Here is a 57,671-nt window from a genome sequence, read left to right on the forward strand (position 1 = left end):
TGGACGAATACATCGTCGCGGACGCTGTCGAGGGCCTGGTGTCGGTGGAGCATGGGCTTGCCGTCGCCGCGCCGCTGCCGCAAGGGCGTGAGACTCTGCAGTGGCGATACGACATCGGGCCGCAACTACTCGGTCTACCGGTACAGTTTGCTTGCGAAAGGATTCGCGGTGCGGTGCGGGAGAACGCCGCGAAGGCGCGCGCACTCGACGCGGCCGCGCAGAACCATGTGCCCTCGGCGAGCGGTGCCAGCGGCGCGACCGGGATCGGCAAGCCGGGCCCGTGATGCGAGGCCGGCTGGCATCATGGCCGGCGGGTTCGAGCGCGCTCTCGGCCGATTACAATGAGGATGGCCACCTGCTGGGCCTTGCCGTCGGTGGCACGACCGCCTACGAATACGCCTATGCCTTCGACGGTGGACGCGGCTGGAAGAAAGACATTTCGGCTGCCGTCTGGAAAGGTTGAGGGCCCAAGTGCGACATCGATTACCAGAAGGCGATGCGCGAGTGCATGCAGTCGATGAGTGACTGCATGAAATGGTCGTTTTGGATACCGACGATGTGCACCGTGAAGTTGGAGCTGCCTGACGCAAGCGCCCACGCAAGGCAGGTTCGTTGTACCATGGACTCCTTGATCGCCTGGTATTCGGCAAACCACGGAGCCACGACATGACGCGGATTACCACCCTCCTGGCGCGGACCGTACGGCGCAGCTGGCTGATCTGGTGGGTACTCGCTTGCGTCGGTTGGTACCTCGGTGCGGCCCGAGCAGTGAGCCAATATCGCCATGTCGCTCCGGTGCTGTCCGGATCGCCGCGACTCGACGCTATCTCGCGGATACCGGCCAGCAACGGTGGTTTATTCGCGCGAGTTTCGTCGTCCGGCCCGGGCGCGTGGCAGTACGACATCACCGCTTCACGGCGGGCAAATTACGTTGTCGTCAGCGCCGCAAATGGCCCCCGAAGGTACAAGATTACTGCGTCAGATGGAAGGTTTTTGGTGCGAACCGTTACCACATCGCCGGCGTACGAACGATTTGGGGGTATCGCTTCGCGCGGGATGGGCGCTGTGGCCACGGCCGCTGTCCGCCTATTGGCACGCAGCCGCGATGGCCGGTCCCCGCACCTTCTTGCCGGCTGCCTCCTGCTCGGCATGCCCCCGAGCGACGTGCTTGAACCAGGCACGCTCCATTCGTCGATCGGTCACAGGAAAGGCGTGGCCTTTATACGCCTTTCCGGGTTGGCGACGCGCCGCGGCGCCGCTATGTTTCTTCGCGGCCGGGGTCGCCCACCAGTTGCTATCGCTCTCCATCTCAACCCCAAAACCGGCCGCTTGCTGGGGCTTGTCGCCACGTGGCCGGCGCGCGGCGCCCGGCCTGCGGGCCGCGTCACGGAAGATGTGACTGCGGTGAACCTGCTCCCAAATGGACCGGCCCAGTCCGCGCTCCAATGGCGACCGCCAACGTCGGCGACGCGCGTCGCTGAATTCCACAGTTTGCCATAGCATGCTGCGGAACAGCTGGCGCAAACACCGATGGCTCGGCCAAACTAGCGTGCAACAAACTCTTCGACGCGTTCGGCGTATTGGTGGTCACGAGCGCGGCCGCCGCGCATGCGTTCGTGCGCGGCTCACGCGGCGTGGCCGCGCTCATGGTCAGCCCAGACGGTCTCATGGACTGCCGATGTGGCGAGGATCTACGGTGCGGCTCCGACTGATGTACTCGGTAGTGTCACAATGCTAGCGGCGAGGAGAACCACCAAGAATCGGCGAGACACAGCATTCGTTTTGGCCGGGGTTGCGGTTGGGGCGCTCGGCTCGCTCGCGTGGTCGATGCGGCCGGCGTTGCAGCTGGGTCCGCCGCCTGCACATGAGTTGATGCACTCAAACGGCGGCGCTGTGTTCGACATCAGGACGAACCGCCTCCTCTCCGTCCACGGCGCCGCAACCGGGATGTACCTGACGATACAGCGGCCGACGAATGCCGCCGCAACGCAGATTCTGGCGAGCGAACACCGGCCGCACTCTCCCGGCCAATCGCTGGAGGGCCCGGTGAAGATCGGGCTGATGCCGGAGAACGCTCCTGCATCCTCGGCTTCGGCCGCGTGGTCGATCAGCCTGCCGGCCGGCCTACGCGTGCGCGAGAGCGCACTGGGCTCCCGCACTACCCTGGGCTTCAGGATGCCACCCACGGTAATGGTCGTGGTCTCGGCAGACAAGCCTGCAGGCGCTCAGCCCAAGGGAACCGCCGGCGCGCAATCGGCGAACCACGGCGGTTAGCGTGTGGAGGTAGGCCACAACCTGCCTGCAAAGTATCGGAGGCTGCTCGCCACGCCGCGACCGAATGCTGGACCAGACACATTACGGGTATTGCGGTGGCGAACGGGGCATTATCGTGGCCGGCCGGCATGCCTGTGTTTATCGCTGGATGTATCGTGTTTCCTCGGTCTTCGCTGGAGCGGTGGGCATTTTTTTTGCGCCTCCACGATGGTTCCTTCCGACGAACGTCCTGATGGTGGGTTTGGCGGCATTCGCCTGCGCGTGGATTGCGGCGCCCTTGTCTACGATGTCGCGTGCCTCGCGCGCGGCAACGCTGTTGACGGCGGCGACTGGAATGTGCTACACTTCTAGCTACAATTGAATAGCGCGGCTCACTTATCGAGAGTGGTCGAGGGATCCGGCCCGATGACACCACAACAACCACCCGCATGTGGCGGGCAGGTGCTAAATCCGGGCAGTGCTCGCAACTGCGAACTGCAAGATAAGGGCGTGGATTGCGAATTGCAGCGCCTCCGGCTCCGTCCGGGCGTGCTTCGCCTTCTTCCGAACGACCTCTTCTGCAGTGCAGGAGAGGTTTTTTTGCACCTGGTTTCGGGTGCGCGCCCCGATAGCGGGGGAAGACCTCTACCCGCATCCCAACAGGCATTGGCTGCCGGCGGCCCGGCTCTACACGCCGGGAAACGCCCCGAACCAGAAAGGAATGCAAAGTGTGATGACCGATTACAAGCTGTTCACCTCTGAGAGCGTCACGGAGGGCCACCCCGACAAGCTGGCCGACCAGATCAGCGACGCCGTGCTGGACGAACTTCTGAAGCAGGACCAAACAACGCATGCAGCCCTCGAGACGCTGCTGACGCGCGGGCTGTGCGTGGTCGCCGGCGAGCTGACGACCAACGCCTACGTGGAGATGGCCGATGTGGTGCGCTCCACGCTGATTGACGTGGGCTACTCGAACACCAACTACGGGTTCGACGGTCATACCTGCGGTGTCATGCTGGCTATTCAAAAGCAGAGCAGCGATATCGCCCGTGGCGTCGACCGTTCGGACGCGGCCGAGCAGGGCGCCGGCGACCAGGGCCTGATGTTCGGATTCGCGACCGACGAAACCGAGAGCTACATGCCGCTCGCGCTCTCGATCGCTCACGACCTGGCTCGCAGGCTCACATCGGTACGCAAAAAGAATGCGGGCCTCGGTCTTCGGCCCGACGGCAAGTCTCAGGTAACCATCGCGTACGACGCCGACGATCGTGCCCATCACATCGATACGGTTGTGATCTCGACCCAGCACGACGACGACCTGGATCTCCACCAGGTGGAGAGCATCGTCAAGGAGCAGGTTATATCTCCGGTCCTGAAATCGTACGATCGTTATCTGCACACCGACGTCACGATGCATATTAACCCCACCGGCCGGTTTGTCATCGGTGGTCCTCAGGGCGATACCGGAGTCACCGGGCGCAAGATCATCGTGGATACGTACGGTGGCGCTGCGCGGCACGGCGGCGGCGCCTTCTCCGGCAAGGATCCATCCAAGGTAGACCGCTCCGCAGCCTACACGGCGCGCTACCTCGCCAAGAACATTGTCGCGGCGGGTCTTGCCTCCAGGGCGGAGATCCAGCTGGCCTACGCCATCGGTGTGGCGGAGCCGATCAGTGTGCGTGTGGATACGTTTGGCACGGGCAAGGCCTCTGAGGCGGATATCGTGACCCGTATCACGGAAGCGGTGGACCTGCGTCCGCGGGCGATGATCGAGCGGCTTTGCCTGCTAAATCCGGAGCGCGTCAAGTATCTCAACACGGCACGCAACGGCCATTTCGGCAACCCCGCGTTCCCGTGGGAGGAGCTCGATCTGGTCGACCAACTGGCCTGACCGCCGCGCGCGGAGCAATACGGACGGCGCAAAACGGAGAGGCCCGGCGTATCGCCGGGCCTCTCCGTTTGCATGGACGTCATCAGCCCCGGACTGCCGGCCCGGTCACGATGAGATTCCGTTCACTTTATGTGAGACAGATGTATCCTACTATTGCAACGCGGTCACGAAGCTGCGCACTGCGCTTCCTCAGGCTGATCGGTCACGGCAGGTCGAAATCGATGGTCGGCGGTGGCTGCTCGTTCGGCGTGGGTTCTTCGGCCGCCGGTTCAGGGGCACGACTGCGGTGCGGTGTGTTATGTCGCCGGCCGGAGCGCCTGGCATCCAGCGACCGGCCGCTGCTGTGCGGCTGGCGTTTCGTGCGTGACGGCGCCGTTCGGTGCGCCTCCTGGTCGGCATCGTCGCCGCCATGTTCCACCGGCGTCGCTTCGGGATAATCGTCGAAGTCCGCACTCAGCACAGCGCGCAACGTCTCCAGATGCTCCTGCATCTCCGGGTCGGTGCTCCACAACGGCTCACCACCACTTACCGGCGCGGTATCCTGCGATTCGGCCGGAGGAGGAGGCGTTGGCGCAGGTTCCGAGACGGTCACGATGGCCGATCGCGTATCGCCAGGCGGTATGTAGCCGGGCAGTCCGCGCTTGGCCAGGACCTCGGCCGATCCAACGCAGAAGATTCGTGTCTCACCCGCTTGCATCTCAATCTGCCAACTTCGCGTCTCGTCGGCTATGAGACGGCCTTCGGTGAGATCGTACAGGCCGGTCGCGGTCGGCAGCTCGATCTGCTTCATGCCGCCCACCGCTGCATGTACCGAGAGCCACCCGTTGCCGGCGCATATCTGGTCGCGGCTGCCGGGCATCCAGAGATGGACGCCAGCATACCGGCAGATGCCGGCCCAAAGCTCTGCCGGCAGTACGGGTTCGCCGATGAATATCGAATTCCAATCGGCATGCTGCTTCACGGCTATCGACGTGAGACCGGTGGCGGAGTACTCGGCAAGAGCAACCGCGTCAGGGTCACTCACAAACCACGAGGGATTGAGACGCTCTCTCGAGCCGATCTCGACTTCGCCCATACTGCTTGTGATGAGATGCCCGGAGTTGACGACGCGTGAGCCGGTCTCACTACCCCACTCCTGCTGTCGAAGTGACATGCCTACCACGCCGGCGGCTGCCTCCTCTGTTGCGATGCCTGACGCGGGGCGCTCTTCGCAACTGCCCGGCGCGTAGAGCCACACGATGGTGTGGCCCCGCCGCTGAAGCTTTTCGCGCACGGCAGCCCGGATCTTCTCCGGCAGGCGAAACGGAGTCATGAACAGGATGAGCCTGGCGTCTGGGAAGCGGGGGTGGAGGATATCGCTCTGCAAATAGAGGCCCATCGAGATGCCGGAAGTTTGCAGTACCTGCCGCAAACCGCTTGTGAACTGCCGGTAGAACTCCTCGCCGCGCTGCAGGTGAAGGAGGCTGCGCTCATCAATTACGGCCGCAACCTGCGGCACGCGCGTGCGCTCGCGATTGCCGAGGAATGTGCTGTACAGCCGCGCGAAGTCGCCGCCACGGTCCCAGATCCCCGCGCTATCCAGCCAGCCCTTGCCCCACAGGTCCATCCAGCCCACGGCTGTACCGGTCGCCAGCGCCCGACCTTCGCTCCGCGCACGAACGCGAATGGTGGTCGTCTCATCCGGAAGCCGTTCGTTATACTCGTCGTCCGGCTCGCCGGGCGTGGCAAGCCAGGTTTTGGTGTCGTCTTCCGTGAGCCACAACTTGCCGTGCAGGCCGATCGAGTCGATCGGCGCCGGCAGCGATGCGGCGCCTCCCGGTGCGCGATCGCGGAACGATGGCGGTCCGCACACGAGGTCGATATCTTCACACTCCAGCAATTTGCCAAGAGCCAGGTGCCCGCTGCCGGCGTGGGAGAACTCCAGTGTATAGCCGTAACATACCGAGACGAGTGCGCGCCATGCGCACGCCTCCTTGGCTGCGCCGGCCAGATCGCACAGTCGCGACGCAGTGCACTCTGAGACAAACTCGCAATAGTCGATGATCGATCGCTGCCGGCGCCCGTCGAGAAATGCGGCGTGCGGCGCAGGTTCTGGAGTCGGTTTTGGCACGTCCACGGAGTCAAAAGTCACCGAGCCGCTGTACCAGGCGGCTCGCAGCGAGACCAGATTGCCCTTGTACCGGTGAATCAGCCAGTTGCGAAAGGCGTTTCGCGCGGCCGGTGATGTATCGAATCCGGCGTCGGCCGGCTGGAACCACTCGGCATGTTCGAGGTGGTAGCCGGCAACGCGGTCGCCAATGGGGCACGCCACGAGGTGGTGTACCAGCGCCTTGAGGCCCTCAGCCGCCAGTTCCCAGAAGGCATCGCTTCCAATCGAGGGTTCGCTCGAGAGCCCCTCAGCCGTCCAGGCCATTTCGTTCCGATTGTTTTTGCGCCAGTCTTCTGCCGCCGAAAACACGATGCGTGGAATCACGTACGCCTGTGGGTCGGCCTCCAGCAGGGTTCGCACGCGCTGTTCCGCTACGGCCAGCGTGCCGGCCTCTTGGCTCACCGGACAAGGCAGGTCGATCAGACAGGAGTGGAGATGTATTCCGGCTGCTGCCGCCTTTTCAACTTCGCGATGTACTGCTTCGCCAGGCGCATCGCCAGGGGAGCCGCCGAAGAAGAGGAGCGGCGGTATCGGTGAGCCGTTGATGTGGATCACCGGTATACCGAAGCTTGACACCAGGTGCACACCAACGGCCTTATCGATCTGTGGCCGAATACGCCTGGGCTTTGCGGGCGGCAGAACAACCACGGGCTGGGCGGCAGGCGTCGGTGTCGGACGGGTGCCCTTGGTTCCCTTTGGCTGTCGTGACGGCTGTCTTACGGCGCTCGGCGCCGAGTCGACCTGTTCCGCCGGTTTATCTACTTTTGCCCGGCTTCGCCTTGCGGGCGGTTTGGCTTGTGTGGGCGCAGCGACATCCTGGGTCGATTCCGGCTCCGGCGCTGCCTTAACCGCCGCGCGCCGCCTTCGTGGCGCGGGCGCGACCTCTGCATCTGCAGAGGCTGCTTCAACTTCGGTATCCGGCGCCTTGGCCGTGGTACGGCGGCGCCTCGGAGCGCGAGCCGGCGCGTTCGCAGAGGCCTGGTCGTCCGTCGGTTCTGCTGGTGCGGTAGTCTCGGTCTGGCTCGGCGCGGTGGTTGACCGCCTTGCCGGCCGTCTGCGCTGGCCTTTCGGCGCGTCGTTCGGTGTGCTGGCGCCGTCATCCTCGGCAGGACGCGGACTCGCCGAGCCCGACGGAATCTCGTCGTGGCTCATAACGTTTCTCCTAATTCCGTAATCCCTGCGGCGACGGATGCCGCCGCTGCGCCCCCGGTTTGGCAACATTGCGCTTAACGCAGCGCATTTGGGCCGGCAGGGTGCTTAGTGTTGTGTGTGCCGAGCGGCTGCTGTTCGGGTGCAAGCGCTCAGCGGTAGCGTTTCAGAATGATCGATGCGTTGTGGCCGCCGAAACCAAACGAGTTCGACATCACCACGTCCAGGTCGGCTGTTCGCGGCTCGTTGGGAACGTAGTCCAGGTCGCACTCCGGATCCGGTGTCCGGTAGTTCCATGTGGGCGGTATCACGCCATGCCGGATGGCCATCAGCCCTAGAATGGCTTCGCACGATCCCGCGGCGCCGATCAGGTGGCCGGTTATCGATTTGGTGGAACTGACCGGTATTCTCCGTGCCGCGTCGCCAAATACCGACTTTATGGCCGCCGTTTCGTTCTTGTCGTTCAGCCCTGTGGACGTACCGTGCGCGTTGATATAGTCGACACTGGCGGGAGAAATGCCGGCCGAATTCAGGGCCGCCCTCATGGCGCGCGCAGCACCGCGTCCTTCCGGCGCCGGCGCGGTGACGTGGTAGGCATCTCCCGACATGCCATACCCCACAATCTCGCCGTGGATGGTGGCGCCGCGAGCCAGTGCGCCTTGCAGTGTCTCCAGGACCAGCACGCCGCTGCCCTCAGCCATCACGAATCCATCGCGTTCCGCATCAAACGGCCGACAGGCTGTTTGTGGCGAATCGTTGCGCGTGGAGAGTGTGCGCGCCGTACAAAAGCCCGCCATACCGAGTGGTGTGATGCAGGCCTCCGCTCCTCCTGCGATCATTACGTCTGCATCTCCGCGGCGTATGATCTCCCATGCGTCGCCAAGGCTGTTGGTTCCCGTGGCGCATGCCGTTGTAACGCAGGAGTTGGGCCCTTGTGCACCCAGTTGTATCGAGACGAGGCCCGCTCCCATATCGCAGATGATGCCCGGGATAAGGAACGGGCTGACGCGACCAGGGCCCCGCTCCAGCAGAATCCGGTGTTGATCTTCGATCGTCTGCAGTCCGCCGATGCCGGAGCCGATGAAGACACCCACGCGCTCTCGATTTGCGTCGTCGATAACCAGGCCGGAGTGCTTTACGGCCTCCAGGGCGGCTGCCACGGCGAACTGGATGAACCGATCCACGCGTCGCGCAGACTTCACGTCGAGCCACGGCGTGGCGTCCCAGCCCTTGATCTCGCCTGCGAAGTGGGTTGGGTACTGCGAGACGTCAAACAGCGTGATGTCGGATATGGCCGACCTGCCTTGCAGGCAGGCATCCCACAGCGTTTCAGGCGACATTCCGGCAGCGGTAACCACGCCCATGCCGGTTACAACTACTCTAGGCGTGCCGTCGGGGTGATCCGTGAGTTGGCTCATGCTGAATGTGACGTGCTCCGAGGGCAGTTACTGGGCCGCTTTCTTATCGATATAATCCACGATCTGGCCGACGGTTTTGATCGATTCCGCGTCTTCGGCCGGGATTTCGACATCAAACTCCGTCTCCAGCGCCATCACAACTTCGACCACCTCCAGCGAGTCGGCGCCGAGGTCGTTTTCTATGCTGGCTTCGCGCGTGATTTTACTCTCGGGTTGATCGAGGTTGTCCATCAAAACTCGCTTTACGCGGTCAAACGTGTCCATAGTGCGTGGGTCTCCAGAGTCCAGGATTATTGTGCGGCCGTAGCCGCTCAGGTTGAAAGCATTCCACCGTCCACGGTAATCACAGAGCCGTGAACATATGAGGCGGCGTCGCTGCAGAGGAACGCCACCACTCCGGCAACCTCTTCCGGGCTGCCGAAACGTCGCAGAGGTATCTGTCCGAGTATGGCCTCACGCCGGGCGTCCGGCAACTCCGCCGTCATCTCCGTCTCGATGAATCCGGGCGCAACTGCGTTGACGCGAATGTTACGAGCGCCTAACTCCCGCGCCAGCGAATGCGTCAGCCCAAGCAGACCGGCTTTGGAGGCCGCGTAGTTTGCCTGACCGGCGCTACCGGCGATACCAACGACCGAGCTGACATTGATGATGACCCCTCTGCGCTGCTTCATGAGAAGCGGCGCTACGGCGCGGCAGCAGTGGAACGCTCCTTTCAGATTTGCCTCCATCACTGCATCCCAGTCTGCATCGCTCATCCGCATCATCAGTCCGTCGCGCGTAATTCCCGCATTGTTGACCAGTATATCCAGTCCGCCGAATGCCGACGTCGTCTCTTCCAGCAGGCGCTTTACATCATCGGCGCTGGCGACGTCTGCCTGAACAGCGATGGCGCGCCCTCCGGCATTTCGGATATGGCCCACGGTAGCTTCCGCCGCCGCGGCATTGTGCGCGTAATTCACCGTTACAGCAGCGCCGGCGCCGGCCAACGCGATCGCCGTGCATCGGCCAATGCCGCGCGACGCTCCGGTTACGACCGCCGTGCGATTCGTCAGGCTCATGCTGCCTGTTCCTGCAGCGCCTGAACCGCGGCTTGCAGCGTCGCGGCGCTGTTCACCGCAATGGCTTGAACGCCGGGCACCGTACGCTTTGCCAGGTTTGTAAGCACTTCGCCAGAGCCGAATTCTATGGTGATGTTCACCTCGCGGTCAACCAGCCACTGCATGGTCTCTTCCCACCGTACCGTGCCGCTTACCTGCTGGGTGAGGCCGCCTATGATATCGGCCGGCGTCTCTACCGGCTGTGCGGTGACATTGCTTAAAACGGCGCACGCTGGTTTGCGGAAACCGGTAACGGCTAAGGTGGCGTACAGTTGGTCACCTGCACGAACCATCAGCGGCGAGTGAAAGGCGCCGCTTACCGCCAGCGGAAGTATCTTCCTTGCGCCCTGCAGCTTCGCGCGCTCCGATGCGTTGGCCACGGCCTCGGCGGATCCCGAAATGACCACTTGACCGGCGCCATTGAGATTGGCCGGCACAACCACGCCACCGCCTGCCGCGCGTACCTCACTGCATATCCCGGTCACTACCTCGGCAGTCAGGCCCAGAACAGCCGCCATGCTGCCCGGATTCGCCGCCGCGGCCTCAGCCATCAGTTCGCCGCGGCGCATTACCAGGCGAACACCATCTTCAAATTCCAGCGCTCCAGCGGCCGTGAGAGCCGCATACTCGCCCACGCTGTGTCCTGCTGCCGCGAACGGCTGCACTTGCCAGTGTTCCTGCAGGCAGCGTACGGCGGCCACGCTGCACACATACAGAGCAAGCTGCGCGTTCTGCGTGCTTCTAAGCCGGTCATCGGGACCCTCGAAGCAGAGCTCTGCGACGTCGAAGCCGGCCACGTGCGATGCCAATTCGATCGCGTGCTGAGCTGCCGAACAGGCCTCCGCCAGCGAGCGGCCCATGCCAACCTTTTGCGACCCCTGGCCGGGAAATAGATAGGCGACACGCGTCATCGGCAGTTTGGCCGAGCAAGTGCGAAGGGCACATTCTGGCTAGTATACCAGTCCCCTCCAGGGTTGGGAGCGAGTGACCCGTTGACCACGCTTCGGCCCACTATACGCCGCCTCCCCAGCGTATAACGTTGGCGCCCCACGAAAGCCCGGAACCGAATCCCACGGTTACCACGATGGATCCGCGTGGCAGCATGCCATCGCGCGCCGCCTCGTTCAGCGCAATAGGAATTGAGGCTGCTGAGGTGTTGCCATACCGCTGCAAGTTGGTGTATACGCGCTCACGCCGGATGCCAAGCCGATCGGCCGCGGCATGCATAATCCGGATGTTGGCCTGGTGCAGCACCAGGAGGTCCACATCCTCCAGTGTGAGATTGGCGCGCTCGAGCGCCTGCTGCGTAACTCGCGGAACCACCTCCACGGCAAAGCGGTAGACATCCGCGCCACGCATGTGGATGCGGTTACGTCCGGCAACGAGACCCTCGGGCGTTATCGGCTCGCGCGTGCCGCCGGCCGGTATCCAGACCTGTTCGACGCCGGCGCCATCGCTGCCCAGCACCGATGCCAGCACACCCTCGTCGGGACTGCACGCCGTCATCACCGCGGCGCCGGCGCCGTCGCCAAACAGAACGCAGGTAGCCCGATCACGCCAATTGAGCTGTTTGGTCAGCGTATCGGCGCCAACCACCAGCACGGTGTCGGCATCGTTACTGCGGATCCAGGCTGCGGCCGTGGCGACGGCGCAGCAAAAGCCCGAGCATGCCGCCGCCACATCGAAAGCGGCGGCGCGGCGCGCCCCGATGCGATGCTGTACCAGACTTGCGGTTGCCGGCCAGAGGTAATCACCCGAAGTGGTTGCGCACAGGACCAGGTCGATCTGTTCGGCAGTAAAAGGTGATCGGCGAAGCGCATCCAGCGATGCGGCGACCGCCAGGTCCGACGTGAACTCGTCCGGACCGGCAACATGGCGCTGCTCGATACCCGTCCGCGAGCGTATCCACTCGTCGCTGGTCTCCACCATCTCCGCCAATTCGGCGTTCGTCAGTATCCGCTTGGGCACGGCTGCGCCGAGTGATGCAAAGCCCGCTCCAATGCGGGGAGAGGATATCGCCTCCTGCGCCAGATCGAGGCTTGAGGCGGGTAGGGCGTCTGCCGTCGTCATGGCGCCGCGCCGGTTTCGATAGAGGGTGAGTTGCGGCTCAAGCCATCTCCATCGAGCAGAGTTGATCACGAAGGGCGCCAAGCATGTCATGCTCAACCGCACGATCTACCGCGTGGCAGGCATTTGCAACGGCTATGGCGTTAGAACGGCCGTGACCGATGAAGACGAGGCCATTCACGCCGAGAAGCGGAGCTCCGCCATAGGCGCTGTACTCCAGCCGGCCCTTCAGCCTTCGCATTGCCGGAAGCAGCGGTACCAGCATCGGCTTCATCCACCGATGCCGCTCCAACTCCTGCTTCACCAGGCGCATCACCATCTCTGCCACGCCCTCGCCGGTCTTCAGCACGACATTGCCAACGAAGCCGTCGCAAACCACAACGTCCCAATCACCGCTGAAGATGGAACGACCCTCCACATTGCCTATAAAGTTCAGTTCAGTTCGCCGTTTGGCTGCGTCTCGAAGCAGTTCGTTCGCGCCTTTAACCAGGTAGTTACCCTTCGCGTCTTCCTCTCCATTCGAGAGCAAACCGATTCGTGGCTTCGTGATGCCCAGCACTTCGCGCGCGAAGATCGTTCCCATTACGGCAAATTGAAGCAGGTTCTTGGGTTCGCAATCGACTGTAGCGCCGGCATCCAGCATGACCATCGGATTGCGCATGGAGGGTAACAACGTCGCGATGGCGGGCCGATCGATTCCCTTGAGACGTCCGAACGTCAACAGGGAAACCGCCATCGCCGCGCCGGTGTTTCCGATGCTGAGCAGTGCATCCGCGTTGCCGAGCTTGACCTCGCGCGCAGCTACCACCAGGCTGGCATCGGGTTTGCTGCGCATCGCCTGGGCCGGCGGTTCATCCATCTGGATGACTTGCGCAGCATTAAGCAAGCGCACATTGCTCAGCGCCGGTTTGTGCCGGGCCAGTTCGGCCCGGAGCGCAGCTTCCGCGCCAACCAGCACAAACTCACTGGATGATTTGGCGGCGGCCTGTAATACGCCTCGGCAGACCTCTGCAGGCCCGAGGTCGCCGCCCATAGCGTCAACAGCTATACACTTGCGGCCGCCTTTACCGGGGCGGGCGGGCACGCTCAGGCCCCGTCCGCGGGATTCTCGTCGGCAACATCAAACACCTGACGACCGCGATAGCGACCCGTACCCAGATCTACGTGGTGCAAAAGCGCGAAGCCGGTGCGGGCTTCCATGCTTGGGATTATCGCCGGATGATGGCTCAGCTTGTAATGGGTACGTCGCTTACGGGTCCGCTGGTTGGAATGGCGGCGTTTTGGTAGTGGCATATGCTCGGGTCCTTTTTAGTTTAGCCGCTGTCGGAGTGAGCAGCTGACGGCTCATCCTCTATCCTGCAGCGCAGGGCTTCAAGTGCGGCAAATGGGCTTGCAGGGTTGGCGCGCGCCCGCGCCAACCGACCATCTAGTATCTCGGCATCCAGTTTGCCGCACCCGCCGCACCGGTCGACCGTTATGCGCGCTGGTTCCGGTCTGGATGGCGTTTCAAGGATAATGTACTGGCGCAGGGCCTCCACAAGATCGAAGTTGTGTCCGCTAAAGAGTTTACCCGCAATCTCAGCGCCATCCTCCAGTAGGTTCACCTCGGGACGACGCCCGCGCTTCCCGGCAGGCACGCGTTCGATCTCGATCTCCTCTTCCAGATTCACAGCGATCGGAAACTGAAACCAATGGCAACAGCGCGCGCACGGCACTTCGATGGCGGTTGTGGCGGCTCCGCGAAGAATGAGCGTGTCACCGGCGTTGGTAAAGGTTACTTCGCCTTCCACATTCGTGACGCAGGTCACATCAGCATCCACAATCGGCGGCAGTGAGAATCTGAACGATGCTACGGCACCGATGTTGAGCAGAACTTCAGAGACATCGATGAGCACGTCACTCGGTCGGCGCAGCCGCCTCCGGTTCCAGCGCCTGGCGCGCGCGCTGCACCCGTTCGAGGGCGTGCGCCACGCCGGCCTCAACTTCCATCAGCAAGCGCATCGAGTAATCGTCGGCGCCCTGGCGCATCGCATCCGATTCGGCGCGGGCATTGGCAATCATCCGGTTCGCCTCGTCTACCGCCTCGGCCATGACCTCGCTTTCCGATACCAAAAACTCGGCGCGTTCGCGCGCCGCGCTCAGGATTGCCGTCGATTCGGCGTGCGCGTCGGTGCGAAGCTTTTCCGCGTCGCGTTCGGCATCCAGGCGAACCGTGGCAGCGTACTCGTCGGCATCCACGCGCAGCGTCTTTGCTTCGTGCTGTGCGTGCTCCATGGCTTCGCGGGCGACCGTACCGGCACGATCGCGAATCTTGTCGGCCTCTTCAATCGCGCGATTCCGCGTAAGCTCCGACTCCTGCAGTATGGCTGAGCCGCGTTTTACCGATTCGGGCAGGTTCGCCCGAATCTTCATAATCAACAGCGCCACGCGTTCCTCATCCAGGCCGACTAGAATGCGGCCAGGCATGTGGCGCACGTGGGTAAAAAGCTCCTCAAGCTCGCTGAGCAGCTTCAGGATGTCGACGCCCTGCACGGGCGTGCTCAGTTTTGGTGGGGCTGCGGCGGTCGCCGGTGGATTCTGAGCGGTCGATTCAGCCGCCCTCGTTTTGTCGTTGGTTTCGGAGCCGTCGTTCGACACTTTCTGGCACCAGACCTTTCAGTGCGCCGCCCATGCGGGCGATCTCCTTCACGATGCTGGAGCTCAGGTAGGAGTACTCGGCTCCGGTCATCAAAAAGATCGTCTCCACCTGCGGGCACAGCCGGCGGTTCATCATCGCCATCTGGAGTTCGTATTCGAAGTCCGATACGGCACGGAGGCCGCGCACAATGGCGGTCACACCATGGCGGGTTGCATAGTTTACCAGCAGGCCCTCGAAAGTGTCCACAGAAACGGTTGACAGGTGTGCGCACACCTCGCGCGCCATGTCCAACCGCTCATGCTGCGAAAACATGGGTGACTTACCGCTGTTGGCTGCAACGGCCACGGTAACACGGTCAAACAGTGTTACGGCCCGTTCAATGATATCGAGGTGGCCGGCTGTGAGAGGATCGAAGCTGCCGGGCACTACCGCGTGGGTTTCGCGGTCACGCATCGTGGCGCCGCATCACCAGTACCGGGCAGGGTGCATATCGCGCAACGCGATCGCTGACGGAGCCCATAATGGCGCGGCGAAACCCGCCAAAACCGCGGCTGCCCACCACAACAAGATCGGCTGGATGTTCGGATAGGTCGTGTAGGATCACGGTAGAGGCGTCTCCCGTGGCACGGTGGAAATCCAGCGCGACACCACTGGCGCCGGCAGCCGCCTGCGCCTGCTGCTCTGCAGCGGCCGCCTCACGGTCATGGCTCTCCGGTTGAGCGTAGATCGCGCGCAGTCGCGCACCGAACAGGTGGGCCATTTCGGCGGCTGTCGCTACCGCTTGAGCAGATCCCGGCGAGCCGTCTACCGCGGCGGTGATTGCCGCAATCGACGCGCCGGCGCCGGCTCGGTCGTGCACAATCAGCACGGGGCAATGCGAGGCGTGCAGCACGCCGGCTGAGACACTGCCGAGAAGCAGCATGCTTACATTGGAGAGTCCTCGGCTGCCGATCACAATGAGATCGGCATGTCGTTCTTTGGCCTCATCCACGATTGCCAGCGCAGGGTTTCCCCACAATTGCGCGATTTCCGGGGTTTGCGAAAGCCCGGCCAGCGCGGGCATCGCAGCCTGTTTCACAGCGTCCAGTTGTTCGCGAGCCAGGGCATCTGCATCCAATGCTGCCCAGGCGGCAGATGCCTCGCCGGTAACGGTGGTAACAAAGATGCGATCGTCGAACACGTTCAACGGAATCAGCGCCGCGTGCATCCGGCTGGCGAGAAGCACGGCAAAAGAGATCGCATGTGCGGATAGCTCGGATCCGTCGGCGGCTGCGAGAATGGTCTTGAACATCGTTGGCGTTTCCTTGGTCACGGCCGCAGCCTGGCGGCCACTTGTGAAAGTTTACCCCGGCAGAGGTCGGCTGGGCGTACGGTGAGCTTCGCGAAAGCTTACGGTTCGTCGGCTCGTCCGTCGCTGCCATGTGGCGCTTCGCTACTGCCCAAGGCGGCACGCGTGGAAGCCGGATTGCGCGCCAGGGCCAATACTGCAGCGAAGTCGAATCCGGCCGGGTCGGTCTTGCGGCCCGGTGGAAGGGCGATGGCAGCGTGGGATACGATGCGACTATCGGGAATGGTGTACCGCGAGCGCAGAAGGCGAATGATGCCGGCCACCGCGGCAACCTGCGCCGGTGGATATGGATCCTTGCCGTCATTGCGGTTTACCATCTCAATGCCCACGCTGTAGTCATTGACGCGTGGTACGCCGTCGAGCACCGACACGCCGGCATGCCACGCCCTACGCTCTACCGGCACCATCTGCACCACCGTGCCGTCTTTGTCTACAACGAAGTGCGCCGATACCTTGCGGTCCGGGTCTTCAAATGCCGCCACCGTTTCGTTAAGCGATGTGAGCACGGTGGCGTGAAGCACCACACAGTTGATGACCGTGTTTGCGGGACGGTTATCGTAATTGGGAGATGGTATGTAGATATATGGCAGGGCGATCGGCGCTTTAGACATGAGATTACGGTGCCTGTGGCCTTTGAACATCAGGAGGACGATGGCGGCGACAATAAGCCCCAGGATTCCGATGCGGATCGGCGCCTGGGGCCGTTTTCGAATTCTAGCGGCCAGGAAGCGGAGCGTGCCGGCACGGCGGCGGCTCGGCGGGCTCACTTCCTGCGCCGTCGGCGCGCGTGGTGGCGGCTGCCGGCAGGCGGAGGCGGTACTACGGGCAGCGCCGGACCGGTGCGCACCAGTACCGATTTGCTGGCGATGACATGCCAGGCCGAGTTGAACACGCGGAGGGTGATGCGGTGCAATCCGGGCTTGACCGAACCGGAATCCCACGTAAAGTCCCAGTCATTCGGCAGCGCCGCGGCGTAAATCCCACGGCCATCCACGAAGTAACGCACCACGACCCGGTCGCTCCGGCCGCGTGCCCAGCAGGTGAGGTGGACGAGGCCGGAGAGGCGCGTACCGGCGAGCAGAGGCATGGGCTCGGCGGCAGGTGGATCGTCGGCGGGCTCCTCGGCGCCTAAAAACCAGGGCGACGAAATCGCCTCGCGATATGCGGCGGTTATTGTGGGGTCATCGGTGATGCTGTAGTCATTGTACGGGTGGCCGGGCACAAAATGGATCGCGTCACCATCAAAGTAGTTAATGCACTTCACGCGTGGATAGATCCGCGGAAGCGAAGCGTATAGCGTCAGGATAGCGCGTATAGCGAAGGATGCGCGTGTGCGATCTTCCGCCGCGGCATCGTGGGTGGCGCCATATTCACAGATCATGATCGGTTTCCGGGCCGCATAGTGATCATATACGTACCGGAGCAGGTCGCACGGATGCTCCTCTGCGCCGGGTTCGGTCCAAAGGTTGTTGTGCAGCGTGACGCTGTACATGTTCACGCCTACCCAGTCCACGGCATCGTCTCCGGGATAGTAGGCGTCCATGCCCTTGGTGGGGATCATGTAGGGGCACCAGACCATCGCGACGTTTGGCGCCAGGCGCGCCATGACATCATGAACGAGGCGAAACTTTTCGCGAAACAGCGCCGGGTCGGGGTGGTAGGCGGTCCACGAACCGTTCATCTCCGCGCCGAATCGGAGGAAGATATGAGCGCCTGAGGCCTTCATCTGCTGCGCCAGCTGTGTCAGATAGGCGCCGTCACGAACGCTCTCCATTCCATCATTGGGCTCGAGCGCAACCTGCACCATTTTGCCTTCGGCCGCCAGATGCTTGACCCATGCAAGTGGTAGTGGCTTTCCATAACCGAGATAGAAGAAGTAGGTGGCGTGCGTCCGGCCGGTGATCGCCTCAAACTCCTTCGGATCACGATGGACAATATGGTTTGCGTCGGTTACCGTTTGCCGGAGGTCTCCGTCGAAGTCGATAAACGCTCCCAGGTAGCAGCCTAACTTCGGCTCGTATTTGGCGCCGGTGTACCACCGTGTCAGGTCGGGCCCAACCGGCTGCTGGTACATATAGAGTTCCGCGGCAGGCTCGCCGCGCACTACCTGACTGTGCGCCGGGCGCAGCCTACGAGCCCCGGGCGGCGGTGGCGCCGCTATAGAAGCGATGACGAGCAACGCACAGAGAACAAGGTTACGATGATACATGCGAATCTATAAGTTCGGCGAAAGCAACGTGCGCCGAGTGCGATACGAAGCGGCTCCATTGTAGACCATAGGCAACGGAGTTGGCAGACGCAAACCAACCGCGCCGAGGCACTTTGCCGGCGGCGCGGTTGGTTGATCCGACTCGATTCGCGAACCCTCTTATGGCGGTCCGGGTACGGTGTGTGGGCGCGACGTGGTGAGTGCCGGAGGAGGCGCCGGCGCCTTGAGCCCTTTTCCCCCACCGGGCCTGGGAACGCCGGGAGGCGCGCCGGATGCTGCCGGTGCGCCCTTCGCCGCCGGTGAACTGTTGTCGAAACCAGAGTTTGGCGGCGGCGTCGCGGGTCCGTTATCCCCGCTCGAGCTGCAGGCCAGGGGGACAGCGCAGAGCGCCGCCAGCAGCACAGCCGCCAGATACTTCTTCATGGGTGCGAGTTCCTCTTCAAGATGCTCACGGTGCATGCGTGCGAAAGGAGGAGCTTCCGCTGCCGGCGCTCCTCCTTCCGGACGCCTTTATAGGCTGTTTGGTCCGGCAGATGCGCCGGACGGGAGCGGACCTAGTAGCGCGGATCCCAGTACGGGTAGGTCCAAACAGCGCCGGTGGTGCTGTAAGCGCACTGTTCCAGCGAGTTAAACCGCATCGCCTTGGCGTGGCCATCGCAGAATGCGATATTGGCGAAGCCACTGTTGATGCCGAGATCGAACTCCGTGTTGGCCGGGTTGTTGAACAGACCCACTCGCTGCGTGGCCTTGTGGACGTAGTACGTCCAGCCCGGATAGTAGTTGATGGGGTAGCCGCCCCAGTTGGTGCAGTTGGCCGAGTTGTTGTCATAAGCGGGCCACACGGCCATGTTGCCAACGCCCAGCTCTGGCGACGGATCGCCGTTCACGCCCTCGCCCCAGGTGCTGTCCGCGGTGAGCAGGATCAGCTCGGCCGGGCGCGCCCATGAGGATTGAGCGGCATCATTGGACTTGAAACCGGTACCGTTGCCGCAACCACTCCAGTCGCCGCCGGGTCCGAATTCGGTGAGCAGCATGTTCACGGCCATCTGTGAGAAGCAGCCCTGGTAGATGCCGCGCTGATCCAGCTGTGGTACGTACGGGAAGCTGGTGATGTACGGGTTACCGATAGCCGATGGCCAGTTTGTTTTGCCGATTTCGGGGCAGTATTGGATGTCGTGATTCTTCACATACGGGAAGATGACGCCTGTGAACATGGCGTCGGGCTCGTTGGGATCGGTGCCCGGCGTGCCCCAGTCAGGATAGCAAGTCGTACCGCCGCCGGCGCAGCATCCATATAGCGACGAGCCATTGTTATCCGTCAGTGGGATCTGCTCGTCGTAGTCCTCGGAGTACATGAGGGTGCCGAGCGCATACTGTTTGACGTTGCTGAGGCATGAGGTCTGCCTTGCGGAAGCCCGTGCCTGAGCGAAGACGGGGAAGAGGATCGCCGCCAATATCGCAATGATAGCGATAACTACGAGCAACTCGATGAGCGTAAACGCCCGTCTGGTGTTGCGTGCCATATACATAGCCTCCAGTCCTGCTCGATGTAAGTCTGCGGGCGGTTTGCCCGCCGGATGTGTGCTATGGCTGCTTACTGCTTTGCAGCTCGTAGGCTCCGGTCGCACGTGGTGACGAGAGCGCATCAGCGCGAAGAAGATATCACGCTGACAGTGGATTATTACACAGCGGTCGCGCGATTCCTTCCGACTCACCAGTTTTTTGGAAGAATCTTTTGCTGCGCCCGGATCATGGCCGTAGACCACGGCTTTGCGCCTGTGTGTCACCGGTGGCGGAGTTGGAAAGGCAAAAAAGAAAGCGCCGATGGCGGCAGCCAACGGCGCTTCGACTCTCTGCGCGGAGCAGACTGCAGTTCGCGTTAAACGGCTACAGCTTCGGCCCGTCTTTCGGAGCGCTTGCGCATATTGGAGTCGAGTATGCGTTTGCGCATGCGGATGTTGGAGGGCGTGACCTCTACCAATTCGTCCGGACCGATGTACTCAATGGCACGGTCCAGTGACATGATTGTTGCCGGCGTGAGTCGCACTGCAATCTCGCTGTTCGAGGCCCGCATATTGGTGAGGTGCTTGGTTTTGCAAACGTTCACCTCAAGATCGGTATCCCGCGAGTTGCGTCCAACAATCATGCCCGCATAGACTTCGGTGCCGGCCGGTATGAAGAGGATGCCGCGTTCCTCGGCGTTTGCCAGGCCAAACGCGGTCGCGAGGCCATCATCCGTCGCGAGGAGGGATCCGTTCCGGACGCGTGAGATCTCACCGGCAAATGGCCGGTAGGCATCAAACACCGAATGTACGATGCCGGTGCCCCGCGTGGCCGTCAGCAGGTCGTTCCTGAACCCCAGCAAGCCGCGCGTTGGCGCCAAAAAGCTGAGGAAGGCGCTGCCACCATCGAGCCGCATCTGCTGCATCTCGCCCCGGCGCCGGCCCATCTCTTCGAGTACAACTCCCTGATACTCCTCCGCCACTTCCACCTCAACGCGCTCCCACGGTTCAAGCTTGTTTCCGGCCTCACCCGTTTTGAAGATCACTTCCGGCTGCGAAACCTGCAGTTCGTATCCCTCCCGGCGCATCGTTTCGATGAGGATCGCCAGGTGAAGCTCACCACGGCCGCTTACCAGAAACACATCGGGAACTTCCGTCTCGTCCACGCGAAGGCTCACGTTCGTCTCCAGCTCCGTGAAAAGGCGCTCCCGGAGTTTACGACTGGTGCTCCACTTGCCGTCGCGACCGGCCAACGGGCCGGTATTAACGCCGAACGCCATCCGAAGCGTGGGCTCATCGACGCGCGCCGAATGCACGGCCACGGGGTCCGCGGCATCTGCAATCGTCTCGGCAATGGCCACGTCAGCCAGTCCGGTTACAAGACAGATCTCGCCTGCTGGGGCTTCATCTACGGGCACCTTCTTGAGACCCTCGAAGATATAGACTCCTGTCGCCTTTCCCTGTCTCACATTCCCATTTCTATCGATCAGCGCAACCGTGCTGCCCGAACGCATGGCGCCGGACTGCACCTTCCCGATAGCATAGCGACCGCGAAACGAGTCGTAATCCAGGTTGGACACCAGCATTTGAAGAGCGGCGGATGCGTCTCCCTCCGGCGCGGGCAGCTCGGCGAGTATCGTCTCGAACAGCGGCCGCAGGTCCACGCCCGGCTGAGCCGGGTCGAGGGATGCGACGCCTTCGCGCGCTCGGGAGTAGACGATGGGGAAGTCGAGCTGGCGTTCATCTGCGCCGAGCTCCACAAAGAGATCGAAGGTGCGATCAATCACGTTGTCGGGCCGCGCATCTGCACGGTCCATTTTGTTCACCACAACGATGGCACGGTGCCCTGCGGCCAGCGCCTTGGACATCACGTAGCGTGTTTGCGGCATTGGTCCTTCAACGGCATCGACTACCAGAAGCACCCCATCCACCATGCCCATCACGCGCTCAACCTCGCCTCCGAAGTCGGCGTGGCCGGGTGTATCCACGACGTTGATTTTCACATCGTGATAGCTGATAGCCGTGTTCTTGCTGACGATCGTGATGCCGCGCTCGCGCTCCAGGTCGTTGCTATCCATCACCCGTTCAGCAATCTCCTGGTTGGCGCGGAAAACGTTGCCCTGGCGGAGCATGCCGTCTACCAGGGTGGTCTTACCATGGTCAACATGCGCTATAATAGCTATATTACGTATTTGTGGACGAGCGATTTCCGGCATTACCTGCTTTCCGAACACCGGTGTCAACTCCACGGCACACACAAGAACGGCGCGGACGGCGTTACCGACCGCGCCGCATCAGCGCGCGCAATGAAACCGGCGTTCTTACCTCTTCAGTATACCCCGTTGCGCGCAACAGACCAAACCGAGTCGACGTCGGCTTCCGCCAGGGTGACGGATGGGTATAATAGAGCCTCTTCTCGGGGCTATCGTCTAGCGGTCAGGACGGCGGGTTCTCAGCTCGTTAACCGGGGTTCGATTCCCCGTAGCCCTATCCTTACACACGAGAGCACTGGCTTACCGCCGTGTCGTGTGCTGAAAGCCGGCGCCTTGCCGACTGACCGGGCCACACTCCCTGCCTATTGCGGTCAGCCCGAGAGACGCGGCGCTCCGGCTCAACCCATCCTGCTCCGCAGCCACGCAGCGCTCTTTGGAAGCGCGGAGTCGGCCGGCTCGGAGAGGCCGCACTCAAACGCCATGGCTCCCTGGAAGCCGATTTCACGTAGCGCCGCCAGGATGCCGGTGTAATCCGCGCTGCCCGTTCCAGGTTCCAGGCGTGTCGTATCGGCCAGGTGTACATGTCCGATCACGTCGGCGCATTGGCGAATCGTCGCCGGCAGGTTGCGCTCCTCAATGCTCATGTGGAAGATGTCGCTCATCAGTCGGATCCCGCGCCCGTTCAGAGCGCGTACCACGTCGGCGCCATCCGCCTGTTTCGGCAGGCTGTTGGATTCATAACGGTTCAGTGGCTCCAGCAGCACGCAGACTCCATTCTGAGCCGCGTGATCTGCCAATGGAGCCAGCATCGCCAGCAGCAGGTCGCGTTCGACCTCGGCCCGTGACTTCCACGGCGATAGATCCGGCACGCGATCGTTACCGTTGAAGATCGGCACGATAATTGGGCCCAGTGCGCCAACCTCTGCCGCCTGGTCCAGCTTTTTGCGAAACGCATCCGAGCACGCCTGCCGCCGGCTGCGGTCCGGATGGACGACCTCCGACGAGAACCCGCCGCAGATCGACGAAGGCTTTACCGGGCTGCTCAGCAGCTCGCTTTTGCGCTCTGCCATACCGGCTGGATCGTTCAAACGTCCGCCATCGAGCTCTACCGCGTCGAATCCGTAGCGATGCAGATTCGCCAGCTTCTCTCCGAACGTGCTGCCCGGCACAAGACCTTCCTGACAAGAGAGTTTCAAGTTGATAGTCCTTGGATCGTGTCACGCAGGGCTTAAGCCAGCCGGCATACGCGGCTGGCTTAAGCCCATCTCAGCGCGGCTCGGCGGCGCAGTTACTGAGTGGTGGCGGCCTGCGTTTGGGCGAGCAGTGGCTCCATAGCCGCTGCGATGCCGGCTTCTCCGGTGCCGAGGTCTACCTTCGGGAACAGCCACCAGTTTTCCGTCCAGGTAATCGTCTGCCCAGGTTCCACGTGCCGCATCGGTCCCAACGTCTCCAGTTCCAGGAATACATTGTTCGTAAACGACTCGTTGTTGCAATCGTAGTCGGGGTAGGTGGCTTTCGCGTCGAAGCTGAACCGCTTCACGAAGAGCGAGCCGTTGTGGTAGTACGCGGCCCAGCCCTCGCGATTAAGAATGCCGATCTTGTTCGGGTCGGTCACATTGGGATCCTGCCGAAGCGTAAAGAAGCGCTTTCCGAAGGTGAGGCGGGGATCGGTGAGGTCGGTATACGACCACAGCACCATGGGCCTTACGGCGTCTATTTTGGTGTCGTGCGAAACGAACGGTTCCTGCGGGAAGATGGCTGTGCCGCCCTTGTTCATGGCCGACATGGCCCAGCATGCCATATCCACGGCAAAGAGGCCCTTATTCGTCAGGTGGTGCACCACGGTTACGTGCGACCCGCTGGGATCCAGCGTTACGTCGATCTCCTTCTGGATTCCGGTTGGCTTCTCCACCGGCTCGATCAGCTTTATCGTGTTGCCGTCTGTGACGGCGTCAATCGGCGTGTTATCGGGAACGTACGAACGCGGGATGCCTTCTGGTGCGTGCCACAACCGATGGCCGCCGCGGATGTACCAATCGCCAAGATCGGTGTGCAGCGTAACGCCGGGAATTGTTGCGAAAACATTGCCGTCGTCACCGGAGCCAACGAAGGCGTATCGCATGATCCTCGGGCCATAGTCGGTGGCCAAAATCAGCTCAACGTTGCCGTTAGTGATCCGGATGTTGTTTGGGCTGCCAAGATACGAAACCTTTTGCTCGATGGTAACACCTCCCTGTTGTGCAGCTGCAGTTTGTGCAACTGCGCCCACGGCGCACGCCATTAAGCCCGTCGCGATGCCGGCTCCCAATGTGCGTGCCGCCGCGCGGCCGAGTGAAAACGACATGATTGATCTCCGATCTGCTGTTAGTGTTCGCGATTTGCCGGTGGGTAGTTATAGACGATTCTAAGCCGCCGGATTTGGGCGTCGCCCGCCCGCAGCGTGCCGATTTTCAGTGGTGGCGAGCCGATGAAGTTCTCGAAGATATCCACCTTGTATTCGGTGCCGAATACCGCTCGCGCCTGGGTGAATGCCGTGAACGCCAAACGGTTGACGGCCCAGGGCTCCATTCGGGGTGGAACCATCAGCCGCATACGGTCCGGCCCCATAAAGCGCATGCCAACCGCCATCCGCGGGCTGTGGTTGCGATACCGGTCCTCGAACAGATGCGCGAAGGTGATATGCGTGTTGTCGATTCCCGGTCGTACGTCAGGACCACGTGGAACGGCGCCCACCATGCGCTTGAGTTGCGCGAGCGATGGCGGCCACGAGTTGGCGGCCCGATACGGGTCGTCCGGCTGGTGCGGATTCCAGCTGTGAACTGCCATCCATGTTGCCGCAGTTACGATGGAAAGCGCCAACGCCAGCGGCAGAATCCTCTTGATCACCGGCCTCCAACCAATCCGGACCAGCGGCGCGCCCGTTAACGTTGGGCACCGCCATGGTCAGGCGCCACACCATCCGTCTTGGCGCCTTTCATTTAACCATGCGTGTGCTTTGCACCTTCGCGGGATTGCGGCCGAGCCGATTTCTGTTACTTCGGAATACTGTGCGATTCCGGCGGAAACGGGGACAGAACGCGCGCCCTGTGGAGTTGCATTTCGGGTAGATTCTGATACGATGTGCGCCTCACCTTCGCTTTCCTGACGTGACCAGGGCCAACTATGAGAACTCAACGCAAATCCGGCGCTTTGCTATCCGGTTTCCGCGGCTTCATACTGCTGGCGGCGGCAAGCTTCGCGCTTGGCTTTTTCGTACTTTCGAACTTCTTTCCGGGAGCGGGCGACTCGACGCCGCCGGCTCCCGCGCCCCAAGCCGGAACGGCGCCGGCGGCCAAAGCTTCGCCGCCGGCAAAGCCCACAACCGTTTCGATGAGCAGTGAGCCCAGCGTCGCCGGCACGCAGCGTTCTGACCCTGGAATCGTCGTCGAGCCTGCATCGGGCTCGGGCGCGGTACCCGTAACGTCGCCGCGGCCGAGTGGGAGGAGCACGCTCCGGAGGGTCAGGAATCGAAGCCGGCGCCGGATAAACGACGTCGCAGCCGTGGCGCCGACGGGCGCGGCTGGCTCGGCCCCAGGCGTCGGGACGACGCAAGGTGTCGCCCCTGACGGAACGGCTCCGGTGGCGCCGCAATCTAGCGCACGGAGGCTTTACCATGTGCAGCTCGGCGTGTTTTCCACCACGGCCGCTGCGCAGCAGACGGTGGCAGCGGCCTCCGCCAAGGGATTGAAGACCTACATCGAGCCGTTTACTCGTCGTGGCCGTCTGTTATACCGCGTGCAGTACGCAGCTTACGGTTCGCGCCGCCGCGCCGACCGCGAGAAGCAGAGGCTTTCCTCGCAGGGAATTGACACCTGGGTGGCGAACCCGTAAGGAAGTCGCACGATGCTCGCTGCACGAGCGTGCTTGCGGGCTGGCCTTCGGTTGTGTATAATAACGGTTAGGCGACACCTCTATCGCGGGCCCGGTGGCCTGTCGGCACAGGAGCGTCCATCCCTTCATCCCCCCGCAACCGTGGCGTTTTGAACTGGCAAACATTCGAGCAAGACAGGAAGGTGCTATGAGGACACGCGTGCTGTGGAGACGATGCCGGGCTGGCGTCCCCATTCTGTTTGCAGCGTCGCTGGCGCTGGCCGTTTCAGGTTGTGGGGGCGGAGGCGGTGGCGGCGGGAATTCCGGCAACAATCCGCCACCGGCCGCGAACACGTTGACGGGCAATGCCGTAGATGCCGCTACCGGCGCGGGCATCGGCGGCGTGAAGGTAACCATACCGGGCACAGCGTTCACGGCAACCAGCGACGCAACCGGTAAGTTTGTGATCAGCAACATACCGCTCACGGCTACCACGTTTGAAACCGCAACGCCCAACGCCTCGGTGTACTCCACGATCGTGACGTACGAGGGCAACAACTACGAAACGAGCACGAGCCGGACCGGCGGCCCGTGCACGATGCCACTTCCACCACTGGTGAAGGGCGCAAATGTTCTTCCAGCGAGCGTGCTGATGTACAACATCGGCAATGGTGGCGGGCCGCCGCCGCCGCCGGTAACCAGCTGCCCGTAGGGCCGGCTCGCCGGCCACCGGCAATTGAGTGAGGATGCAAGCGAGCGCACCGCCGGTTAGTGGGGCGAGCCGGTGGCAAGGGCCGGGGTTGTTCCGGCGCCTGATCCATCGGATGCGCTGGCCGATTGGTATTGCGCTGACCGCAGCCGGTGTTGCGGCGGTTTATCGCGAGGGCGCCAGGTTTAATCCGACGGCGTCGCCGCCTGTCGGCCCGGCTGGCGAGCGATCCATTGAGTTGGACAACGTGGACTTCGCTTGCACCGTGGGTGGCGCCGCGCTCTGGCGGATCCACGCGGACCGCATTACGATGCGTGCGGTGGCCGGCGCTATCGGCGCCATGCAGGAAGCGCATTGCGCGGGCCTGCGCGGTAGCGTCTATCAATCACGAGGTACCGGCGCGCCCGAGCTCACACCGAGCGACGCGGCTATGCCGCACCAATCCCCAGACGCCGACTTCACGGCCGCCTCGGGTGATTGGGATGTGGGAGGCTCGACGCCGCTGCCCGCAAGCCTCGCCTTCCTGTTTAACGAGAGATGGCAGCTGCAGTTGGACGGTGGTGTGAAGTTGAGTTTGCGAAATGGCCACCGCCTCGCAGCCGCCCGCATGGTGATCTATGAGTTGTTGAATCGAGCCACGCAGCACGTGGAGCGGCGCGTGGTGTGCAGCAGCGGCGCGAAAGTAAGCGTTGGAAAGGCCACGATGACGGCGGGAGGTGTGGTATACGATCCTCACGATCGGTCTGTGGAGGCCGACGGCGGCGTCGGCGTGACGATCCAACAGGCGCACTTGAGCGCGTCCAGGGCATTCTGGTTGACTGCATCGCAGACGCTTCGGTGCCCAGAGCAATCCACAGGCGTCGTCCGAGGCATCCGGTTTCAGTGGACCGGCCTGGTCGTCAGCATGGCAAAATCCGATGCGATCTATCGCGCAACGGCGTTTCGGGCGCTCGTTCCGGTGGCGGCTGCGCTCATCGCTTTACAGCACTCGGCCGCAGGACAAACTCCGCTTCGCGTTGCGCCGGTTACTCCGCCGAAAGCCACGCGCAATCTGGATATCTCGGTGTCAGGAGGAGGCACGTACGACTCGCACACCCGCGAGGGGACGGCCACCGGCCTGATTGCGCTGGATGGGAAGACTCGATTTACGGCCGATAGCGCCACCTGGAGTGACGCGACGCACATCATGAAGGCAGACGGGCATCTTACAATGGACGATGCCGCGCACCATGTCACCGCGAATCTGGCTACGGTTCACTACGCCTCACCTCGGCATGCGCTTTTGACCGGCGATGTGGTGATGGTGGTCAAGCCGGCGGAAACGCCGGATGCCGCCCCAGCTGCCGGCGGCCGGCCCAGTTCGGGCGCTGAACGGATTCATTCCGCACGCGCCCACGGCTTTACCGTCACGTGCGACCAGGCGGACTACTTCTACGGCAAAGTGAAGCACGGCACTTTCGCCGGCTCGCTCAAGTTTCATCAGTTGTATACCGACGACGCCGGAAAGACCGTAGAACGATGGGGCACGGCGAATCGGGCCGATTATGACGATAAATCGCAGACGCTGACGCTCTACCCGCCCGTCCACTTCTGGTCTAACCGCGGCGAAGATATCACCACGCAGCAAAAGCTGACGATCCACACCGAACCGGGCCACGAGAAGATCATCATTCCCGGCGCGTTTCATATGCTGCTGCCATCCGGGGATGCGGATGGCACGGGGACATCCGCCCCACCGTTACCTCCTGCGAAGAGCCTGCCGGTTCACGGCAGTCCGGTTGGATCGCCGGCCGCGCCACCGAAGCCCAGCCACTGAGCCGACGCGATCTCCCCGGCAGGAACGCCGCTGCAAGGCCGTGCGTCAGTGGTATGCCGGATTAGCGCATCTCGACCGGGGGAACGCAGCAGGCCCGAAGCAACGGTCACCAACTTGTCTGCAGTACGCCAATTCCGTGACGGCGACCCCTCTGCATTGCACGAAGTACGCTGGGATTGCAATAGTCCAGCGACCGACCCATTTTGACAACGCGTGCCGTGCGCGCTCGCGCCGCCGTATTCGAGCTGTAGTACACACTTAAGAGAGCACGAGATTGAAGCCTTTATCCAACCGTTCCAGGCACCATCGCGGATCCATGCTGATTGCGGCGCTGGCCTTCATCGGTATCACCAGCGTTATCACTGCCGGCATCCTTACACTGGCCACCGCGCACTACAGCCGGTCGCGCACCGAGGCGAACTATGCAGCCGCGCTGGATGCGGCGGAGGCCGGCGCGAACTACGAGCTACGCAAAGTCAGCGACGATGCTTCGCAAGCCGACTCGGCGGGTACCACGGGCGGTGTTCAATACACGCTGCCCGAAGGCACGTTCAAAGTCTATTGCACCAGCCGTACCGGCGGTAACTGGACGGTCGGTACGCCGATGTACATCTACTCAAGCGGTACGGTGCACGGACTTACGAGAACCGTTCAGCTGGCAGCCAAGCCGCTGTGTGGAACCGGAGCGGACAATTACGTGCTTTATGGCGTGAATTCCGGCACGCTTAATGGGTCCGCATCCGCGACAGGAGATATCGGCTCAAACGGGCTGCTCGCCTGGAATGGCGGCGCTTCAGTTACCGGAAAGGCCATATTCAATGGCCCTGGCGCCGGCTGGGCAAAGAACCCAGGCGGGAATATCACAAGCGTCTATAACACGACGGCGCTGGCATGGCCCACCGTAGAAACCCTTGCCGCCAATGCGTTCCCACTGGGTGGTCTCTCCTGGCTCGCCACGAACAACGATAACGCGCTATCCGGTATCAGCAACGATGCCGTGAACCTGAGCGGCTCCAGCCAGTTCACCTTTCAGAGCAAAGCCGGCGGGGCGAACTACTACCTGACCTCGCTCAGTACAAAAGGCGCTTCGTCACTCTACTTTGCCAACAGCCTTGGCCCAATTACAATATGGGTCGGCCCAAGCGGCGCCAGTACGTCGGTAACCATCAACGGCGCGATGTCGGCTGTAGCAATGTCGCAGGACCCGACGAAAATGGTGAAGTTCTATTTCGCCACAACCGGCAACGTTACATGGAACGGCGCCGCATCGCTCGATGCCGGCATCTACAACGTCAACAACGCCGGAACGGGCGCCGTGGTGATCCACGGATCATCGAGCCTGCTTGGTCAGATTATCGCCAATAGCTATACCATCGACGGCGCAAACGGCCTGCAGTACGAGGGCAGCTACTTTCCATCGCCCGGCGCGAGCTACTACGGAATGGACAACGCCCTGTTCGAGGACAACGGCGCCTGGAACTGACCTCCGGTTTTGCCGCATGCTGAGCGGGCCGGTGAGCGTGTTTCGCCCGGTCGGGCGATCTGGGTCTTACCGCGCGCATCCCGGCACGGGCCGTCGCACCGGGAGCAGCTGATCGCAGAAGGCACAAGCGCCGATTCGAGCCAGAGCGTCTGCTGCACAAAATGCAATGCAAATGCAATATCGGATGGACAGCTTCACGGCCGTGAGCCAAGCTACCAGCGTGGTATGGCGTCGATTCCATGCCGAAAAGAGATGACGAAAATGATCTGTTTGGGTAAACGTCCGGCGAGCCATTCCGGCACTATACTGATCGGCGCAATGATATTTATTGGTATTGTCAGCATGATCACGGCAGGCGTGCTGACGCTTGCCACAGCGCACTACAGCCGGGCGAGCACCGAAGCGAACTATGCCGCCGCGCTGGATGCCGCCGAGGCGGGAGCGAACTTCGAACTGCGCAAAATCAGCGACGATGTGACTCAGGCCGATGGGGCCGGGTCCACCGGTGGCGCTGCATACGCGCTTTCCGACGGAGGATTCAAGGTCTACTGCACCAGTCGTACCGGAGGTCCGTTCATACCTGGACAGACGCTGTACATCTACTCAACAGGCACGGTAAACGGACTCAGCCGGACGGTACAACTTGCGGCGAAACCCGGTTCGGCCCAGGGGAAGGACAACTATGTGCTGTACGGCGTGACTTCCGGATTCAGGAGCGGAAACAGCCGCGCGGTGGGCAACATTGGGTCGAACGGCGACCTCTCGTGGAGTGGGCCGGCAACGGTCTCCGGCAAGGTGATCTTCAATGGACCGGGCGCGGGCTGGTCGAAGCAGCCAAGCGGAACGCTATCAACGGTCTACAACCCCAATGCACTTGCCTGGCCAACGGTAGAGACGCTGGCCAGTGAAGAGTTCCCTCTCGGCGGGCTGACGTGGCTTGCGTCCAACAACGACAACGCACTCTCCGGCATCAAGAACAACTCGCTTACGGCTTCCGGTTCGTTCACGTTTCAAAGCAAAGTCGGCGGAGCGAACTACTATCTCACCGGGTTGACGACCGGTCTCAACACGGCGTTGTACTTCAACAACTTACTGGGTCCGATCACGGTTTGGATAGGGCCGAGTGGGGCCAACACCAACATCACGATCAGTGGCGCCTCCTCGATGCTCGACGCAACTCAAGACTCGACAAAGCTTGTCAGGCTTTATATTGCCACTTCAGGAAACGTTACCTGGGATGGTTCCGCCTCAATTGACGCGGGGATCTACAACGTCAACAATTCGGGTACCGGTTCCATAATCTTCAATGGCGGCGCGCAAGTTCTTGGCCAGGTCATAGCGAACTCGTATAGCCTCGAGGGCGCCGGCAGCCTGACTTATCAGGGTGGGTACTTTCCGGTGCCCGGAGCGGACTATTACGGAATGGACAACGCCCTTTTTGAGGATAATGGCGCCTGGAACTGATGGGCGATCCGACACGTTGCTCAAAAGACCCGATTGCACTCAATGTGCAGTCGGGTCTTTCGCATTTTGTGGCCCGCATCCACTGCCGGGCATTTTAACCGCGAGCCGTTTACCAAAATCGGTACGAATACCCCTCTTGCGGACCGCTCCGCCCGTTTACAATAGTGGGCGGCGGTAACCTGCGCTGCCTAAAAAGCGCAGCGTAGTCCGTCGGTTGAAGTGGCAAGCCAACTCTGGTGTGGCCCTTCGCCGAAAGGAGTGCGAATGTACGTGGCAACGACGAACAAGAGCCGAATGAACGGCAGCGCGCTGATTGGGGCGCTGGCGTTCACCATTGCAACCAGCATGATCCTGGCAGGCGTTATCACGCTGGCGACCTCACACTATTTACGCACGAATACCGAGGCGGCCTATGCGGCCTCCTACGATGCGGCGGAGGCCGGTGTCAACTACGAGATCCGGAAGATCAGCCAGAGCCCAAGCAGCGCAGACCAGGCGGGCAGTACCGGCGGCTATACCAGTGCGCTGGCCGACGGCACGTTCCGCGTCTATTGCTCGGAGCGCTCAGGCGGGACGTGGACACCTCCGGACCCTCTCTACATCACGTCAACCGGTACGGTGGAGGGCGTATCGCGCACCATCCGCGTTGCTGCTCACGGTGTGGGGCAGGCCGCCACCGGGACCTTTGCGCTGTTTGGAACTGAAGACAGTGACATCGGCACGCTTTCCGGCAACCCCGTCGTGATCGGCGATGTGGGCACAAATGGCCTGCTTACATTCAACGGCCATCCGTCTGTCTCCGGCGATGTGGTATTCGACGGCCCCGGATCGAACTGGACCTCGGGCGGGACAAACCCGAATTACACCGTAATATACAATCCCAGCGCATTGAGTTGGCCGACGGTTGAGTCGCTGGCTGCCGGCCAATTTGCGGGTGGTGGTCTAACGTGGCTGGCAATCAACAACGACAACAGCCTGGCGGTACCGCCGATCACCAGCACCAACGTGAACCTTGGTGGTGGTTCCTCGCTCACTCTGGTCGGCAAGGCCGGTGGCGCCAACTACTACCTCAACAGCCTGACGATGACAGGAAACGCCACGCTCACGTTCAACAACTCAGCAGGTCCGATCAATGTCTGGTTCGGACCGAGCGGCGCGCCCGGCGGCCTAACGTTGACCGGTGCGGCCGCCACGGTGAAGATGTCGACCGACCCGTCGCGAGCCGTGCGCTTCTATGTGGCAACCAGCAACAACATTTTTCTCACAGGAGACAGTGAGTTGGACTGCGGTGTTTATGCGATGAACGAAGCCGGCGACGACACGATCGGATTCAACGGCAACGCAACGGCTTATGGACAGTATATCGCTCCACAGTTTTCGGTCGAGGGCACGCCGACGGTAACCTACCCGGGATCGATGTACTCCTCCAACTCACCTGCCTTCTTTGGATTCGACAGCGCCATGGCCGAGCAGAACGGCGCCTGGAACTAATAGTGGCTCCCGGTCACGGCGCGCGCCACAAGCCCACCACGTCGGCTTCCAGCGCCGCGCTGCCGGTCCAGACCAGACGGGTTTCCAACTGCCCACCGGCGTGCCTGAACTCCACCGATACCCAGCGCCACTTGCCGCGCGGAAGCTGCTCGGCGGTGATCGGCGTATCTGCTTCCACCGTAAGTCCGCCGCCGACGCAGGGATCGAGGCGAGCCACCGTGCTGGCCGCATCACACTTGCCAGTTCGCTTCAGCCGGTAAAGGGCGGTATACGTGCCCGGCGGCTCCGAAGCGTAAGGCCCATAGAGTGCATGCTTGCCTGCCGGCATCCCACCGACAATCTGCCACGCGTTGGCGCTGAGGGCTGTGGCGTCTGCGACCGGCGCGCCCTCCTCGTGCGCCAGCGACGACGCGTCAAATGACTGGACGAAGCGCATTCCACGCGGCAGGTTCCCCACAACCTCACGTGCCTTCAGATTAAGTACCTCCACGGATTTGTCCCAGAGCTCCGATCCACTGACTGCCCGAAGCAGTAGCTTTGGACCGGTGGCGAAACCCGAGACGTCGCAGTGGAGCGCTTGCCCGGACGCGAGAGCGGCCCTGTCCGGACGAATGGCGACCGAGGACATACCCCCGGCGGCAAGCAGGCGTAGTTCCAGAGGGCGATCGGTAACATTCTGAACAGTCACGCTCAGGTGGATGCGTCTTCCTGGAAGCGCCAGTGCCATGTGGGCCGCTCGCACCAGCACTTTGGCACGTTTCAACTGTTCGCGGTAGAGCGCGGCCAGCTGCCCGGGCCGAACGCACACATATCCCGGTCCAAGCCGATCCATCACCTCTTTCAGCATCGGCAGCGTGGTATCCCAGTTCATCGCGAACAGATGCATGAACGCGGGCCGCTGCTTTGGCGTGAACTGCCGGATTTGGCTCACCAGGCTGGCTACCTGCGCCGGCTCACTCAGACCATCCTGAACCTGCGTGAGGGCACGGAACACCGGCGTAAGCCCGGCCACTGGAAAGTCCGCCGCACTGTAGCCGGCCACCTGCCGCCCATAATCGGGAAAGATTGCCTGAATGCCGGGAATGGCGCGGGCGTATGCGTTGTACTCCCAGTGCTGCGTGGCGTTCATCACCCAGATGCTGCGCTCGCCCATCAAACTCATTTCAGCTGCGGTCTGGTGCAAGAACTCGTTCCAGACCCTCTGCCTGTACGGAGCGCGGAACCGGTCGCCAAAAAAGTCTGGGTACGTGTAACCGGCGCCCGATACTGCCGCGAGAAACGCGTCGTCCGGCGTTGCGGTTTCGGTGTAGTAATCCACGATGTCGGGTATCAGCACCGCAGCCGATGGCGACATGGTCCAGCCCAACGGTATCGTTCCGCGCTGTTTCTCGGCCCACAGTTGCGGAAAGTTGTTGTTGGTCAAAACCGGCAGGTTATCGCCGTCGGAGATGATCCAACTTGCGTAAACCTTGCCGGCATCCAGTTTAGGAGCAGGCGGCGGCGCCGGGCGATGGATTCTGACCCGTATTCCCGAGTGGACGCTGAGATTGGTGCAGTCGATCGACCCCACCAGATACTTGCCGAACTCGGCAAGCAGCTTCACGCCGGGCCCCTCTCCGATGCCGACATCCTTGCCGGCCCACGGGTAGCTCATCACCGGTATATCGGCTGGCATGCGCGCGAGCAGCTGCTCCATCAGCCTGGCCTCGGCGGTCGGGTCGCTGAAAGGTTCCGCTCCATCAATCGGACCGGATATCCAGAAGCAAAAGATGCTCTTTTCAACCAGATAGTCGCGCAGACCAATATGATCGGGCCACGCGCATGCGATCACATGGTGGGTGAGCTGTGGCCAGAGGTGCTGAAACGACCAGAGGCATGCTTCCACGGTAGTGTGCCACTTGCCGCGCAGATCCATACCCACCGGCAGATTGAGAGACTTAGCGATGCGCGGAGAAGCGATCAGCCAGCCCTTCACAGCCGCGAGCATCGTTGCTGTATTGATCGTGGCCGGCAGTTCCGGGTCCGTGATCACCAGAGCGTGGAAGAACCGGCCGCGAAACCGGCCCAACAGGGATGAGGGGTGGTTCACGCGTTCGTAGCCCTGAATCCAACCGCGCTTTACCATCCATGCCAGCCACATGCGGTCACTGGGTTGAAAGATGCAATAGATCCTGGGCTGCGAGCGGTTCACCAACCCTTCCAGGCTCAGGAAGAGAAGCTGTCGATCCGGCGGCATCTTCTCGAGATCCACCACCAGCAGGTGATGGGCCGGCGGCGCCGAACGAGGGAACAGGTCTGGAAACGGCCGCGCCTCCTGGTCCGGAACGATGCCATTCGGCACGCCGCTTAACTGTGCGGGAGCCGCCATCGGCAGCGCCTGGCTCACATTGCCGCCCGTCAGCTTGAACAGCGTGATCTTATCCACCGCAAGATCGGTGTATCCGCGCCAGTTGATGCGCACTTCCAGCGCGCCACCGGGGCAGTGGAACGCCAGCGCCGCCTGAACGTAGTGACCGGGCGCGAGTTCCCTGCCGCGAACCTCCCGAGATGCCAGGATGTTCTGGCCGTGCCCGGTACAGGCGTCGAGCGTGGCCACCACCTCTGCGCCGGCGTCACTGCCGGACTTCAAGCGTACAAAGGCCACATAGTCGCCCGCTGCGGTGCGTCGATACGGGCCATACACCATTTCGCGGCCCGGCGTCGCCTCTCCCGATGCGGCCACCCACGCCGTGCCGCCGGCAGCCTGTGCATCGGACTCGGCGCCGCCCGTCTGGTGTCCCTCGCCGACCCCGGCCGCAGACCACGATGCCCGCAGCGCGTATTGACCCACCGGCACGTACTTCAGGCTGCGTACCTCGCCGAGAATGGATGCAGGTACGTTCTGCGCGGCCGCGGGCCGCGGCGCCGCGATCAAGATCAATAGCAATAGAAAGAGCAAGCGGATCCCCCGTTCACGCCCGACTTCGGCAGGGCCAATCAACGGTCGACGCGGCGTGGTGGTTACCAGCCCGTATTGCCGATATCGGCTATACCGCAGCCGGAGCCATCTGCCAACCCGACAACAAAGCGGATCGGTTCGGCGCTGCGCACCCACTTCACCATAATCACATTATCGCCTGCGCGCAGCGATATATCCACTGCCCAGGGTCCCGAGCCAACCTGCGGCAGCCATGGATCTTTGTTGAGCCGGCGAAAGACCAGCGCGCCATTGAGCCAGACCTTCACGCCATAGTTGCTGTTCACGACCAGACGCGCATCGCGCGCGGCACGGCTCCGAAATACGGTCTGGCCGTAGCAAACACCCTCGGAAGAGCGGAACAGCGACTCAAGGTCCATGCTCGCTTCAGCGAACACACGTCGCTCCCAGCCGATGGATTGCTGCAGACGGCTGGTGTACCGTTCGGCGAGGCCCGGTCTGTCTTCCGGCGCGCCGGCCCGGTCATAGCCGTCGCCGCCAAAGCTGGCAAACGGCCCGGTTACAACCCAGCAGGAGGCGCCAAGGATCACGAATTCGGCGAACATCGTCGATCCGCCGTCCGAGGGGTCCAGACGCAAGGTCAATGCGTTGGCAATATCAATGAAAGCGCTGCCTTCCCGTACCATCACGGCGAAGCCGAATCGGGCAGCCGCGCCGGCGGCGATCACGTGCCGCTGTCCGTAATCGGGCGGCGCCGCCACCTGCCAACCAGCGGGCGCCAGCAGCGACACACGGCCATCAAATGGCTGATCGGTCGTGTTGAGTACCGTGAACTGCAGCTGCCGGTTCTCGTTGTAGGCAACGGCTGCGTTGGCGCCCATATCCATGGTAACCGTGAATGCGCCCGCCGGGCTGGAGGTGGAGCAGGGAGGCGCTACCAGCAGCGGCTTGATGGAGGTGCTGTCGGCCCACGCAATTGCGCCACTCCAGTCCGGCGCCGCAGGCGCAGCGGTGACCTGAGGTGGCGCGGTAAGCTGTTCGGCCTCGTCCTGCTCGAGTACTTCGGTTTGCGGTACGGTCGCGGCGTCCGAATTGATGGGCTGCGGTATGGCGGCCGTTGCCACAGGGAGAGGCGCCGGCAGGTCGGACGGAACCGCAGCCTGTGGCGTAGGCACCGGTTCCGTTAGATCGGTATCGTCCGGTACCGGCGAACTCGCCGGGGCTTCGGCTCTCTCGGTCGGCGCGACGGATGGCGGAGCGACCAGTGCGGCGGCCGGCTCCGCGGCGCCACTTGCAGCATGTGCCGGGTCAGCGACATCCCGGGCGCCATCCGCGCTCGGCGGCGCTGCAGGTTGCTGCACATCCGGCGACTCCGGCACGGCAACGGTTTCGCAGATCGCGGTGTCGTGGCAGCATGCCGACACAATTTGAGCGCCGAGCGCAGCGGTGCGATCGGCAAGCTCCTGCGTGGTCGCCGCGGCGCGGAAGTTGACAAGGCCCACACCCGGGATGATCACACCGGCCAGGGGCGCGATCCACGCAGGCGGCAGCCCTCGGGCGCCGAGCAGGATACCCAGTGTGGAACCCACTGCGCCGGCAGCTGCTTCGGACTCGAAGCCACAGTTGGCCGCGGCGCAGATCGCTTCGCCGAAACCGCCAAGTGCGGCGAGGAAGCCGATTGTGAAGAAACCGGCTGTCAGCGCTGCGTCGTTGCCAACTCCGCCGCCCAGCGAGTTCATAACCGCTTCGCGCGCGGTCAGCCATGTACGGCCCTGCTGCCAGGTGGCAAGCGCCGCCTTTACGGCGATGGCGGTGCGGCATGTGCGCGGTATCATCGCCAGGCCGATGGTGAGCAGCGACATCGTGTCACTGAGGAAGAAGGCCGAACTCTGGAGCGCCGCAAGGAACATGGCGGACCACACGCCTTCTTCCGCGTGATCCATACGCGAATCGTAACACGCTCGTGCCGCCGCTATCTGCGGTGCGCCCGGCGCCGTCAACGCCCAAATCTCAGCGCGGGCAAAGCCGGCAACGCCGTGTTTAGCGGGGTTGCTGTGAAAGCCGGACGCAGGCGGCCGGAGCCCCCGCCGCATGTTGAGCGCGGCGAAGCCCAACTCCGACTGGTTGTACGCCAGGTGGTCCATCCATGCGGCGGCCAGATCCTCCGGAGTCACCTCGCCAGGGCGCTGCTCCAGCGTGGCCAGCCAAACCAGCGGAAAGTCCATCCATGGGCCCGCGTACGGCTGAGATGGTGTGGTTGGCCAGCCGGCTAGCGATCCAGGAAACGCACTGCCCTGAAGGTTGCTGCCCAGAGTCAGGCCGGCCAGGCGGCCTTGCCAGGCTCCCAACACCTTGTCTGCATAGTCGGCTGTTGAGATTTCCAGAGATGCCATCGGCAAAACCTTTCGCCCGAAGCACATGAGAGCCAGAGCAGGCCGGCTTAACGTAATATGATGACAGATGCAGTTGGTCAGATGGTGGAGGCGTGCCGCAACCCATTCGCGAAGCGCTGGCTGTGGCGTGCGCTCCGGCCAGCCTCAGTACGATTGCCCTTGAGTGCGACATGCCGCGGCGATAGAGTAAAGCTGCCAGCCGCGGCAGCGCCGGCCAGGGCGCAGAGCGCACGCACGAACATCCGTTGACGGATGGCGCCCTTCGCGAGAACGATGGAACAGACGATGGCGGTCTTCGACCCGAAGCCTCAAACCAGGTTTGCAGCGGCTGCCGGAAGGCAGACTTTGCACAACATGCTGCTGCAGGACAAAGCTACCAAAGCCAAGAATATATGCGGTGTCACGAGCCTACTCGTCGCATAGTTCACGCATCAGCGCGCCATCCGTGTTACCTGTCGCATCGGTGAAATGCGGCAACGAGTGGAAGGCGCTGAGCAGCATCATGACCAGGCAGCACATTATGATCAACGGAAAGACACTCAACGCCGGATAGCGTCGGGCGGCGTTTCGCCTGTCAAATCGACCCAAGGGAGACACGCATGACGAACCTAAGCACATTTGCACTCGTTCTGCTCGCCGCTGCCGGCCCCGGCGGCAAGGCAAAGCCCTCGCCGGCTGCCGCATTGGCCCGGAAGCAGATTGAACAAGCCATGCTGGTGCTTGACAAAGCCACAATAGCGAGATCGATCGCCCAAACGATGGCGATGCTCGATAAAAAGTTCGTAGGGCATGAGCCGGGCGGCGTTACAACAAACTATGCCGCGATCGAGCTGAGGCTGAAGCAGGAGTACAAGCTGATAACCAAGGTTTCGACATCTACTGCCAGAATAACCAGCTTTGCGTTCCACGGTAATACGGTAGTGACCACGATTGCGCAGTCCGAGACCGGCACACTGAACGTGCCGGCCGGGTCACCCCGGTTTAAGGCGGGTCCGCAGCCTTACAAAGATGTCTCGACCGACCGCATTACCTGGGTGAAGCGTGGAAAAAGCTGGAAGGTGCTGGTGGACACGCAGTTGACGGATACAACTACCGTGAGTGGCAAGAAAGTCAGCTAGCGCTCGGCTGGCCACGAGACGGGCGCACAGACGCTCAATGGCTGCGTCGACTTGCTGCAAGTGTTGTACTTGAGCCGCCTTCAGCTGCCGGATGAGAACCTCTTCGAGCGGTTCTGTCGGCTTTCGTCGCTTGATGCTCGCCGGCTCCTCCTTGCCCGGCGCGGCCTCGTCGTTTGATCGGGAAACAGGCGCCGCGGCTGCTGAAATGGCCCGCAAACGAGGTTGCTGCTCAGATGCATCGCGCCACCGATACAGAGCAGCCAGGCTTACCAGGAGTCCTTCAACACCATCTGAACAGAGGCGCCTTCCGCGAGGGGTGCGAGCGCCTTCGCTCTAAGGCGATCGGATGGCTCCGCAAACGCCACATCCTCACCGCTTGACCGGAGCTCACGCAAGAGGCAGCAGGCTTTGGTACCCGCGATGCCGCAGCGGTCGATGAGATCCTCAGGCGTAGTGCTGGACCGAACTGAAGCAAGGACCCCGTCGCGAACGGAGTCCGGTTAACGTCGCGTCATGACGCGTTGTCACGTTATTGGGCAGAAGGGATCTCCGATAGGCGCCCATTGCCGCGCAGCGCCAACGGAAGCGCCGCCCGCAACATCGTGCGCCTAGCTGCCGGCATCGCGGTCCGAATTCTCTACTTTGCGGGCAAGCAGCCGAATCGGTGTGCCTTCCAGCGGCCAGACTTTGCGGATCTGGTTTTCGAGATATCGCTGATACGAGAAATGAAACAGGCTTGTGTCGTTGCAAAAGAGAACAATCGTAGGAGGTCGGACGCGCGCCATGGTAGCGTAGTAGATGCGCAGTTCGCGCCCGCTCTCCAGGTATGGGTGCTTTTCGGCGGCTTCGCGGATGAGGCGGTTCAGTTCGCCGGTTGGTATGCGGTGTGCGTGGTTTTGTGCCGAGGCAATCGCCGTCTCCATTGCGGCCCGGATACCGAAGCGTTGCGTGGCGGAGACGAATACGAGCGGCGCCCAGGCCAGGTAGGGACACTCCTTGCGAAACGCAGCCGTAAAGGCCAGCATCAGCTTGCGGTCGGGCTTTCGGGCGTTGCCGCCGTCGCGACGGATGACGCCAGGGTCGACCAAATCCCACTTGTTCACGGCGATGATACAGGCGCGGCCGGCATCGTTGGCAAATGATGTGACCCGCTTGTCGCCATCCATCACGCCGGTGGAACCATCGATGACCACCACACCGACATCACTGCGCTCGAGGCCGGCGCGGGCGCGCATCGCCATGTAGTACTCCACCGTGCCCTGGATTTTGCGGTTGCGGCGGAGGCCGGCCGTATCCAGCAGCATCAGCGGCGTTCCGGCCCATTCCAGCGGCATGTCGATGGTATCGCGCGTGGTGCCGGGTATTGGACTGGTTATCGCCCGATCCTCCCCGAGGATCGCGTTCACCAGTGAGGACTTTCCAACATTAGGCCGGCCAACAATGGCAAGGCCGATCCGGTCGGAATCCTCCGCTTCACTCTGCTCAGCGGGGAGAGACTGAACAATGAGGTCCAGCAGCTCGGCCACGTTGTGGCCGTGGACGGCGGAGATGGCGAGAACCTCGCCAAGTCCCAGGCCGTAAAACTCGCCAGATTCATTCTGGAGACGTGAATTGTCGGCCTTGTTCGCCACCACAATGACCGGAACAGTAGCCGATCTCAACGGATTGGCGATTTCGCGATCTGCGGGCGTGAGGCCGTGCGCTGTATCCACCATGAACAGGATCACGTCGGCTTCGGCCATCGCCACGTCGGCCTGGGCCTTCACCTGCTGCAAAAGCGGATCGGATTCGTCGGGCAAGATGCCGCCGGTGTCGATCAGGATGAAACCGCGCCCATTCCATTCTGCCGGCTGATAGAGCCGGTCGCGCGTGATACCCGGCGTATCCTCCACGATGGCCACGCGGCGGCCAATGAGGCGGTTGAACAGGGTCGATTTCCCCACGTTGGGGCGGCCTACAACGGCGACGATTGGCTTGGGCATGACAAGAGGGTCGTTTCGCAGCACGCAGGAATCGGTTCGCGGCGAACGGATCACCATTCTACCTGCTCCGTGTCGGCGCCTCCGGCGCAGAAGCGGGACGGAACAGTAAAGCGCAGCGACTTTCGGAAGTGCGCGCGCCGTGTTTTGCAGTGTCGGTGGCGGTACGCAGGGGTATAATGGCAGGGTGACTCCGGGATGCGCGTTAGCCCATGGCGGCCCGCAATGAGGGGACTGCGAATGACCTGGCCATTTGAGCGATGCGGCCGGGCCGTGGCGCGCCCGGTGTTTTTTGCGAGTTTAATTGTTTGCGCGCCGTACGTGCTGGCGCAAGCCCAGGGCGGTGCGCCACCACCCGACCAGTACTTTGGTATTTACATGGGCGGCGCACGGGTCGGTTACACGCAAACCCGTACCGTCCGGGCGGAATGGATGGCGAAACCGGCGTGGCGGATGACTACGTCCGGCAAATTCAGGATCAACCTGCTTGGCCAAAGCCTGGAGCAGGATGAAGCCACCGACACGGTGACCGACCTGCGGTTTCAGCCCCTTCACCAGGTGTTCAATGTCACCTCCGGTGGGAGCGCGATCCACGTGACGGCCGACTACGATTATGCGACCCGCAAAATCAGCTGCGCGGTAGGCCGCGGCGCCAACGCCTCGCGCAAAGTGCTGAGCATTCCTCCGGGCGCCGACCTTGCCGCCGATTCCGACTTTGCCACCGAAGGCAAGAGCCTCAAGGCAGGGCAGACCCAGGTCATCTGGTATCTGGAGCCGACTACCGTTGAGCTTGATCGGGCGACAGCTCGCGTTACCGGCCGGACGCAAATAACCGATCCCATCACCAACCAGCCCGAGGTGGCATGGAAAGTGGTTACAGCCACAACGCTGGGTGATATGACATCGATCCAGACAGCCGACGGCCGATTGATCTCGCAGGATATGAGCCTGGGCCCGATCAGCATTTCGTTTCGCGCCGAGTCGCCCCCAGCGGGCGCGGAGAAGCCGATTGCATCGTACACGCCGCCCATGGATTTCGCGTTGGCAACGGCCGTAGTGACCAATCTGAACATCGCCGATCCGCGCGCTATCACCGGCATGCAGGCGGTGATAACCGGGCTGCCGAAAACCGCTGTGATCTCCGACATGCGCCAGCGGATGAATCCGGATGGAGAGGCCTTTAGTATCCGCGTGCACGCCCTGCCTCTACCGCAGCACAGTGCGCTTAATGTGGCCTCAAACGCTGCTGGAATGCAACGCTGGCTGGAGGATGCTGCTTATCTGGACTTGGGAAACGCAACGATCAAAGAGATTGCGGCGCGACTGAGGCACGGCAGCACGGACCCGGCCGCAGTTGCAACGCGAATCCGCGATTGGGTTCATCAAAAGATCACACCCGACGCGGAAATTGGCGTGCCGCGAAGTGCGGCGGATGTGCTGAGGAACCCACGCGGCGTGTGTCGCGACTATGCCACCCTGTTCGCCGCAGTGGCACGGGACGCGGGGATACCAACCCGACTGTGTGCCGGCATCGTCTACTTCCAGGGACGGTTCTACTATCACGCGTGGGACGAATGCTGGCTGGGCAAATGGATCGCCGTTGATCCCACGCTTTACAATCCGAAGCATCCAGAGGCATTCGTGGACGCCACACATATCAAGTTCGCCGAGGGTGATCCTGAGAATATGTTTGCAGCCGTTCAGGTTGTGGGCAAAATCGGCGTGCACATCACGTGGGTGCAGCCCGCCGCTGAGAGTGTGGGAGACGGGCAGAATCGCGCAGTCAGCGGTAGAAAGCGGGTGGCGACTCGTGTTACGCCGTAAGGGCTTCCGGTGGTTCTTCACTGCCGTAATCTGTACAGTTTTTCTACTGGTTGGCGCTTATATCGGCTATGCGCTGCCGGGGCTGCGCTGGTTCCACGACGTTCAGGCGCAAGTGCCCCACTACGTGCTGCGTGTGAGGATCGGCATGGCCTTTGTGGGCCTCTTCGCGGGTTTTTGGGTTGGTCCGCGAGCGGCCGATTTGCTGATGACACTTGGCAGGAACCTGGAACGGATGAAGCCGGCCGACAAGATCGCCGTCGCTGTAGGAGTGTGCATCGGCGCTGTAATAACGCTGCTCTTCTACCAGTTTCTCTCTAACATGGCGACGCAGCTCAAGGTGCCCGTAGCCATACAGATTGCCTTTCAGTTTGTGCTGCTTGTCGCGATGGTCTACCTCGGCGTGGTGGCGATGTTGAGCATGAGGGCAGAAGTGGCGGCGATGTTGGCCCGCGGACAGGGAGGCAACCAGACGGAATCGGGCCCACAGGCCAATTGCAAAATCCTGGATACCAACGTGATCATTGACGGCCGCATCGCCGATGTGTGCCGAGCCGGGTTCGTGGAGGGCACCCTGTATGTACCGGGCTTTGTATTGGAGGAGCTGCAGCACATCGCCGATTCGCCAGATTCACTCAAGCGCGCCCGCGGGCGGCGCGGCCTGGATATTCTGAACGGTATGCGCGAACAGCTGCCGATGGTCGTCCGGACCTGGGACAAGGCCCTGGAGAGATCGGCCTCCGGGGACACGGTTGACACCAAACTGGTGAAGCTGGCGAAGGCGCTTGAAGGCGCCATTATTACCAATGACTTCAACCTGAACAAGGTGGCGCTGCTGCAGGGCGTAACGGTGCTGAACGTTAATGAACTGGCCAACGCACTGAAGCCGGCCGTGCTTCCTGGCGAGATTATGCAGGTCAAGGTTGTGAAGGAAGGCAAGGAGGCTGAACAGGGTCTTGCCTATCTGGATGACGGTACGATGATCGTGGTGGAGGATGGCCGCCGGGTCATTGGCGCCACGGTGGAGGTTGTGGTTGCCAGCGTTATTCAAACGGCAGCCGGCAAAATGATCTTCGCCAAGCTGCCGACCGAAGACGATACCGATTACTCACACGGCCGGCAGCGCGCCACCGCGGAGCATCCAGAGGAGCAGAATGTCACCTCATTTACCAACCACGGCAGTACTTCCGGCCGCGGGACAGGGAAGGCGGTTCGGTAGCGAAGGCAACAAGATTTGGGAGCGCATTGGCGGTCGGTCGCTGTTGCTGCGCAGCGCGATGGCATTTGCAGAGCATGCAGCTATCGACGACGTGGTGGTGGTTGCCGCGGCGGGCGAGGCGGATCGGGTGGCGGCCGAGTTGGCCGGGTTGCCCAAGCCGCTGATCGTTGCAGGCGGTGGCGCAACGCGGGCCGAGTCGGTGCACAATGGCGTCCTCGCGGCGCCAACAGCCACCGAGCTGGTGCTGGTGCACGACGCTGCCCGACCGCTGGTATCGCCCGAGTTGATTTCGCGGGTAGCGCACGCCACCGCAAGCGCCGGCGCAGCGGTGCCCGCGCTTGCGGTAAGCGACAGCATAAAGCGGGTCGAGTCGAGCAGGATCACGGCTTCTATTCCGCGCTTGTCGGCGTGCGATGACGGATCCGGCGGCGTGCTGACCGCGGTTCAAACGCCGCAGGGCGCCCGGCGTGACTGGTTGCTGGCGGCGTGGGAAACATGCCTGCGTGGGCAGCATGAACCGACGGATGAGGCCAGTCTGCTCGAACTTGCAGGGTATGCCGTAACTACCGTACCAGGCGACGAAGTCAACATCAAGATAACGACGCGCGAGGACCTGCTTATGGCTGAAGCGCTGCTGGGAACCGCCCGGATGCCGGCCACCCGTACCGGGCTGGGATATGACGTCCATGCGTTTGCCTCGCGTGACGCCTGCCGCCCGTTGATTTTGGGCGGCGTTACTGTTCCTCATGACCGCGGCCTGCTTGGCCACTCGGATGCGGACGTGGTGCTTCACGCTATCTGTGACGCGCTCCTTGGCGCCGCGGCGCTGGGCGACATCGGCCAGCACTTTCCGAATACGGACGCAAACTATAAGGATATCAGCAGCCTGCTGCTTCTGGCTGAGGTAGCTCTGCGACTGCACGAGCATGGATTCGACCCGGTGAACATCGACTGCGCCGTGGTGGCCGAGTCGCCCAAGCTGGCGCCACATATAAGCGCCATGCGCGAAGTTATCAGCGATACGCTCAAGCTGAACGCCGGCTGCGTCAGCATCAAGGCGACCACCTCGGAGGGCCTTGGCTTTGCGGGTCGGCGCGAAGGGATAGCGGCCTGGGCGATCGCCACGCTGCAACCACGCGTGCTGCAAATGTAGTTGTTAGTACCTTTATAGGCGTGATAGCTTTAGAGTTGTAACGAGACTTGGCGCCTAAAGATCGCCCAGTCGTGCGTCCGTGCGGCCGGCACGGGTACACTTTCACCAGCACTACGGATGTGAAAACGCCCCGGCTTTGAATGAGGGCGAGCCCGCCGCAGGCTGTCAGGCTCTTAACTGGAGGACGGCATGAAGGTCGGCATTCTTACGGGCGGTGGCGACTGCCCGGGGTTGAACCCTGCCATCCGCGGCTTCGTGATGCGCGGGCTCGACTTTGGTCTGCACGTAACGGGGATTCGTCAGGGTTGGCGCGGTCTGGTGCAGGGAATCGTCGACTCCGAGCCACTCACAGTGGCCGATGTAGAGCCTCTCATCTGGCAGGGTGGCACCGCGCTCCTCTCCTCCCGCACCAACCCCTACGCGTCACCGGCCGATCTTGAAGCGACACGAGCCAATATACGCAAGTACGGGTTTGAGGCTCTTGTGGCTCTTGGTGGTGAGGACACACTTGGCGTTGCTTCCAGGCTGTTCGACGAGGGCATTAACACGGTTGGCGTGCCCAAAACAATGGACAATGACCTGGACAAAACGGACTACACATTTGGCTTTGACTCGGCATTGGGCGTTTGCGTGGAGTGTATCGATCGGGTTCGCGACACAGCGCGCTCTCACCGTCGGGTGCTGGTTGTTGAGGTGATGGGTCGTCACGCAGGCTTTGTGGCGCTAAATGCCGGCATCGCGGGCGGCGCCGACTGGATTCTGCTTCCCGAGGAGACGCCCGATATCGGCGCCATGTGCCGGCACCTGGAAACCGTGTACGCGCGGAAGGGTTACGCCATTGTAGTGGCCTCGGAGGGCGCCGTGCTGGCAGGGGCTGATGCCGGCGCCGGCGGCGGGCTGGATAGCTTTGGCCATCAGTCCCTGAGCGCCGTAGAGGTTGGCCGCACAGTCGCGGCCGAGATCGAGCGCCGAACCGAAATTGAGACGCGCCATGTGGTATTGGGTCACATCCAGCGCGGTGGCGCGCCAAGCGCATTTGATCGTGTGCTCGCCACGCGCCTTGGCATTCACGCGGCCGAATGCGTGCATGAGGGCGACTTCGGCAAGATGGTTGCGCTCCGAGGCAACGCCATCATCCGTGTGGAGCTCCGCGATGCGGTGCGAGCGCGGCAGGTTCCGACGAAGTTGATAGCAGAGGCCAGAACGTTGACCAACAAGTAGGTGTCGCGGCATACCGACCCGGTTCATGGTGCGGCGCAGGCCTGAAACATGCCAATACTTGAAACACTGCCCGATGAGGTTCAAAACCGGCTCCGCGAGCTGCGCAGCGAGTTCGGCTCTGCGTTCGGTCGCGCGCCGGGCGAAGGAGTGGAGGCCCTCGGTGAGCGCGACGAGATGGCGGACGAGACCGGTCCCGAGGACTCCGAACCGCCCGAGCCGCTCTCTCCCGTAGCATTTGAAACCGACATCAACCAGGTTGGTGAGTTCGGCGCGGAGTGGTTGGTGGTAGATACCGGGCGTGTGTTTGTGATGGCGCCCAACGGCAATCGGATAGCGCATCTCATCCGCTCGGTGCCGATCTCGGAAATCCGCGATGCACGTACCGAAATGAAGGCCGGTAACGGCGTTCTGGAGGTACGGACGGCGAGCGAAGTGGTGCCGTTGGTGCGCTTTTCGCACAGCACCGTGGGCGACGCCAATCTGGTGGCTCGCCACATCTCCGCGCTGGCAAAGGGCGAAACGGCCCAGCCGCTGGTTGGCGAAGAGAATCAGCGGCAGTGCCCGAAGTGCAAGCGGATTCTGCCCAAAGATACGAATGTATGCCCGGCGTGTGTGGACCGGCGCGCCGTGATGCTGCGGCTTTTCAAGTTCCTCGCGCCCTACAAGGTGACCGCCTGCGCCAGCGTCCTGGTTTTGCTATGCACCACCACGGTTACGATGGCGCCGCCCTACATCATTGGCCGCCTTGCAAATATCGTGGTGCACGGCAACGTTAACCTCCAGCTTCGCTATGCCGACGTCGTGAGGTGGGTGTCCCTCCTCATCGGTGTTCAGGTGGTGCTTGCCGTCCTTCAGTACTTCCAGCGTCGGATCAATGCGTGGCTCGGTGCACGTGTACTGGTGGATATCCGGATGGCTCTGTACCGCAAGTTCAACGAGCTTTCTCTGCGGTACTACGACAAGCGCACTACCGGCTCGGTGATGGCGCGCATCACGAACGACAGCGACAACCTGTGGGATTTCCTCACGGACGGCATTCCGTGGCTGATACAGACGCTTCTGACGCTGGTGGAGACCAGTATAATCCTCTTTCGCCTGGACTGGTCACTCGCGATGCTGCTGTTGATTCCCGGGCCGTTCATCTTTGCATTGAATCGCTGGTTTATGCCCCGTGCACGACGCCGGTGGCGGCATGTGTGGCACCGCATCAGCCGCATGTACAGCACATTGAACAGCACCATCAACGGGATGCGAGTGGTGAAAGCTTTCGCGCAAGAAGACCGGGAGATTGACCGGTTCCAGCGGCGCAACGAGCAGGTCTTTGAAGCCAGCTACGCCGCGAACTCCATGTGGGCAACCTACTTTCCGGTCCTCAGCCTGCTCACCGCCAGCGGCACGATCATCATCTGGCTCGTGGCGGGCCATGCCGTCGTGTTCGGCTCCATGACCATCGGTCTGCTGCTGATGTTCACCGGATACGTGGGCCAGTTCTACATGCCGTTTCAGAACTTCAGCCGCGTCATGGATTGGTCGGCACGCTCAATGACCGCGGCCGACCGGGTGTTTGAGGTGCTGGATACCGTGCCGGAGATCGCGGAAGCTGCAGAGCCGGTAGCGGCGCCCCACATTCGAGGCGACGTGGAGTTCCGCCATGTCAGCTTCAGCTATGAGAAAGCGCATCGCGTCTTGGAGGATTTTGACCTGCAGGTTGCCGCGGGTGAGATGATCGGCCTGGTTGGGCCCAGCGGCGCCGGCAAAACCACGATCATCAATCTGCTCTCGCGCTTCTACGATGTGGAAGAGGGCAGCATTCTTATCGACGGCGTGGATGTACGCAACATGCGGATGGAGGACTTTCGCAGCCAGATCGGCATCGTGCTTCAGGAGCCGTTTCTTTTCCCCGGCACGGTTCGCGATAACATTGGCTATGCCAAACCCGGCGCCACGCATGAGGAGATCCTGCGAGCGGCAAAGGCGGCCAACTGCCATCAGTTCATCCTGAAGTTCCCTGATGGTTACGATACCTATGTAGGAGAGCGTGGCCAGCGACTCTCTGGTGGCGAGCGTCAGCGCATCTCCATCGCGCGCGCGATCCTGCATAATCCCCGCATCCTCATCCTGGATGAAGCTACTGCCAGCGTGGATACCGAAACCGAGCAGCTGATTCAGCAGGCGATCATGCGCCTCGTCAAGAACAGAACGACGTTCGCGATCGCGCACCGGCTCAGCACACTGAGGTACGCGCATCGGCTGGTGGTGATGACCGAGGGCAAGATGGTGGAGTGCGGGTCACACGATGAGTTGATGGCGTTGGATGGTGTATACGCCAACCTGGTGAACATTCAGCTGGAAGTTAACCAGATCAGGGCTGTATAGGTCCGGTTCCAGAGCAGGAACGCGCGCTGCGCGAAACCAACTGCCGCGCCGTGACGTCAGTTGCTTGAACCACCTCGGTCGGTCGCTTCGCGTGCCTCCATAGCCGGACCGCTCAAGATAACGCGCCATCATGTCTGTTGCCACCATATCCCACCTCACAGTACGTTATGGGACGCGCACAGCCGTGACGGATTTGGATCTCGAAATCCCGGAAGGAAGTGTGGGCCTGCTTGGTCCCAACGGCGCGGGCAAAACCACGCTGATCAAAACGCTTCTGGGGCTGCTGCGGCCGGCATCCGGAAGCGGCTCCGTTTTAGGCCTGGATATTGTGAGCCAGGCTCTGCAGGTTCGACAGCATGTGGGGTTCATGCCCGAGCAGGATTGCCACATCCCCGGCATGAACGCCGTCACGTTTGTCTCGTTCGCCGGTGAACTCTCCGGCATGCCACCCCAGAATGCGATGCAGCGCGCGCATGAAGTCCTTCAGTACTGTGGGCTGGGCGAGGCCCGCTACCGGAATGTGGAGACCTACTCCACGGGGATGAAGCAGCGCATCAAGCTGGCTCAGGCCCTGGTGCACGGACCCAAGCTCCTCTTCCTGGATGAGCCGACCAATGGGCTGGATCCCGGCGGGCGCGATGAGATGCTGGCGATGATCCGTGACATCTCCCATGCGAAGGGCGTCTCCGTCATCGTTTCATCGCATCTGCTGCCCGACATCGAACGCACGTGCGACACCGTCGTGGTTCTGCGCCGCGGCCAGGTAGTTGCGCAGGATAAGATCACCACGCTGCTCGGCATGGGAACGCGTCTGATCGATGTGGAACTCCGCATGCCCAGCGCCGCGTTTGGAACGGCGGTGGAAAAGGCCGGCGCCAAGATCGTCAGTACGCTGGGCACGCGCCTGCGGCTGAACCTTGCGGGCGTTGATGGCGATATCGGCCGCCTTCTCTTTACATGCGCTCGCGATTCATCCTCGCAGGTGCGTGGCTTCAAGCCGGCGCTTCGCACGCTGGAAGATGTCTTCATGGAGTCGGTGGAATGAGCTTCGATCTTACACCCCCACCGGCCCCGGCGCCGATTGCCGACCTGAGCTACCGCGGATATGCGGGTCCGCTGAACCGGCGGACGCTGCGTTGGTGGTATATCACCTCGATATCGGTACGGCTGATGCTGAGGAAGTGGGCGTTCTGGGTGCTGGCGGGAATATCGATTCTGCCGTTTGTAATGTTGGGCGTGCTGACGTACGAACTCGGCCAGGCTCGCCAGGGTATGATCGGTTCCTCGTTCGGCGGCAACTTTCAGGCGTTATTTGCCCAGCAGTTGGCGTCGGCGCAGGCGCTGCAGTACCTGTGGCTCTTGTTTGTCGGCCTGTTGGGCGCCGGCGCGATCGCGGCCGACAATGCCGCCAACGCGCTCCTGGTCTACCTGTCGCGTCCGTTAACACGTTTCGACTACCTTGTGGGTAAGTGGCTGGGCCTGTTCCTGCCCCTGTACGGCATCGCGCTGGCGCCATCGTTACTGCTGTACGCGTTCCTGGCCACAGCATTTACCGGACCGAATGGCTGCTTTGCGGCCGACAGGCTGATGGTATTCCGCCTGTTACTGACCGCGGCCATTCCTGCCGCCGTGCATTCCAGCGCGCTGCTTGGGCTGTCGGCCTGGTCCAAAAGCGGCCGGATGGCCGGTGCAATATGGGCCGGATTCTACTTCGTGAGCTTTATCACGTCGAACATCGTTGGGTTCATTGAGTTTGCGGCCAGCGATCGAACCAGGCAGTCGGTGGCTGGCCGCATGAACGTACCAGCGCTTATGGGCGACATCACGCATCGCATCCTTCATGTCAGTAACCAGGTGAACCCGCTGACGGGTGGCGGGTTTCGGCGTTTTGTGCCGCCGCACGAAACATGGCCGATGCTGTTGGCGCCGCTGGCCGTGCTCGTCGTGATCGGCTGGTTAGCGGCCGCCATGCGCGTTCGTGCCGTCGAGGTTGTGCGCGGTTGATTGCGCTGAACCGGGTGTCGCGCTGGTATGGTCAGGTGCTTGGCATCAACGACGTTACCTGCAGCCTGGGCCCCGGCATTACCGCGCTGCTGGGTCAGAATGGCGCCGGAAAATCGACCATGCTAAAGCTGATCACGGGTCAGCTGCGCCCGACGACCGGAACGCTGCAGGTGTTTGGTAAAACGCCATTCGCCAACCCGGCAGTAGCCCGGACCCTGGGCTATTGCCCGGAGTCGGATGGTTTTTACAATGACATGACCGGGCGCCGGTTTGTAGCGCTCTTAGCGGTTATGAGCGGGCTGCGGGGCGCGGAGATCAACGCGCGCGTCGAAGAGGTTATTGCCACCGTTGGTATGGCGGAGAACGCCGATCGGCAGCTCGGTGGGTATTCCAAAGGCATGAAGCAGCGGATCAAGCTGGCGCAGGCGATTGTGCACCGGCCGGAGATCCTGGTGCTGGACGAGCCGTTGAATGGACTTGACCCGGTCGGGCGTCGGGAGATGGGCGTCATCATCCACAAAATGGCGGAAGCCTGCAAAACCATTATTGTCTCCAGCCACATCCTCCATGAGGTGGAGCAGATGACCCGGCAGATACTGGTACTGCACCACGGCCGCCTGATGGCAATTGGTGATACCGTACAGATACGCGGGCTTATCGATGCGCATCCGCACCACATCACGATGCATGCGGACCGGCCGAAAGAGCTTGCCAAATGCCTGATTGACCTGCCGTATGTGCTTGCCGTTCGGTTCAACCCGCAGGTGCCGAGTGTGGTGGAGGTGGAGACGCGGTCACCGGACCTGTTCTACGTGCAGTTTCCCGAACTTGTGCTGAAGCACGGTTTCGAGATCAGCGAGTTCGATTCTCCCGACAACAATCTTGAAGCAGTTTTCAAGTACCTGGTGGGTGCATGACCGAGTACTGGATAGTTCGCTATGCGCTTTTCGACATGCTCCGGCCAAAGCGGCTGCTCGGAGCGCTGGTACTCGTGCTGGTGCCGGTGTTGCTGGCCCTGTTCTGGCGGTTCGTGCCGCCGCCGGCAGAGTACCATGGCGTTCAGGCCTACTCGGTCATCTCCCCGCTGGTCGTATTCGGCTTCGTGTTGGTCATCGGCGCGGTTCTGTTCGGAACCGGTGTTCTTTCGGCGGAAATGGAGCAGAAAACGATCGTCTATCTGTTGACGCGGCCGGTGGTACGTTGGCGGTTGCTGATGTGCAAGGCGTTGGCCGCCTTTGTGGCTGTAGCCGTGGTAGCGGAGGTTGCCGCTATCGTGACTGCCTTCATCTCAATGGGGACATCCGCCCTGCACAGCCACGAACTGCTGCGGGACCTGGCCATTATGCCGGTCGGCGCCGCCGCGTATACCTCCCTGTTTGTGTTGATGGCCACCGTGCTGGATCGTCCGCTGATCTACGGCCTGTTCTTTGGGTTCGGGTGGGAGACGCTGGCTCCGGAGCTGCTGGGCGCCTACAAGAAGCTGACGATCATGGGATACATCCGCGTTCTCGCGCCGCATCCCAACGTTCCGGCCGGATTCACGGATCAGGCGGCTGTGAGTATCTTTGTGGCGCAGGGCGTCTCCATGCATGCCGCGTGGCTCACGCTGGGCGGTATTTGCTGCGTTTGCCTGTTGCTGGCTTGCACGGTATTCTCCAAACGCGAGTACTCTCCGCGCGACGACCTGGTTTAGCGCACGCCGGGCACTCAGCCCAGCGAGACCACATCAAACCCTGGCGCGGCTATTTCGGCGCTTCGAGCGGCTATGTTCACGCGCTGTTCAATTTGCCGCTCCAGTGCGTCTGCGATTGCGTCCATGCGGTCGCCGTCATGGCTCACGACCAGACCGGCGACCAGCGTGCCGTCGCCGCTGTGGCGCAACTCGGTGAACTCACCGCCATGCAGGTCTCCGGTGACAATGGCGCCGGCAGCATATCCGGGATCACCGCGCAGGGCGGCATGCACATCGAAGAGATCGCTGAAGAAGTAGGGTACGCGGCGAAACGGCTGGTTCTGGCCGGCCATGTTGGCGCCCGCCGTCTGCCCTTGCCATTTGGCGTTCAGGAAGTGCTCGTGGCGAACGGTACGCTGCAATGCCTGGTCGGGATAGAGCGCAATATCGCCGGCGACAAAGATCCCCGGCACTCGGGTTTGTAGAGACTGGTCGACGGTGACGCCGTCGTCCCCATCCTTCGCCAGTCCCGCGCCGACTGCCAGATCCAGATTGAGCGTGGCGCCTACCGCGGCAAGGACCACTTCCGCCTCGATCCGCTTTCCACCTTTGGTTCGCACGTGCGTCACGGCGCCGTTCTCCGTGGCGCCATCAAACGCGGCCGGTTCGTCACCGAACAGGGCCTCGATGCCGTTTGACGAAAGGAGCGATGCAAGGTAGCCGCCAATGGCGGCGCCGGCGAGGCGTCCCCATGGAGCAGGTGATGGCTCGATCACCGTGACCCGCTTACCTCGGCCGGCCAATCCACCGGCGACCTCCATGCCGATAAACCCTGCGCCGCAGATTGCCACCGTATTGGCGGCGGCGAGCGCCTCGCGAAGTCCCAATCCGTCATCCACCGTCCGCAGAGTCCAGACGCCCGGTCGACTGCTTCCCGGAACGCTCAGCGGGCGCGCACGCGCGCCGGTGGCCAGCAGGGCCTTCGCAAACGCGATGGTGTCGCCGTTTGCCAGCCTGGCACTACGGGCGCCGGTGTCGAGCGACGTGACCGGCTGACCCATGAGGAGCTGGATGTTGTTCTTGGGGTAGTAATCATCGAACTTGCTATAGCAATCGTCGGCGGTCATGTCCGGATTCGTGAGCAGGTTCTTGGATATTGGCGGTCGGTCGTACGGCGGATGGGGTTCACCGCACACGATGGCGGTTGAGCTTTCGGTGTCAAAGGTCCGCAGGTTCTGTGCGGCCCAACAGCCGGCCAGACCGCCGCCGATAATCAGGTTTTGAACGCGATGCTCCACGGGATACGCTCTCCTCAACCCGGTATTGCCCAGGCGCCATGCTGGCGCACTTGCAGTATATCACGGCGGGGCGCCGAGGGTGACCGACCGGGCCGATGCAGCCGTTTGGCTTCAGCCGCTTACCGCGAGATCGGAACCCAATCGGTATCCGTTCCCGTTGAGATGTATCCGCCGCCGGTGTGCGTCAGCCCATTTAGGATCCAATAGACCACAGCGCCGTTCTGGGTATTGTGCCAGATAAGATCGGGCTGCCCATCGGCCTGCAAATCTGCAGTCCCCACAATTTGCCACGCCGGATTGTTGCCGGCGGAGATAAATCCGCTCTGGGTTCGCGTCAATCCATCCATCAGCCAGTAGACCACTCCGCCGGTGGTGCTGTTCTGCCAGATCAGGTCCGGCGAGCCGTCACCATTCAGGTCCGCCGCGGCTACCACGTTCCATGACGGATCAACCCCCGTAGAGAGTGTGGCCGTACCGATACGCTGCGTTCCGTTCATCAACCATGCTGTAACGACGCCGGTGGCCTTGTCCTGCAGGATCAGGTCGGGATGGCCATCTCCATTGAGGTCTGCCGTGGTGACCAGTACCTCGTTCGCATCGCCACCGTACGAGACGTAGCCGGAACTGTATTTGCGGCTGCCAGACATCAGCCAGAAGACGATGGCGCCGTTCGTTACGTTTTGCCACAGTATGTCGGGCGTTCCGTCGCCGTTCAGGTCTACAATCGCGGCCGGACGCCATAGGGGCGAGCTGCTCGGCAGCGTGCCGGTGGAGAGGATACTCGTGCCATCGAGCAGCCAGGTGGAAAAGCCTTGCGTCCTGGTATTGAACCACCAGAGATCGGGTTCACCGTCGCCGTTGGCATCACGCATTGCGCCAACCGGATCCTGCTCCTGGTTGTAGATCTGCATCTCATCGAGGATGCCGTTGAACGGCAGCTGAGCGGCCGCTGACGCGTCCGGGACGTTTCCTATTCCGACGCCCGGGTTGTTTGCGGCGCTCAGCGCGCCGCCCGGCCGCACGGTGGTGGTGTCGGATCGGAGCAGCACTCCGTCAACCAGCAGCGCCATGCGTCCGGTATCTCCATCCAGCAGCGCTTGAACGTAAATAAAACGCCCGCGCGGAATGGAGGCATAGACGTAGTGGTATGCGGTTCCGGAAGCTATCTGAAAGTAGAGATGTCCGTTGGAGTCGACGGCCAGCAGGTAGGGCGCGTAACCGGTGTCATCAATTCGCGCCAATATGACGGCATATCCCTGGGCGGCCGACGGAAATGCCGTTACGTTAACCCAACCGGAAATCGTGAGGGAGCTTGTGATCTGGAGATTGGGTGCGTCGGCAACCGAGACGCGACCGTTTCCGCCCGTGAACTGCCAGGCTTCGCCGCGAACGCCGGTTGTGTACGACACACTGCCGCTCAGAAGCCCGTCGTTACCGCCGGTGACGTCGGTGGCGTTTCCATTGGCCGGCCAGTAGCTTACCGGAGCCCCCTGGGCGCGTGCGCCTTCCGATGCCGATGAGAGCGCGACAACCAAGAGCAGCGCAGCCGCGAGCCCGCGGATCCGCTGTCTCAACGAATTTGACATACTATCTCCCGGTCAGCCTGGTGTGGCCGCCCCGATCTTCGGCGGACACTACGATTTGACGTCTGGGGAGTGCCGAGCGTTCCAAACTCATGTGCTTCCGCGACGGCGGTGCGCGGCGCCCCTGAATACGATTGGCCCCTGCGCGGTGCGGCACAGGGGCCAACCTGGTACTGCTGGTTTATCCGCTAATTGGCGACCGGCTGCCAGCGCGATGCGGTGCCGCTGCTGATCACGCCACCGCCAACATGCGTTACGCCCTGCATCTGCCACCAGTCCACGGAGTTCACGGAGGTGTTCTGCCAGATCAGGTCGGCATTGCCGTTATTCATCAGGTCGGCGGCGCCAATCAGGCGCCACGCCGGGCTCATTGCCGAAACGATCATGCCGCCTCCGATGTGGCGCGTTCCCTGCATCAGCCAGTAGGCAACGGCGCCGGTTTTACTGTTCTGCCAGATCAGGTCGGGGTAACCGTCACCGTTAACATCGGCGACCGCAGCCAGTCGCCAGGCGGGATCCAGCCCGGACGCCATAACGGTAGTGCCCGCAACTGCCGACTCGAAGAAGCTCCAGTAGACCACGTCACCAGTCGCCTGGTTCTGCCACACAATGCCTGGGAAGCCATCACCATCCAGGTCGACCATGGTCACCACGTGCCAAACCGGGTTGATACCGGCGGCGAGCACACCGGTCTGGTTGATCATGCCGGGACGGATTACCCAGTAATCGACTTCGCCCGTTTGTGTGTTTTGCCACACCTCGTCGGGGTAGCTGTCGCCGTTCAGATCCAGCGTGGATACCAGGCTCCAGGGTTTCAGCGGGCCCTGGCTGTATGATTCACCGCCTGTGTGTGCGCCATTGACCAGGTCCCATACCGCTACGTTGTTCGAAAGTGCATCCACCCAGAACAGGTCCTGGTGGCCGTCGCCGTTTGCATCTCGCACGGGCGTAGATGGCATTTTCGCCACGTTGTACACCTTCAGCTCATCCACCACGCCGTCAAGCGGCATCTGATCGGGATTTATAGCTTGTGGAACATTACCGATCCCAATTCCGGGCAAGCCCACCGCATACAACTGAGCGTCCGGCAGAATCGTGGTGTGCTCGTATATACCGGCCGCGCCATCTACATCCAGGTGCGCAAATCCGGTAGCGCCGTTCACCACCGCCTGAACGAGCATGAATCTTCCGAGCGGTATCCTGGACGAGATGGATCCGGTATCGGGGCCATCGGACCAGTTGAAGGTGAGGAACTGGTCCTGATCGACGCCGAGCTGCCACGTGTAGTCGCCGAAACCGTCCTCGCGAGTGGCGATTATGGCAAAACCTTGAGCTGCAGATGGCGCCGCATCCACCCGGACCCAGCACGAGACCGTTACGCAGGTCGGCGTAGCAAACGCCGGCACATCCGGTGCAAAAACTCGGCCATCGCCACCAACGAAGTGAAAGCCCTGATTTACCACTGCCGGGGCGAAACCGGCGTCGCCGAGCAGCAGGCCATTGCTGTGGCCAACAATATCCCTGGTTGTTCCGTCGCCAGACCAATAACCAACGGGATTGACGTTCTGCGCACGCGCGGCGAGTGCGGCTGCTACGCAGACGGCGGCGACCAAGCCGCGCACAATAGTCTTCACAAAGCGATCTCCTGGCCGGTGCATTTGGCAATGTTCCGGATCGCGCTCCGCAATCCGGTCGAGGATGCCCAGACCACGCATCCTGCAAGCAGTATGCCGGTACAGTGAGGCGATTGTGCACGTTCGGGGCTGAATTACCATGCGTCGACGCGCGAGCACGGTACGATGGCGCCGTCACCCGGTCGCGGGCTACATGTATCGCATCAAGATCCCGAGGCTGCGGTTATCGAGCTTGTGAATGTTCGGAAACTCGAATCGGTTGCCGTCCACATCGGTCATGAGGAGCCTTCCGCCAGAAACCTCCTGCAGATTGTCCTTCACTTCCCGTACAGCCACTTCCCGCTCGCCGCGGTCGGTCATTACCTTCCAGTAGAGGGCGCCGTGCTCTTCGGTAACCGAGATAACCTTTAGCACCACAGGGACGAAGTAGCGCCGCTCCAACTCTTCGGCCACGATTTTACGGGACTCAGCGTCCAGATGGTCCGCTTCAGGCAGCACGCCAATATCTTTACCGGCGCCATCCAGAAAACCGATGTA

The 57,671-nt window shown here is 62.1% G+C and carries 49 protein-coding genes, 1 tRNA gene and 1 riboswitch (1 of these 51 running past the window's edge); of the genes, 21 read left to right on the forward strand and 29 right to left on the reverse strand.

Annotated features, from left to right (window positions below):
* The coding region (locus KGJ62_08365) for a hypothetical protein (protein MDE2126589.1) at positions 1-284 on the forward strand (284 nt) is incomplete at its 5' end.
* Positions 284-463, forward strand: coding sequence for a hypothetical protein (locus KGJ62_08370; protein MDE2126590.1), 180 nt, complete (start codon positions 284-286; stop codon positions 461-463). The genes KGJ62_08365 and KGJ62_08370, both read left to right, overlap by 1 nt.
* 20 nt (positions 464-483) lie before the next feature.
* Here KGJ62_08370 and KGJ62_08375 read toward each other — a convergent pair whose 3' ends face one another.
* Both KGJ62_08375 and KGJ62_08380 read right to left on the reverse strand, forming a co-directional pair.
* Positions 484-786 carry a hypothetical protein gene (locus KGJ62_08375; GenBank protein MDE2126591.1) on the reverse strand — a complete coding sequence of 101 codons (303 nt, stop codon included), beginning with the start codon at positions 784-786 and terminating at the stop codon, positions 484-486.
* 300 nt (positions 787-1,086) lie between these two features.
* Positions 1,087-1,503, reverse strand: a complete 417-nt coding sequence (locus tag KGJ62_08380) for a hypothetical protein (protein ID MDE2126592.1) — start codon at positions 1,501-1,503, stop codon at positions 1,087-1,089.
* Positions 1,504-1,872: 369 nt separating this feature from the next.
* Here KGJ62_08380 and KGJ62_08385 point away from each other — a divergent pair, with 369 nt between their 5' ends.
* Positions 1,873-2,274 carry a hypothetical protein gene (locus KGJ62_08385; GenBank protein ID MDE2126593.1) on the forward strand — a complete coding sequence of 134 codons (402 nt, stop codon included), beginning with the start codon at positions 1,873-1,875 and terminating at the stop codon, positions 2,272-2,274.
* Positions 2,275-2,646: 372 nt separating this feature from the next.
* Positions 2,647-2,762: riboswitch (SAM riboswitch) on the forward strand.
* A gap of 224 nt (positions 2,763-2,986) precedes the next feature.
* On the forward strand, positions 2,987-4,144 hold the full coding sequence (gene metK, locus KGJ62_08390; GenBank protein MDE2126594.1) for a methionine adenosyltransferase: 1,158 nt from the start codon (positions 2,987-2,989) through the stop codon (positions 4,142-4,144).
* Positions 4,145-4,346: 202 nt separating this feature from the next.
* On the opposite strand, the gene KGJ62_08395 is transcribed toward metK, so the two are convergent.
* From KGJ62_08395 to typA, 17 genes are all read right to left on the reverse strand, one after another.
* Positions 4,347-7,445 (reverse strand): hypothetical protein, encoded by a 3,099-nt coding sequence (locus KGJ62_08395; protein MDE2126595.1) that lies wholly within the window; start codon positions 7,443-7,445, stop codon positions 4,347-4,349.
* Positions 7,446-7,594: 149 nt separating this feature from the next.
* Positions 7,595-8,860 carry a beta-ketoacyl-ACP synthase II gene (gene fabF / locus KGJ62_08400; GenBank protein MDE2126596.1) on the reverse strand — a complete coding sequence of 422 codons (1,266 nt, stop codon included), beginning with the start codon at positions 8,858-8,860 and terminating at the stop codon, positions 7,595-7,597.
* Between the two features lie 27 nt (positions 8,861-8,887).
* A complete protein-coding gene (locus tag KGJ62_08405; protein MDE2126597.1) occupies positions 8,888-9,124 on the reverse strand; it encodes an acyl carrier protein in 237 nt (78 codons plus the stop codon).
* A 47-nt stretch (positions 9,125-9,171) separates the two neighbouring features.
* Positions 9,172-9,918 carry a 3-oxoacyl-[acyl-carrier-protein] reductase gene (fabG, locus tag KGJ62_08410; GenBank protein ID MDE2126598.1) on the reverse strand — a complete coding sequence of 249 codons (747 nt, stop codon included), beginning with the start codon at positions 9,916-9,918 and terminating at the stop codon, positions 9,172-9,174.
* Entirely contained in the window at positions 9,915-10,868 is a 954-nt protein-coding gene (gene fabD, locus KGJ62_08415; GenBank protein ID MDE2126599.1) for an ACP S-malonyltransferase, read from the reverse strand. The genes fabG and fabD overlap by 4 nt, the downstream gene beginning before the upstream one ends.
* 100 nt (positions 10,869-10,968) lie before the next feature.
* Positions 10,969-12,027 (reverse strand): ketoacyl-ACP synthase III, encoded by a 1,059-nt coding sequence (locus KGJ62_08420; protein MDE2126600.1) that lies wholly within the window; start codon positions 12,025-12,027, stop codon positions 10,969-10,971.
* A gap of 37 nt (positions 12,028-12,064) precedes the next feature.
* On the reverse strand, positions 12,065-13,057 hold the full coding sequence (gene plsX, locus KGJ62_08425; GenBank protein ID MDE2126601.1) for a phosphate acyltransferase PlsX: 993 nt from the start codon (positions 13,055-13,057) through the stop codon (positions 12,065-12,067).
* Positions 13,058-13,110: 53 nt separating this feature from the next.
* On the reverse strand, positions 13,111-13,317 hold the full coding sequence (rpmF, locus tag KGJ62_08430) for a 50S ribosomal protein L32 (GenBank protein MDE2126602.1): 207 nt from the start codon (positions 13,315-13,317) through the stop codon (positions 13,111-13,113).
* Positions 13,318-13,337: 20 nt separating this feature from the next.
* Positions 13,338-13,919: a DUF177 domain-containing protein gene (locus KGJ62_08435; GenBank protein MDE2126603.1), complete on the reverse strand. Its 582-nt coding sequence runs from the start codon at positions 13,917-13,919 to the stop codon at positions 13,338-13,340.
* A 1-nt stretch (position 13,920) separates the two neighbouring features.
* Positions 13,921-14,661 carry a hypothetical protein gene (locus KGJ62_08440; protein ID MDE2126604.1) on the reverse strand — a complete coding sequence of 247 codons (741 nt, stop codon included), beginning with the start codon at positions 14,659-14,661 and terminating at the stop codon, positions 13,921-13,923.
* Positions 14,615-15,115 (reverse strand): pantetheine-phosphate adenylyltransferase, encoded by a 501-nt coding sequence (gene coaD / locus KGJ62_08445; GenBank protein ID MDE2126605.1) that lies wholly within the window; start codon positions 15,113-15,115, stop codon positions 14,615-14,617. Before coaD ends, KGJ62_08440 begins: the two co-directional genes overlap by 47 nt.
* Entirely contained in the window at positions 15,108-15,953 is an 846-nt protein-coding gene (locus KGJ62_08450; protein MDE2126606.1) for a universal stress protein, read from the reverse strand. Before KGJ62_08450 ends, coaD begins: the two co-directional genes overlap by 8 nt.
* A gap of 98 nt (positions 15,954-16,051) precedes the next feature.
* Entirely contained in the window at positions 16,052-16,777 is a 726-nt protein-coding gene (locus KGJ62_08455; GenBank protein MDE2126607.1) for an N-acetylmuramoyl-L-alanine amidase, read from the reverse strand.
* A complete protein-coding gene (locus KGJ62_08460) occupies positions 16,774-18,219 on the reverse strand; it encodes a hypothetical protein (GenBank protein MDE2126608.1) in 1,446 nt (481 codons plus the stop codon). Before KGJ62_08460 ends, KGJ62_08455 begins: the two co-directional genes overlap by 4 nt.
* Before the next feature lie 159 nt (positions 18,220-18,378).
* Entirely contained in the window at positions 18,379-18,642 is a 264-nt protein-coding gene (locus KGJ62_08465; GenBank protein MDE2126609.1) for a hypothetical protein, read from the reverse strand.
* Between the two features lie 131 nt (positions 18,643-18,773).
* Positions 18,774-19,742 carry a prepilin-type N-terminal cleavage/methylation domain-containing protein gene (locus KGJ62_08470; protein ID MDE2126610.1) on the reverse strand — a complete coding sequence of 323 codons (969 nt, stop codon included), beginning with the start codon at positions 19,740-19,742 and terminating at the stop codon, positions 18,774-18,776.
* Between the two features lie 356 nt (positions 19,743-20,098).
* Positions 20,099-21,937 (reverse strand): translational GTPase TypA, encoded by a 1,839-nt coding sequence (typA, locus tag KGJ62_08475; GenBank protein ID MDE2126611.1) that lies wholly within the window; start codon positions 21,935-21,937, stop codon positions 20,099-20,101.
* Positions 21,938-22,139: 202 nt separating this feature from the next.
* On the opposite strand from typA, the gene KGJ62_08480 reads away from it, so the two are divergent.
* Positions 22,140-22,211 (forward strand) — tRNA-Glu (locus KGJ62_08480).
* A 121-nt stretch (positions 22,212-22,332) separates the two neighbouring features.
* Here KGJ62_08480 and KGJ62_08485 read toward each other — a convergent pair.
* From KGJ62_08485 to KGJ62_08495, 3 genes are all read right to left on the reverse strand, one after another.
* The gene (locus KGJ62_08485) at positions 22,333-23,130 is read right to left on the reverse strand and encodes a sugar phosphate isomerase/epimerase (GenBank protein ID MDE2126612.1); all 798 of its coding nucleotides are present in this window, start codon (positions 23,128-23,130) and stop codon (positions 22,333-22,335) included.
* Between the two features lie 92 nt (positions 23,131-23,222).
* Positions 23,223-24,278 (reverse strand): hypothetical protein, encoded by a 1,056-nt coding sequence (locus KGJ62_08490; protein ID MDE2126613.1) that lies wholly within the window; start codon positions 24,276-24,278, stop codon positions 23,223-23,225.
* A gap of 20 nt (positions 24,279-24,298) precedes the next feature.
* Positions 24,299-24,820 carry a hypothetical protein gene (locus tag KGJ62_08495; GenBank protein ID MDE2126614.1) on the reverse strand — a complete coding sequence of 174 codons (522 nt, stop codon included), beginning with the start codon at positions 24,818-24,820 and terminating at the stop codon, positions 24,299-24,301.
* 768 nt (positions 24,821-25,588) lie between these two features.
* On the opposite strand from KGJ62_08495, the gene KGJ62_08500 reads away from it, so the two are divergent.
* From KGJ62_08500 to KGJ62_08525, 6 genes are all read left to right on the forward strand, one after another.
* On the forward strand, positions 25,589-25,804 hold the full coding sequence (locus KGJ62_08500) for an SPOR domain-containing protein (protein MDE2126615.1): 216 nt from the start codon (positions 25,589-25,591) through the stop codon (positions 25,802-25,804).
* Between the two features lie 187 nt (positions 25,805-25,991).
* Positions 25,992-26,495 (forward strand): hypothetical protein, encoded by a 504-nt coding sequence (locus tag KGJ62_08505; GenBank protein MDE2126616.1) that lies wholly within the window; start codon positions 25,992-25,994, stop codon positions 26,493-26,495.
* 112 nt (positions 26,496-26,607) lie between these two features.
* Positions 26,608-28,308 (forward strand): hypothetical protein, encoded by a 1,701-nt coding sequence (locus KGJ62_08510; protein ID MDE2126617.1) that lies wholly within the window; start codon positions 26,608-26,610, stop codon positions 28,306-28,308.
* A 274-nt stretch (positions 28,309-28,582) separates the two neighbouring features.
* Positions 28,583-29,791 carry a hypothetical protein gene (locus tag KGJ62_08515; protein MDE2126618.1) on the forward strand — a complete coding sequence of 403 codons (1,209 nt, stop codon included), beginning with the start codon at positions 28,583-28,585 and terminating at the stop codon, positions 29,789-29,791.
* A gap of 318 nt (positions 29,792-30,109) precedes the next feature.
* Positions 30,110-31,255, forward strand: coding sequence for a hypothetical protein (locus KGJ62_08520; GenBank protein ID MDE2126619.1), 1,146 nt, complete (start codon positions 30,110-30,112; stop codon positions 31,253-31,255).
* A 264-nt stretch (positions 31,256-31,519) separates the two neighbouring features.
* Entirely contained in the window at positions 31,520-32,746 is a 1,227-nt protein-coding gene (locus KGJ62_08525) for a hypothetical protein (GenBank protein ID MDE2126620.1), read from the forward strand.
* Positions 32,747-32,759: 13 nt separating this feature from the next.
* Here KGJ62_08525 and KGJ62_08530 read toward each other — a convergent pair whose 3' ends face one another.
* A complete protein-coding gene (locus tag KGJ62_08530; GenBank protein MDE2126621.1) occupies positions 32,760-35,684 on the reverse strand; it encodes a hypothetical protein in 2,925 nt (974 codons plus the stop codon).
* Between the two features lie 62 nt (positions 35,685-35,746).
* A complete protein-coding gene (locus KGJ62_08535) occupies positions 35,747-38,056 on the reverse strand; it encodes an ADP-ribosylglycohydrolase family protein (GenBank protein ID MDE2126622.1) in 2,310 nt (769 codons plus the stop codon).
* A 599-nt stretch (positions 38,057-38,655) separates the two neighbouring features.
* On the opposite strand from KGJ62_08535, the gene KGJ62_08540 reads away from it, so the two are divergent.
* On the forward strand, positions 38,656-39,174 hold the full coding sequence (locus KGJ62_08540) for a hypothetical protein (protein ID MDE2126623.1): 519 nt from the start codon (positions 38,656-38,658) through the stop codon (positions 39,172-39,174).
* 608 nt (positions 39,175-39,782) lie between these two features.
* On the opposite strand, the gene der is transcribed toward KGJ62_08540, so the two are convergent.
* A complete protein-coding gene (gene der, locus KGJ62_08545) occupies positions 39,783-41,156 on the reverse strand; it encodes a ribosome biogenesis GTPase Der (protein ID MDE2126624.1) in 1,374 nt (457 codons plus the stop codon).
* Positions 41,157-41,393: 237 nt separating this feature from the next.
* Here der and KGJ62_08550 point away from each other — a divergent pair, with 237 nt between their 5' ends.
* From KGJ62_08550 to KGJ62_08590, 9 genes are all read left to right on the forward strand, one after another.
* Positions 41,394-42,977 (forward strand): transglutaminase domain-containing protein, encoded by a 1,584-nt coding sequence (locus KGJ62_08550; GenBank protein MDE2126625.1) that lies wholly within the window; start codon positions 41,394-41,396, stop codon positions 42,975-42,977.
* Between the two features lie 145 nt (positions 42,978-43,122).
* Positions 43,123-44,193: a PIN domain-containing protein gene (locus KGJ62_08555; protein ID MDE2126626.1), complete on the forward strand. Its 1,071-nt coding sequence runs from the start codon at positions 43,123-43,125 to the stop codon at positions 44,191-44,193.
* Positions 44,129-45,346, forward strand: coding sequence for a 2-C-methyl-D-erythritol 2,4-cyclodiphosphate synthase (locus KGJ62_08560; GenBank protein MDE2126627.1), 1,218 nt, complete (start codon positions 44,129-44,131; stop codon positions 45,344-45,346). Before KGJ62_08555 ends, KGJ62_08560 begins: the two co-directional genes overlap by 65 nt.
* Positions 45,347-45,535: 189 nt before the next feature.
* Entirely contained in the window at positions 45,536-46,567 is a 1,032-nt protein-coding gene (locus tag KGJ62_08565) for a 6-phosphofructokinase (GenBank protein MDE2126628.1), read from the forward strand.
* A gap of 48 nt (positions 46,568-46,615) precedes the next feature.
* Entirely contained in the window at positions 46,616-48,943 is a 2,328-nt protein-coding gene (locus tag KGJ62_08570) for an ATP-binding cassette domain-containing protein (protein MDE2126629.1), read from the forward strand.
* 130 nt (positions 48,944-49,073) lie between these two features.
* On the forward strand, positions 49,074-49,988 hold the full coding sequence (locus tag KGJ62_08575) for an ABC transporter ATP-binding protein (GenBank protein MDE2126630.1): 915 nt from the start codon (positions 49,074-49,076) through the stop codon (positions 49,986-49,988).
* The gene (locus tag KGJ62_08580) at positions 49,985-50,947 is read left to right on the forward strand and encodes an ABC transporter permease subunit (protein MDE2126631.1); all 963 of its coding nucleotides are present in this window, start codon (positions 49,985-49,987) and stop codon (positions 50,945-50,947) included. The genes KGJ62_08575 and KGJ62_08580 overlap by 4 nt, the downstream gene beginning before the upstream one ends.
* The gene (locus KGJ62_08585; protein MDE2126632.1) at positions 50,944-51,864 is read left to right on the forward strand and encodes an ABC transporter ATP-binding protein; all 921 of its coding nucleotides are present in this window, start codon (positions 50,944-50,946) and stop codon (positions 51,862-51,864) included. The genes KGJ62_08580 and KGJ62_08585 overlap by 4 nt, the downstream gene beginning before the upstream one ends.
* Entirely contained in the window at positions 51,861-52,640 is a 780-nt protein-coding gene (locus KGJ62_08590; GenBank protein ID MDE2126633.1) for an ABC transporter permease, read from the forward strand. Before KGJ62_08585 ends, KGJ62_08590 begins: the two co-directional genes overlap by 4 nt.
* A gap of 14 nt (positions 52,641-52,654) precedes the next feature.
* Here KGJ62_08590 and KGJ62_08595 read toward each other — a convergent pair whose 3' ends face one another.
* The 4 genes from KGJ62_08595 to KGJ62_08610 all read right to left on the reverse strand — a co-directional run.
* The gene (locus KGJ62_08595; protein ID MDE2126634.1) at positions 52,655-53,917 is read right to left on the reverse strand and encodes an FAD-dependent oxidoreductase; all 1,263 of its coding nucleotides are present in this window, start codon (positions 53,915-53,917) and stop codon (positions 52,655-52,657) included.
* Between the two features lie 119 nt (positions 53,918-54,036).
* A complete protein-coding gene (locus KGJ62_08600; GenBank protein MDE2126635.1) occupies positions 54,037-55,503 on the reverse strand; it encodes a VCBS repeat-containing protein in 1,467 nt (488 codons plus the stop codon).
* A gap of 185 nt (positions 55,504-55,688) precedes the next feature.
* Positions 55,689-57,134 carry a VCBS repeat-containing protein gene (locus KGJ62_08605; protein ID MDE2126636.1) on the reverse strand — a complete coding sequence of 482 codons (1,446 nt, stop codon included), beginning with the start codon at positions 57,132-57,134 and terminating at the stop codon, positions 55,689-55,691.
* Between the two features lie 189 nt (positions 57,135-57,323).
* Positions 57,324-57,671: the 3' portion of a DUF1854 domain-containing protein gene (locus tag KGJ62_08610; protein MDE2126637.1), read on the reverse strand. 204 nt of this gene lie beyond the right edge of the window; the window shows 348 of its 552 coding nt (coding positions 205-552); its start codon lies off the right edge, out of view; its stop codon occupies positions 57,324-57,326.

The organism is Armatimonadota bacterium (assembly GCA_028871815.1).
In the GTDB taxonomy this organism is placed as follows: Bacteria; Armatimonadota; Chthonomonadetes; order Chthonomonadales; family Chthonomonadaceae; genus REEB205.

Excerpts from the sequence above, each read along its gene's own strand:
- KGJ62_08370 (MDE2126590.1), top strand. The coding sequence starts at position 284 with ATGCGAGGCCGGCTGGCATCATGGCCGGCGGGTTCGAGCGCGCTCTCG.
- KGJ62_08375 (MDE2126591.1), bottom strand. The coding sequence starts at position 786 with ATGGCGATATTGGCTCACTGCTCGGGCCGCACCGAGGTACCAACCGAC.
- KGJ62_08380 (MDE2126592.1), bottom strand. The coding sequence starts at position 1,503 with ATGCTATGGCAAACTGTGGAATTCAGCGACGCGCGTCGCCGACGTTGG.
- KGJ62_08385 (MDE2126593.1), top strand. The coding sequence starts at position 1,873 with ATGCACTCAAACGGCGGCGCTGTGTTCGACATCAGGACGAACCGCCTC.
- metK (MDE2126594.1), top strand. The coding sequence starts at position 2,987 with ATGACCGATTACAAGCTGTTCACCTCTGAGAGCGTCACGGAGGGCCAC.
- KGJ62_08395 (MDE2126595.1), bottom strand. The coding sequence starts at position 7,445 with ATGAGCCACGACGAGATTCCGTCGGGCTCGGCGAGTCCGCGTCCTGCC.
- fabF (MDE2126596.1), bottom strand. The coding sequence starts at position 8,860 with ATGAGCCAACTCACGGATCACCCCGACGGCACGCCTAGAGTAGTTGTA.
- KGJ62_08405 (MDE2126597.1), bottom strand. The coding sequence starts at position 9,124 with ATGGACACGTTTGACCGCGTAAAGCGAGTTTTGATGGACAACCTCGAT.
- fabG (MDE2126598.1), bottom strand. The coding sequence starts at position 9,918 with ATGAGCCTGACGAATCGCACGGCGGTCGTAACCGGAGCGTCGCGCGGC.
- fabD (MDE2126599.1), bottom strand. The coding sequence starts at position 10,868 with ATGACGCGTGTCGCCTATCTATTTCCCGGCCAGGGGTCGCAAAAGGTT.
- KGJ62_08420 (MDE2126600.1), bottom strand. The coding sequence starts at position 12,027 with ATGACGACGGCAGACGCCCTACCCGCCTCAAGCCTCGATCTGGCGCAG.
- plsX (MDE2126601.1), bottom strand. The coding sequence starts at position 13,057 with ATGGGCGGCGACCTCGGGCCTGCAGAGGTCTGCCGAGGCGTATTACAG.
- rpmF (MDE2126602.1), bottom strand. The coding sequence starts at position 13,317 with ATGCCACTACCAAAACGCCGCCATTCCAACCAGCGGACCCGTAAGCGA.
- coaD (MDE2126605.1), bottom strand. The coding sequence starts at position 15,115 with ATGCGTGACCGCGAAACCCACGCGGTAGTGCCCGGCAGCTTCGATCCT.
- KGJ62_08450 (MDE2126606.1), bottom strand. The coding sequence starts at position 15,953 with ATGTTCAAGACCATTCTCGCAGCCGCCGACGGATCCGAGCTATCCGCA.
- KGJ62_08460 (MDE2126608.1), bottom strand. The coding sequence starts at position 18,219 with ATGTATCATCGTAACCTTGTTCTCTGTGCGTTGCTCGTCATCGCTTCT.
- KGJ62_08465 (MDE2126609.1), bottom strand. The coding sequence starts at position 18,642 with ATGAAGAAGTATCTGGCGGCTGTGCTGCTGGCGGCGCTCTGCGCTGTC.
- KGJ62_08470 (MDE2126610.1), bottom strand. The coding sequence starts at position 19,742 with ATGGCACGCAACACCAGACGGGCGTTTACGCTCATCGAGTTGCTCGTA.
- typA (MDE2126611.1), bottom strand. The coding sequence starts at position 21,937 with ATGCCGGAAATCGCTCGTCCACAAATACGTAATATAGCTATTATAGCG.
- KGJ62_08490 (MDE2126613.1), bottom strand. The coding sequence starts at position 24,278 with ATGTCGTTTTCACTCGGCCGCGCGGCGGCACGCACATTGGGAGCCGGC.
- KGJ62_08505 (MDE2126616.1), top strand. The coding sequence starts at position 25,992 with ATGAGGACACGCGTGCTGTGGAGACGATGCCGGGCTGGCGTCCCCATT.
- KGJ62_08510 (MDE2126617.1), top strand. The coding sequence starts at position 26,608 with ATGCGCTGGCCGATTGGTATTGCGCTGACCGCAGCCGGTGTTGCGGCG.
- KGJ62_08520 (MDE2126619.1), top strand. The coding sequence starts at position 30,110 with ATGATATTTATTGGTATTGTCAGCATGATCACGGCAGGCGTGCTGACG.
- KGJ62_08525 (MDE2126620.1), top strand. The coding sequence starts at position 31,520 with ATGTACGTGGCAACGACGAACAAGAGCCGAATGAACGGCAGCGCGCTG.
- KGJ62_08535 (MDE2126622.1), bottom strand. The coding sequence starts at position 38,056 with ATGGCATCTCTGGAAATCTCAACAGCCGACTATGCAGACAAGGTGTTG.
- KGJ62_08540 (MDE2126623.1), top strand. The coding sequence starts at position 38,656 with ATGACGAACCTAAGCACATTTGCACTCGTTCTGCTCGCCGCTGCCGGC.
- der (MDE2126624.1), bottom strand. The coding sequence starts at position 41,156 with ATGCCCAAGCCAATCGTCGCCGTTGTAGGCCGCCCCAACGTGGGGAAA.
- KGJ62_08550 (MDE2126625.1), top strand. The coding sequence starts at position 41,394 with ATGACCTGGCCATTTGAGCGATGCGGCCGGGCCGTGGCGCGCCCGGTG.
- KGJ62_08555 (MDE2126626.1), top strand. The coding sequence starts at position 43,123 with ATGGCCTTTGTGGGCCTCTTCGCGGGTTTTTGGGTTGGTCCGCGAGCG.
- KGJ62_08560 (MDE2126627.1), top strand. The coding sequence starts at position 44,129 with ATGTCACCTCATTTACCAACCACGGCAGTACTTCCGGCCGCGGGACAG.
- KGJ62_08565 (MDE2126628.1), top strand. The coding sequence starts at position 45,536 with ATGAAGGTCGGCATTCTTACGGGCGGTGGCGACTGCCCGGGGTTGAAC.
- KGJ62_08570 (MDE2126629.1), top strand. The coding sequence starts at position 46,616 with ATGCCAATACTTGAAACACTGCCCGATGAGGTTCAAAACCGGCTCCGC.
- KGJ62_08575 (MDE2126630.1), top strand. The coding sequence starts at position 49,074 with ATGTCTGTTGCCACCATATCCCACCTCACAGTACGTTATGGGACGCGC.
- KGJ62_08580 (MDE2126631.1), top strand. The coding sequence starts at position 49,985 with ATGAGCTTCGATCTTACACCCCCACCGGCCCCGGCGCCGATTGCCGAC.
- KGJ62_08590 (MDE2126633.1), top strand. The coding sequence starts at position 51,861 with ATGACCGAGTACTGGATAGTTCGCTATGCGCTTTTCGACATGCTCCGG.
- KGJ62_08600 (MDE2126635.1), bottom strand. The coding sequence starts at position 55,503 with ATGTCAAATTCGTTGAGACAGCGGATCCGCGGGCTCGCGGCTGCGCTG.